This window comes from Ensifer sp. LC11 (assembly GCF_001695835.1).
Classification (GTDB): domain Bacteria; phylum Pseudomonadota; class Alphaproteobacteria; order Rhizobiales; family Rhizobiaceae; genus Ensifer.
The window spans coordinates 1-55,330 of record NZ_MBSO01000027.1 but is presented as its reverse complement, the minus strand read 5'-3'; the positions used below and the strand labels follow the sequence as shown (position 1 = coordinate 55,330).

Genomic DNA, 55,330 nt, shown 5'->3' with positions numbered 1-55,330 from the left:
CATCAACGGTCTGCCCGGCTTCGTCACGCGGGAGGCCGATGGCGAGTTGCAGACAACCGCGCTCGACATCGAGGACGGCAAGGTCGTGGCGATCTACGTGATGCGCAATCCCGACAAGCTTGCGCATCTGCATTAGCTCTTGCCGGGTTCCTCGCGATTCAAGCGGCCTGTTGGCTGGCAGGAATGCGCGCGATCACCTTGATCTCGAAATCGAAGCCGGCGAGCCAGTTGACGCCGATGGCGGTCCAGTTCGGATAGGGCTTCTCGGTGAAGATCCGGTTCTTGACCGCCATGATCGCGCCGAACTGGTTTTCGGGATCGGTGTGGAAGGTGGTGACGTCGACGATATCGTCAAAGGTGCAGCCGGCCGCCTTCAGCGTCGCCGCGAGATTGTCGAAGGCGCGCTCGACCTGGCGGGCGAAATCCGGCTCGGGCGACCCGTCCTCGCGGCTGCCCACCTGCCCTGAGACAAACAGCAGGTCTTGCGACTGAATGGCAGCGGAATAGCCGTGCGCGTCGTAGAGCGCGTGTCGGTTTGCAGGAAAGATTGCGTTGCGTGAAGTCATCGGTCTAGTCCTTTTGCTAAATCCAGGGCGCAGAAGCGGGCGAGCGCTGCCCGATCAGGCAAAGCTTCACAAAACCCATGTCATTTGATATACGCCACGTATATGAACTAGCCAAATACGACGCGTATGTCAAACCCATATACGTACCGTATATGAAATCGAGGACATGATGGCCAGACGCCGCCTGGAAACGATGGAAGAAAACCGCGTCAAGCTGATATCGGCCGGCCGCAAGGCCTTTGCCGAAAAGGGTTACGCGGCCGCCTCGATGGACGAACTGACCGCCGATGTCGGCCTGACGCGCGGCGCGCTCTATCACAATTTCGGCGACAAGCGCGGGCTGCTCGCCGCCGTGGTCAGTGAGATTGACGGCGAGATGGCGGCACGCGCCAAGGAAATCGGCGGACGAGCCGAGGGCCACTGGCAGAAAATGCTCGCGGAAGGTGCTGCCTATATCGAGATGGCGCTCGATCCGGAGGTCCAGCGGATCGTGCTGCTCGATGGCCCGGCCGTACTCGGCGACCCGTCGAAATGGCCGAGCCAGAATAGCTGCCTTCTGGAGACGAAGCGCTCGGTGGAGCAGCTGCTGGAAAAAGGCGTCTTGAGGCCGGTTGACCCGGAAGCCGCCGCCAGGCTCTTGAGCGGTGCGGCGCTCAATGCCGCCCTCTGGGTCGCTGCCAGCGACGATCCGAAGGCCGTCCTGCCGAAGGCGATCGACGCCTTCCAGACCCTGGCCGCAGGGCTGCTTGCCGATCGCTGAGGCGACGGCGCGACCCTGCTACCCACGCCTCTCCCCCGCCAGCTCCCAAAGATCGATCTTCGCCGCGCGACCCTTGACCTGCACCAGCCCGATCGCGCGGAAATCAAAGCCGTCGGCAACCGCCTCGTGCACGGCGCCGCTGACGAGGATCGAGGTGTTGTATTCCTTGTTCAGCCCTTCGAGCCTCGAGGCGACGTTGATGGTGTCGCCCATGGCCGTGTATTGCTGGCGCGAGACCGCGCCGATGCTGCCAACGACCGCCGGACCCGTATGCAGCCCGTTCGGGCCAAACAATTACGTCACTACTGTTTGATTTGATACCTGACGGCGGCCTAACCAGCCGTAGAGACACCGATTCAGAATCTCGAAACCAAGCGCTGATCGTTGCGGACCGCGACTGTCGGAGAATGACGATAAGGTCGGTGTCGGCCGTCACCCGGCCAAGGAAACACGCGGACGCTTAGGGTTGTGCCTGCTTTGCCTTCCTAACCACGATCGCGATATTTACGACCTTGTTCGTGGTTCCAGGAAGAACCGCAACATTCAAGGTATGCAAAGGAAAATTTGTGAACCCGCTGTCATCCGGAAGCTTTAAGCCCTCCAGCTTGTAGTGGGCAAAGGTGTAACTTTGCCCACCCACAGTGTAATTGAAACTATCTCGATGCTTGATCGGATTCTGCCCAACGTCATCGATTTCGATCTTCAGAATAGCACTTAGAGGTGTCGCTCCTGTCACCGGTTGATAAACCACCTGACCAGGCAGAAGTTCGGTCCGTACCTCCCGGACAAATACACCGATCGTGACGTCAATTTTGTAACCCCGCTCCGCACCAAAAAACGAAGTTGCTGAATCGACAAAGGCGTCGCCAGTAGCATCTAGGCACAACCCACTGGGCGAAGTGGCTTCAGCGGCTTCGCATTTCCTCCAAGAAGCCTCCTTCGGCCGCACGAGACCGAGAGTTAAGAAATCAACGTGTTTGATATTTGTATCGACTTCTACATCTTTGATTATCATTTGAGAAAGGGTGGAAGTCTTGGCGAATTGCGCGCTCAAATTGTCCACTATTGCCGAGTCAAAATCCTTCGCTCGGGGCGAAAGCTTGCGCTGAATGACTTCGGCTACTGAAGCCTCGAGATTTGACTCTTCCTTTAACGAAGACTCTATCGCGATCTCCGTTCCAAATCCCTTGTGAATCAGACGCAGGATTGACGGGTCAGATGCAAATAATTTCAGAAGCCAGCCGCCAAGAATCAGGCTAGGAATAGTAGATATCCCGACCCAAAACCGCGTATCTTTGTACCAAGGCTTCTGGATCGTCGAATTGAGCCTCTCAATAGCAACGGAAACCTCCTTCAACGTTTTAGAGTTTTCTTTGTTATCTTCCTCAACCGAGTTTACCCTGGAATTTAACAGGGAGACATCGGCGAGAGCTTGCACCAATTCGGCCGGAACTCCTATTTTCTCGAAATCGTCTCCTTTTCCACGCATCTACTCAGCCCTCACCGCCGTATTCTTTTTGCAAAGAAAAGTATTCTTCCCTGGTAATACTTGAGGAAAATATTACGAACAACGCACTTGGACTAGAGGTCGACTCAGTTTTCTCGTGAAAGATTATTTCGCTCGGGCCGTACTGTACGAGAACCTCTCCAAGTCTTGTTCCAGCAAAAAGGGTAGAGAAGCCTGCCTCGATGCTAGAAAATTCGTAACCTATTTCTTCACGCAGTCTTTTTACAAAAAACGTTGCCGCATCAGCGTCTCCACCAAAAGAATTTTTCGACTGTATAATATCAAATTTCCTGATATCTTTACCTTCGTTGAAAACGATATTAAATATATCAATTCCTGAAGCGGAGATTTCCTTCTTAGTCACGATCTGCTCTTGATTTTGACAACTTGGCGGGCCTTCGACCTTGATTCCAAATGGAATTTTTACCCATGTTTTTTCACAGATAACGTTTGGAACAGCAATAATACTGCAAATTTGCTTCAAGTATCCGGCTTTAACAAGTAATTCCTTAGTGTTATTATTTGAAAGAATAGATGTTTTGATTCCACTGATCTTGAGACCACATTCGTCACCAACAACGAACTGTGAGATGCGTTCCGCGGCTTGAGAAAGAAGCTCTTCTACGCTGAGGTCTAGTTTGACCTCCAAACGGATTGGAATATCCGTATCGCTGCCTGCACCGTGTGCGGGCGCTACTGCGAACGTGTATCCGTTCGCCGAGAATTTAAAAGGTTTTGGCAAGTCGGGTTCTGCAGTGCAGCCGTAACCTGCTATTAGGATAGCCGCTGACGCCATGACTAAGAGAAGTTGTTTTCTCATATTGCGCCTTGAATTTGTCAGGGACGGTATCGTTGCCTTCAGTCTGCTAGCGGCTATACCTATCAAATAAAACCAGAGGATGCGAAGATTGAAAAGGTGTAGCCGGTGTTTTTGATCTTGCCCTGACCTGCCACGGATAATTTCCTTGAATGGCCTTGGCCCTAAACTGCCCAAAGCCTTGAGAAGGCCTCCGCCAAAGAAGAGTTGGATCTCGCCCAGCCTTTGATAAAGGCGCCATGAAACCGGTCGACCCGGTAGCCGCCGCCCGGTTGCTCAGTGGTGCCGCGCTCTGGGTGGCAGCGAGCGACGATCCGAAGGCGGTGCTGCCAAAGGCGATCGACGCGTTCCAGACCCTGGCAGCAGGGCTGCTTACCGATCGCTGAGGCAACGGCGCGACCCTGCTGCCCACGCCTCTCCCCCGCCAAAACCGTAGCACCGGACGCCTTTGGCAGGAATGCACAATCTTTCAAACAAATAGGCCATTTCACGCCTCTGATGAGACAATGAAATGGCCCGGTATGGCAGGTGGATTTTCGGGTCTCAGTTCAGCGGGATGGCGTTGCCGTCCTTGCTGTCCTGGTAGACGGAGGAGAGCTCGTCATATTTCGCGCGGATCGCGTCGGCGCGGGCCTTCAGCTCCTGGCGCTGTCCGTCGGGCAGACCATCGATCAGCGCGTGGATCGACTGGCCCTTCCAAAAGGCGTTCGTCCGGTTGTAGCCGCCGGGCTCCAGCGTGAAGACCTCTTTCAGGATCTTCAGGTCGTGCGGGATGGAGAAGCTGTCGCGCGAATCCTCGTGGCTGAAGAAATAGTAGAAATTATCGAACCCCGCCCAGGTGATCGCCGACAGGCACATCGAGCAGGGTTCGTGTGTCGACAGAAAGATGAGGTCGCGCGAGTCTGGGCGCGCGGCGCCCTCGATCTCGTAGAAACGCTTCAGCGTATGCACCTCGCCGTGCCAGAGCGGGTTTTCCGTCTCGTTGTTGGTCTCGACCAGCACGGTGGCAAGATCGGACTTGGCGATCAGCGCCGCGCCGAAGGTCTTGTTGCCGGCCGCGACGCCTCTTTCCGTTGCCGGAATGATGCCGCGCTCCATGGTGGAAAGCAGTGCGTCGAGGAGTTGGTAGGTGTCCGTCTGTTGTGTCATTCCCAGTGTCCTTTTGTTGGGTTTTTCAATCAACGCCAGGAAAAACAGGAAGCGGCTTCCTGCCCGGAATGGCGAAATTTCAAATCACTTCCGGAAGAAGCCTCAAGCGGCCTCGCCCGGATGCGTCACGTTATAGAATTGGCCTGATCAGTGCGCCTCCGCCGCAATCAACGGCACCTCGGTGCCCTTGGCGTCGTAGAGCTTGCCGTTGAGGAAGTAGTCGCCGTCATGCAGACGTGCGATGTCCTGGTAGCGGATCGTGCGCTCGGTTGCCGCGACGAACACCGACTGCTGGTCGGAATTGCCTGTTGTCAGGTGGTTGAAGAGCAGGTTGAGCGAAATCGCCATCAGCGCGGCCGAGCTGATGCCCGAATGGAAGATCGTTGCGACCCAGGCCGGGAAGTGCTCGTAGAAGCCGGGGGCTGCGATCGGGATCATGCCGAAGCCGATCGAGGTCGCGACGATCACCAGGTTCATGTTGTTGGCGTACTCGACCTTCGACAGCGTGCGGATGCCGCTTGCCGCAACCGTGCCGAACAGCACGATGCCGGCGCCACCGAGAACCGAGGTCGGCACCGAGGCAACGACGCGCCCCATCACCGGAAGCAGGCCCAACGCCACCAGGAACATGCCGCCGGTTGCCACCACAAAGCGGCTTTTCACACCTGTGACCGCCACGAGGCCGACATTCTGGGCAAAGGCGCTCTGTGTGAACGAGCCGACAACAGGTGCCAGAATGCTTGACAGCATGTCGGCGCGCAGGCCGTCGCCGAGGCGACGCGAGTCCACCTTGGTCTCGACGATTTCACCGACGGCGAGAATGTCCGCCGAGGTCTCGACCAAAGTCACCATGATGACGATCAGCATCGAGATAACAGCGGCAAGCTCGAAGGTCGGGTAGCCGAAATGGAAGATCTTCGGAAGCGCAAAGACCGGGCCGTTTGCCACCTGCGAGAAATCGGTCATGCCGGCAACATAGGCGATGCCGGTGCCGATGACGATTGCAAGCAGGATCGAAAGCCTGGAGATCGCCGCACTGCCAAGCTTGCTCAAGAGCAGCACGATGATGAGCGTGACGGCGGCAAGCTGGATATTGGCAGGGCTGCCGAAGTCGGGTGCGGCCTTGTTGCCGCCCATGGCCCACAACGCCGCCACCGGCATCAGCGTCAGCCCGATGGTGGTAATCACGATGCCGGTGACGAGCGGCGGGAAGAAGCGCGTGATGCGCGAAAAGACCGGCGTGATCAAAAGGCCGATCAGCGAGGCCGCAATGACCGCACCAAGGATCGCCGGAATGCCGCCATTGCCGGAAATGGCGATCATCGTCGCGACGCCCGAAAACGAAACGCCCTGCACCAAAGGCAGGCGGCTGCCGAAGAACGGCACGCCGATCGTCTGCAGGATGGTCGCCAGACCACCGGCAAAAAGCGAGGCGGTGACGAGCAGGCCGACATCGCTGGAATTCAAACCGGCCGCCTGGCCGAGGATCAATGGAACGGCAACGATGCCGCCATACATGGTCAGAACGTGCTGCAGACCATAGGCCAGATTGGCCCCAATGCTCAGCCGTTCGTCTTCGGGATTCTGGGTAAGCGCAGTGTCCTCTGAAATGCTTGCCAAGGGTATCTCCTCCATACCTTCGCGATGCGTCCCGTCTCCAGCGGGACAACCAAAAGGTACTGAAGGAGGACAAATCTCGCTTTCCTAAAAAACGCGAAACACCTTTCGGGATTCGACCGGGAATGTCAGGGGACGGAGAGGTCGCAGTGACAGGCCGATTTTGGGACGGTTTCGCCGATGATCACCGTCTCGACAGCCGGGAAGCGGAGTCCCGGCTTCTTCTTTGTATCATTGTCCGACTTCAAGGTGCTTTCCAATGCGCTTGCGAAACTCTTCGACAGAGCGCTCCAATAAAAACGAGGCCGCCAGAGTAACTAAACTCATGAATACCGAGAGACGCCGAAAATCCTCGGGCCTGATATCGAATTCTTCACCGACGAGAAGAACACCGGAAGCCAGAATGAACAGGAAAAATCCAAATCCCATAATGATACCGATAACAAAATCGCTGAGAACGCGCTTAGATGAGTACACATTGGAAACGTCAAAATAAACATTTAATACAGTTCTTGCGATAGTTCCAATCACAGAGGCAATTCCTATTTGGAAGAAAAATAACATATATAGAAATGAGTCTTTATGTTTTGGCCCAATGCTAAAAATGAAAACCCACAACAGCACCATCACCAGCGCCGCCAGAGCCAGAAATATCTGTGGCCATTTAATTCTATCGTCAAAGGGATTATTGCGAGTTAACTGTTCAAGGGCATCAACCACCACCTTGGCGCTAGATCCGTCCCAGTTTCCCTTTATCACGTCCAGCGTATCGGAGGTTAGGGACTGACCATATCTCACGCTGACGCCGTCCCAAATATCTTTCCCGGCTCCTCCGAAGCACGGCAAAGCCAAAACGGGTCTCTTGAGTGCAAATGCAGCAAAACCTGCCGTGGCCGTTCCCCTTTGGCCACCGATGACAAGCATCGTCATGCCTTCTGCAAGTGCATTAATATGGCGGTTTCCCTTGAAATTCTTTTCGGTTACCTCAAATTTGTCTTCTGGCAAGCTCATTTTTATTGCGCTCGCGCCGTCTGGCCTGTGAAAAGTCAGCTTGTGTTTTCCTTTAACCTCCTTCATTCCGTCAGCGACATAACGATCAGCAGTCGTCTCACCAAGAGACCCCAGTACGACCTCATGATGCCTAGATGCCAACTCGCGACCAATGTCGCGACAGGCCGCCTTTAAAGCCTCGAAATCACTATCCGTGGCATTTATGGGTCGAGAGCCAATGACTTGAAATCGCATTGTTTTTCCCCTCTCAATCGCTGAGTATCCACCACAGCGAAGTGCTCGATGAGCCTCAGTAACGCTGGCCCACGTTCCTGCGTCAAATCCCGCCACGCTTGAGCAAGAAGACCCGGTAGACACGTTTTCGTGGTAATTTTAGCAGACGCGAAAATGAATGGCGAGAGCGGATGCTACTTACGGATGCACGCGCCGACATCACCGCTGCCGCGGTCGCCGGCGCGCGAACGGAGCAATCAGCCAGGGATCGGCGGCAACTCCGGCGCTGCCAGCCCACCGAAGGGATCGCGCCAGGCGTCAATCTCGTCCAGCTGCCGCGACCAGCGCTTGAGCGACGGATAATCATCGATCGGCAGCCGGGCGGCATCGTTGAAGGGCAGGAATGTCGCCATGCGAAAATCGGCAAAGGAGACCGTGTCGCCGACGAGCCAGGCGCGCTCCGCAAGCTCGGCCTCAAGCAGCCGGGCTGCCTTGTGAAACGCCCGCATCCCCTCCTCCACCATCTCTTCATCGCACGGGCCGATGTCGTAGCGCAGCTTCGTGCCCCGCTCAAAATGCACCATGTCGCAGGCTCTGACGAAATTCTCCTTGCCCCAGCTCAGCCAGCGGATCATCTCGGGCTCGTCCTCGTCCCTGCGCCAGAAATTGGAGCCCATGTGCCGCGAAAGGCAACAGGCGATCGCATCCGCTTCCCAGAGCGGCCGGCCGGGACGCTCAAGGATCGGCAACAGCAGGTTGGGGTTCAGCGATCGGAAGCGCTCCGCCTCTCCCGATGATTGCGGCGATGCATATTCGAACTTGATCCCGGATCCCAAATATCCCGCGACGGCAACGGCCAGGCGCGGATTGGGATTGCGACTGAAATAAAGCTTCATGTGAGATCTCTCCCTTCGTGCACCTCTTAAAGACGAAGGACGGCCATGGTTCCCGACAGGTACTGACGAGCAATCGCACAAAGCCGGACAGCCACGGCTCCGACAGCGATCTTTCACCGATGAGCGCCCTCAACCACAAGGACATCAACATCGCTATTGCCGTCTGGATTGCACACGGTAAAATTAAGCTGAATTCTGCCTGAGTTACACACGTTGCAACGATGCCAAGCTTCAAAGGGGCCCTGGCCATGTCATCAGTCGTGTCTAATTTCGCCCGTTCCCTCAGCACCCTCGCTCTTGCCGCTCTGGCCAGTCACGTATTTGCGGCGGAACCGCCCGCAAGCTCTGCCGGGCGCCTTCAAGCGATCGACTTTTCGGCGGCCGCCCCGCTCGACGAGCCCTACCGGCTCGAGTTCGTCGCCTGCGACGGCGGCGCGGCCGGCCAGGGAGCCAAGGATCATTTCCTGGACTTCAATCTCAAGCTTCCGAACACGCCCGACAACCGGCAATATTACCTGTGCAGCCGCGACCCCAGCAACGTGAAGGCGCTGCTGCGCCTCAAGGATGGCGCCATCTACTGGCGCAGCAAGATGGCGCTTGATGTCGATGGCTCCTGGGCGGCATGGAACGGCCTGCCGGGTGCTACCGATCTGAAGGAGACGGCCTACAAATGGCCGGGCTCGCCCAATTCTTCGGCGCGCTCGGCTCAGGTCGATCCCGATCGGATCCCCTACATCGTGATGCCGACGGCCGGTCTTTCCAGGATAACCGGCAACAGGAGCGCCGAGATGGGTCGCCTGTTCGCCGAAAAGACCGGATTGCGCCTCGGCGACATGGGCGTCGTCGTCTACAAGGACCGGTGGACGCCGATCCTGATCGGCGATGGTGGTCCGTTCATGCGCCTTGGTGAAGGCTCGAGCCGGGTCTTCGAAGCGATCGGCGAAAGCCGCTGCAAGAAGTGGAGCGACGACGGCAAGACCTGCGTCGGACCGGGCAATGTCTATCCCTACCGAAATTTCGGCCTGTCCGGCGATGTGATCTTCATCGCCTATCCAGGCAGCCGCAGCGCCAGCATTACGCCAGCCAATGCCGTCGCCACCCTATGCACCTTCGCCAAGCAGAAGCTTGGCCTGACCGGCGGCGAAATGTGCCCGTGATTGTTTCCAAGCCAACAGGAAAGGTGTTGCCATGCGCTACCTTCTGCCCCTGAGCCTGCTCGTTTTTGCCGCCGCAAGCGGCCCGACGACGGCAGCAACGTTCGGAAAGTGCAAGTTCGACAAACAGAGCTTTGCCTTCGCGGGAACGCCCGCGGAGCAGGCCTCCTGCCTGTTGCGCAAGGTCAAGATCCTCGGAAATGTCGACGCCGCGCCGGCTCAGCTCCCGGCCAATCTCGCTGGCTTCATCGGCAAGCCGGTCACGGTGTCCAAGGCCAAGCTGCGCCAGGCAATCACGGCCGCGGGTCTAACCGAAGCCGGTGTCGGCGGCAGTCTCGACGACCCGCTTTCGCGCGGCAACACCAACAATCCGAATGCGCCGCAGGCCCGCTATTTCGTCATTCACGACACGAGCACGCCGAACCTCGTCAATGAACCGTTCCCCGCCGATATCGACACCAGCAACCGGGTCAATCGGCTTGATCGCTACCACGATGCAACCGACGCCAAGGCCCACATCTTCCTCAACCGCAAAGGCGAGACCTATGTCGGCCACAAGCTCAACGTTCCCTGGCGCGCCACCAAGCTGGAGGGCACCATCGGCACCCTCTCGCGCGGCATGTTCATCCACATCGAGAACATCCAGCCGCGCCGCAAGCATCCGAGCCAGCCGGACGGCAACGCGCCGACGCCCGGCTTCTCATCCACCCAGTACGATCGCTTGGCGCTGCTCTATCTGGTCGCAAGCACCCGTGCCGGCACCGGCCTCGTTCCCGCGTTTCACGCGGCCATGGACGAAGGCATCAGCAACGGTCATGACGACCCGCAGAATTTTAGCCTCGCTGACTTCGACGCTGCCTTCGGACGCGTGCTTGCGGGCATGAACTAGAGCGCCGTGCGTTCATACGAACGCACCAAGGACGCTCTAGCACTTTGATTCTAGAGCATCTTTCCGCCTCACGTGGATCCACATGAGAGCGGGATGCTCTAGGCAGGGCCCCGATGCAGCTCCTCGTTGCGCCGTCGCCCACCTCACAGCGGGGCGACGCCCCGCCCCTCACCGCGCCGGCACAAACGGCCGAAGAGCCTCGATGAGATCGGTGGTCCCATGGCGGACTTCGCCTCGGCCGGGCTCGATGTCGATCAGCCCGCCCCTGCCATGGGCGTCGTAGAGGGCGACCAGCAGCCTGGCGAGGCTCGCACTTAACACCCGCTCCAGGCTTTGCTGCCACTCTCTCCGCGGCACGGCACGGGCGATGATCGTGCGGCCGAGCAACAGGCTCAAGGCGCCAGCCACGTCGGCGGCGCTGTAGCGGCGCGGTCCTTCGATATGGACGATGCGCTCAGCCATGTCAGCGCCTGGATGGCGCAGGAGGTCGGCCGCCATCCGGCCGACATCTACAGTCGAAACGGTGGCAAACGTCCTATCCACCTCATCATGCAGGGTCGGCAGGATGCCGGTCGCCATCGCTACCGGGATAGAGCGGGCCCAGCCTTCCATATGCTCGGCCGAGCGCAGCAAGACCTTCGGCGTGTCCAGCGAACGAAGGCGCTCCTCGAAAACTCGGTACATTGTGGGCATGCCGATATCATCAGGCACATGGGCGCCATAGTCCGAGATGGCAAGCACACGGGTCGGCCGTGCCTGCCGCAGCGCCGCGACCATGCTGTCGATCGCCTGGCGCATCTCCCCTGGCGCGTCCTCGGCGTAAAGCGGTGGAGGCAGGATGATCTGCACCGCCTCGGCGCCGGCAATGGCCGCAGCAAGGGCTGCCGGATCCCTGAGATCGGCGATCGCGACCTTGCATCCGAGCGCGCTCAGCCGGCTCGCCTTCGCCGCATCGCGCAGCACCGCCCGGACCGGGAGGCCCGCCTCGCTGAGCGCCGATGCTGTTGAATAACCGACCTTTCCGGCCGCTCCGAGGATAACAAACATGATCTCTTTCCTTGCTGAAGACCGGCAAGGACTAAGGATGCGGCAGGAGATCGTCGCGCAAATTCAGGCGGGATTTTGCAGGTTCGGCCGGAAATCATTCACCTGCCGGGCGATTTCGCCGGGCGTCAGGCCAAGAAGCCGGCGCATGGTCGAGGCCATATGGCTCTGATGGGCAAAACCGGATGCCGCCGCAATCTCGCTTGCCGGCATCGTCGTTGCGGTAAACAGGGCGCGGGCATGCTCGACGCGACGGCGAATGACATACTGATGCACCGGCACGCCGGTGCTGTTGCGAAACAAAATCTTCAGGCGCGTCGCGCTCAGGCCCGCGACCGTCGCCAGTTCGGCGAGATGCAGCTTCCGGTCCAGATTGGTCTCGATGTACTCCGTCAGCATCCGCAACTGCCGCGCCGAAAGCTTCGCCGCGTTTCGGCCTTCCGCTTGCATGCCGCCGTTCGCGGTCTCGATCAGCCGCACGGCAAGCGCGTTGGCAAGCAGGTCGATGTAAAGCGGATCGGACGGGATATCGGCCTCCAGATCCGCCTTGATCGCCCAGCCGATCGCTTCAAGCCTGACATCACGCACCTGCATTTGCGGCCGCAATTGCGCCGTGCCGGCACCCCGCCCCATCTCTTCGGCAACGCGCGCGATCAAAGACGGCGTAAGGCTTATCCGCAGGATGCGGCAGTCGGCGTCATCCTCCCAGGAGCCGTCGACGCCGGCCGGCACGATGTCGATGTCGCCCGGCTTCTGCACCCGCCGCATACGCCGGCCGCCGCATTGGCAATCGGCCTTGACCGGCGGGCCGAAATGCATGCCAAGCCGGTGCAAATCGCCGCCGGGCACATGCACCCGGCCGCGCGGAATATGGATGAAATCGGCCGAAAGCCCGCTCCACGCCCGCCCGGCACTCGTCAGAAGGACTTGCGGTGTCTGGATTGCGGAAGGCATCGTCATCTCTTGATCTCTCGCGGCTCGGGTCCCGGCGTGCGGGCGCCATGCTATTTCCCGATCGGCCGCTTAACAACCGCGAGCCTGCCGCCGTGATGATGCGGGGTCAGAACGGATTGACGTAATTGGTGATCGCGATCTGGCGCAGCAGCACCCGGCGGATCACGTGCGCCGCTTTCACGCGGTCGGTGAAGATGGCCGCATCGCCGGTAGCGCCGGCCGGCAACCGGGCGGCAAAGCCCTGGTCGTCGAGCTTCACCCGCACGATGAAGGGTGCGGCCGATACCGCCTCCGGCGCAACCGCCGTGCCCGATACCCGCGCCTGTCCGGAGGCGATCGCCTGCAGCACGCCTTCGACCGTACCGCTATAAGTCTCGCCGGGCGCGAACTTGAACGTCGCCTCCACCCTCTGGCCGGGCTCGATGTAGCGCGCGTCGATCTGGTTGATCTCGACGCCGATGATCGTTTCCGACGTATCGATGAAGGCCATGGCCGGCGACAGCGGCAGGCTTGCAACCCGCGCGCCTTTCCGCAGCGCAAGGTTGGTCACGTAGCCATCAGCCGGGGCCTTCACCGTCGTCTTGTCCAGTTCCCACCTGGCATTGGTAATCTGCGCCTTCAGATTGTCGACTTCGGCCTGGCGTTGCTGGACATCGAATTCGCTCGCCGCATCGCGCGACTGCAGCTTCGTCATCTGCGAAAGCCGCAGTTCTTCCAGCGAAAGCTGCGCCTGCAGCGCGTCCACCTTCGCCTGATAGGGCACGGGGTCGATGCGAAAGAGCACGTCGCCCGCCTTGAGCGCGCTGTTGGAGGCGACCGGCACCTCCAGCACCTCGCCGGCGACATCGGGCACGATCGCCACGGAATTGCGCACCACCAGCGCCTTGCCCTGCGGCGCGCCCCAGTTCATCGGAATGAACAGGCCAATGAGAAGCAGCAGGAACACGATCGCCGGAGAGATCTTCCAGAACAGGTTGAAAGGCACGATCCTGAATTTCACCAGGCAGAAGAGGATCGCCAGATAGACATTGAGGAGAACAACGATCATGGCCGGCCCGCCTCGCTTGCCTGTGCCGCGCCTGGCTGCACATTGCTCGGCCGCGGCACATCGACATAGGCCCAGACGAGCACGATCGGCCAAAGCGCAAAGCCGAGGAACAGCGTCACCCAGCCGGCGACGGTGACAGCCTCCGCCCAGGGATGGTTGCGGCGCCTGGCGATCGAGCCCGGCAGCATGGCGAGGAAGACGAGGACCGCAACCGTACTCACCACGAGCACGATCAGCACGATCCAGGCGAAAAGATCGATGAAGCTCATAGGACCAATCCCTGCACGTTCGGCATTCAAACCGAAACGGCCAAGGCAAAGCGCCAGGCCCGTTTCGTGAAGGAGACACTAGGCCCGGAGCCCCCACGTGCGGAAGTACGTAACAGTTACCGTGCTGGCGCAGGCGTGAAGGATAACGCGTTTTCGGGCACTCAATGTTTTCTTTTGCAAGTTTCGCGGGTAGGCTCCGGTCGATACATTTCCCGATCGGACGACCTTCGTCCTACGTCTTGCCTGCCCCATTCGCCTTGAGAATTCCTTCACAGCAGTTGTTGGGAGCGCAGCGATGTTCGTTTTTGACAAGGTAACTTCTCGGCGGTTTCTGTCCGCGGTCTTTTCAGCGACGGTTGCTTTGGCCGGTGTCGCCCCGCCGGCCTCAGCCCAGACGGTTGCGTCCGACGGCTCGGTCCTGCCCTTTCCACCCCAGCCAATGAAGGGTGTGGCGAAGCCCCGGCTGCAGGACTCGACGATGGAATGGCCGGCAACGCCTGAGCGCCTGCCGGCGGGCGCGCCAAACATCCTGATCGTGCTCTTGGATGATGTCGGCTTCGGCGTCTCCGAGGCTTTCGGCGGTGAGGTGCGCACTCCGACGCTGTCAAGGCTCGCCAGCGAAGGCATCAGTTTCACCGGTTTCAACACCACATCCATCTGTTCGCCGTCGCGTGCGGCGCTTCTGACGGGTCGCAACCACACACGCGTCGGGTCAGGCACGATCGCCGAGCGTGCCGTCGCCTTCGACGGCTACACCGGCGTCATCCCGAAGACGGCGGCAACGGTCGCCGAGGTCCTGAAAAACTATGGCTATCACACCTCGGCCTTCGGCAAATGGCACAATACACCGGCGACCGAGACGACCGCGATCGGCCCGAAGGACCATTGGCCGAACGCCTACGGCTTTGAGTATTTCTACGGCTTTCTCGGTGGCGAAACCTCGCAGTGGGAACCGCGGCTGACGGAAAACTACGACGCAGTCGAGCCGCCGCACGACGACCCCAAATACCATCTGACCGAGGACATGGTCGACAAGGCGCTGAAGTGGCTGGACGACTATCGCGCCTACGACCCCGACAAGCCGTTCCTGATGTACTGGGCACCGGGCGGCGCCCATGGGCCGCATCATGTGTTCCCGGAATGGGCCGACAAGTACAAGGGCAAGTTCAACTCCGGCTGGGATGCCTATCGCGAACGGACCTACAAGCGCCAGCTTGATATGCGCGTCATCCCCGCGAACACGAAGCTAACCGAGCGTGATCCGACCATGGCCTCCTGGGACAGCATCCCGGAAAGCCAGCGGCCGTTTCAGGAACGGCTGATGGAAATCTTCGCCGGCTTCGTCGAGCACACCGACGTGCAGGTCGGCCGCCTGATCGACGGCATGGAGAGCCGCGGGCTCAAGGACAACACGCTGGTCTTCTACATCTTCGGCGACAACGGCTCCAGCGCCGAGGGCCAGCAGGGCTCGATCAGCGAGCTGCTCGCGCAGAACAACATCGAAAACACCGTCGAAGAGCAGATGGCAGCACTTGATAAAATCGGCGGCCTCGACGCTCTCGGGACGGGCAAGACCGACAACATGTATCATGCCGGCTGGGCCTGGGCCGGCGGCACGCCGTTCAAGGGTACGAAGCTGATGGCGGGTTATTTCGGCGGCACCCGCAATCCGATGGTCGTCTCCTGGCCGGGGCATATCAAGCACGACGGCAAATTCCGCCAACAGTTCCATCACGTCGTCGATATCGCACCGACGATCTACGAAATCCTCGGCATCAAGGCGCCGAAGAGCGTCAACGGCTATGAGCAACTGCCGATCGACGGGACCAGCCTTGCCTATACCTTCGCCAATGCGGACGCTGCGCCGCAGAAACTGGAGCAGTTCTTCGACAACAACGGCAGCCGCGGCCTCTATCTCGACGGCTGGTTTGCTGACGTGCCCGGCCCCTTCACTCCCTGGGACACGCCGGGCTCCGCCAAGCGGCTCGCGAGCTGGGACTCGGCCAAGGACGAGTGGGAGCTTTATGACCTGAAGACCGACTTCTCCCAGGCGGAGAACCTTGCTGCGGCTAATCCGGGGAAGCTTGCGGAGATGAAGAAGCGCTTCCTCGATGTCGCCGAAGAGAACAAGGATTTCCCGATCGGCGCCGGCAACTGGCTGCGGCTGCACCCGGAAGACCGCATCAAGTCGAGCTATGACAAGTGGACCTTCAGCCACACGACACGGCGCATGCCGGAATTCGCAGCACCCGGCGTGGGGCGGGAAAGTACGGATGTCCGGATCGATGCCGAGTTCGGCGAGAACGCCAACGGCGTGCTCTACGCCGTCGGCGGCGCTGGCGGCGGCCTCTCGGTCTACATGCAGGACGGAGAACTCGTCTATGAATACAACATGATGATCATCGAGAACTACCAGGCGCGGACGGATAAGATACCGGCCGGCAAGCACCGGATCGAGATATCGACCGCGATCCCGAAGCCGGCGGGACCGGCCGAGGTGGTCATCACGGTGGATGGAAAGGAAGCGGCGAAGACGACCGTCAGGCGCACCGTTCCGGCAGCGTTTACCGCGACCGAAAGCTTCGACGTCGGGGCAGATCTCGGCTCTCCCGTCTCCCAGGCTTATGCCGACAAACGCCCCTTCGCCTTCGATGGGAAGATCGGTCGGGTCGACATCGAATTGGCGAAGTAGATTAGGCTCAGGACCTAATAGTTTTTCTTGTGATGTCTTGCCTGCCGCAGGCGTCAGCTCGCCAAAGCAAGAGAGCAGAGCATAAAGCGGAGCCTGCCGGACGTCCGGAACAGGGACGGGAGTTGGATGGAAGGCGGAGGCCAGTTCGCGGCGGGCAAGTCTGATTGACGAGGTGACGATAGAAGCATGGCGCCGCGACCGCGGGACGCGGGACTGAACGCCACCGACGAGCGGTCAATTAATCCCACCATCACCAAAATGGCAGGCGTAAAGGGGCAATTGTGCGCGGTGTCAATGCCTCTGAGCATCGGCTCACTTGATAGAGACCGTGAGGTCGTAGGTGACGTTCCCCCGATCGCTGACCAGTTCGATGTAATAGGAACCGGACGCAGGAAGCTTTCCCTGCCAATGGCGCGTGGCGCCTGGGTCAAGGCCGGGAACAGGCTTGCCGCCCTGCAGAATCTCGCCGTCGACGTCGAGACCATCGGCATCGTGTTCGATCTTGCTCGGCGGCTGGTATATTGTCAGGTCGGCGTTCTCTTCAAGCGATTTCACCTGGATGTTCGCCTCTTGCCCAGCCTCTGCCGCAAAGACAAAGATATGGCTATCGCGTTCGACAAGATCGTCATGGATGGCCACGCTCGTGTGACCTGCGAGAAACTTGATCGTCCGCAGGGTGTCTTCCGCCATCGCCGTGCCGGACAGCAATGCGGCTATGGCAAACGTCGAGAGCGCCACAGACAGCCTCGTCTTCAATGTGTGCATCGAGAGCCTCCATTCCACCGATAGATTTTTGCTCGCTGGGTCACGCAACGACTTGTTGTGCGGCCGATATCATGCAGATTATACGAGAGCCAAAAAGGAAATTCACGCTGCGCGTGCTCAGTTGGCGGTGACGACCTCGTCGGCGTCGGGCCTCGTCGGTGTATTCCGACCGGAGCCTGGTTACCCGAAGCTGCAGTCGCGCTCGATCAGGAGCCGGAGGGACCGCCGAGGGAACTGGATTTCGACGAGGCTCGCGGAAGCGCAACGAAGGGCTTCGCCGGACCAGCGGTGGACCCAAGTCCTCGACTGGCTGATCGCCGAGACGAAGGCGCGCAACAGGCAGGTGGCTGCCCCTTCGACAGGGCGGGATGAGGAACCTGCGTTTGGTTTCCGCCTGCACTCCGCTCGACCATATGAAGCTCGCTATCCCGTTCCCCGGTGCTGACGCTCCCGCGCCTTTGGCAAATCGATCCCGCGTGCTACTCTACCGGAGGGGGAGTTCGCGATTATGAACAACGCAGACGGTCGCAATCTGCCGGAGGGCCGCAGCGCGCGGCAAGCACGCCCGCGTCGCCGTTTGCGAGGCAAAGGCATCCTGATCATTTCGGCGACGTTGAGTATCCTGGTCGTGTTGCTGCTTGGCGGCCAGCCGGAGGGCGCCCCGTTTGCCCCGCACCTGGACCCGTCAATCGATCCGGATGGCTTTCCCAACCTTGGCTACCATGTCCGATCCCACTGGATCGACGGCCAGACGCTCTATTACAGCAAGGACGAAACGCTCGTCGTTCGCAATATCGACACGGGCAGCGAACGCTACATTCCGTTCGGCGGCTACGAAGTGAAGAGCCTGATTGCCAAGGGCAGTGAAATCGCGCTGGCAGCCAAAACCAAGGAGACCTTCTGGGATCGCTTCAGCGGACGTATCCGCTTCGCCTATGAACAGGAGAATGACATCTATAACGGCATTGCTTGCAGGCTGGACACTGCAACTTGCGAGGTGAAAGTCACCGGCAACTACATGATCCGGGATTTCCAGCCCTATCTTGAGGGCTACGTGTTCTCCAAAACCGAATGGGAAGACTATTCGCTCGGCGCGGACCTCCCCATGGATGTGCGTTCGTCGGTGGTGGTGGTCACGCCTGACGGGAGATTTGAGCCGGGCGCGAAGTTTGGCGGGATACAGAGCCTCTTCGTCAGCGAAAACGGCAGCTTCGTCGATATCAGGAATGCATCCGAGCTGACCTTTCCTGCCGGCGACAATGTCTACCGTTGGAGCGGCGGCGATGTGCATCCAATCTATTTGGTTGGGTTGCAATCGGACCGCTATCGCGACGCCTACAGCGGCCAGCTACGCACGGACGGTTTCCACTGGGCGCTGAGCTCCTACAACATCATAAACGGCAAAAGATCCGGGCTTTCGAGCGACTATTTCTGCGCGAACCGCACGGGCCAGGTCGACAGCAAAACGGCACTGTTTCTCCACGACCGGTCGATCATGTACATCGACAGCCAGGGAAAGCTCGTCGTGCTGGATTGCCGGTCTCGATAGCCCGTGAACACTCACGGGCTATGATCAAGAAACCGCTCTCATCCCGCCTGCTGCGCCCCGTGCGCGTGGATCACCGCGTCGGCCTCCTTGCCGTAGAGTTCCTCGAAATGGTCGAAGCTCTTGGAGAAGTAGCCGATGCCTTGCGTTGCCGCGCGCAGAGCCCGAGAGAGATCGTCGAGCGCCGATCCGGGCACGAGCGCGCGAAAGATGTCCCAGCCCTTGGCCGCCTCGTCGCGGTCGAAGCCGAGCACCTGGCCCTTGTAGGTGGAGACGATCGGCACCAGGCTGCCGGAATAGATCGAGGGGATGTGGATCTCGATGCGGATGACCGGCTGCATCAGGACGGCTGAGGCCTGCGACAGCGCCTGCCGCACGCCCATCTTCGCCGCCGCCCGGAAGGCGAAGTCGTTGCTGTCGACCGAATGGTGTTGGCCATCGGTCAGCGTCACGCCGACATCGATCACCTGAAAACCGAGCGGCCCTTTCTCCATCGCTTCGCGCGCGCCGGCCTCGATCGCCGGGATGAAGTTGCGCGGCACGGCCCCGCCCTTCACCGTTTCGGCGAAGGAGAAGCCGGAGCCGCGCTCGTTCGGGTGCACGCTGAGCTTGACGTCGGCAAACTGCCCGGCGCCGCCCGTCTGCTTGCGGTGGCGGTAGTGCACATCGGAGGGTTTCAGCACCGTCTCGCGATAGGTCGGGCTCGGGTGTTTGTCGGTGACGCCGACATGGAAGACGTCAGCGAGCGTCTTGCAGAGATCGCGCAGGTGCATCGGCCCCTGCACGCAGACGAGCTGGGCGCCGGTTCCCTCCTCCTGCATGACCGCGAGCCCGCGGTCGGTTTCTGCGAGCTTGGCAAGCGTGCCCGAAAGCTTCGTCTCGTCGCGCTCGCTGTCGGGCACCAGAATGCGCTCCAGCATCGGCGTCGGCGGCACCGTCCAGTCCGGCGCCATGGCGGTGGTGTTGGCGGCCAAGAGCGCCGGCACCGGCAGGTGGTCGGCCTTGACCGCGGCGATGATCGCGCCCGCCTCGGGCGTCGCGTTCTGCAGCGGCTTGCCGCTGGCCGGATCCTGCAGCGAACCGAGGCTGCCGCCGCCAAGTGTGGCGCCCTGCTTGATGCCCGATGTCAGCGCCCGGACCAGCACCGTCTTGCCGACATTGGCGCGATGATAGGCATGAAAGCTGACGGCGGAAAGGGCGGTCTCGGTGATCGGGCCGGCCGCCGCCAGCCTCTTCTTGAGTGCGTCGACACCGGGCGCCTCATGGCGCAGCGCCTTCATCAGCCGCATGATGCCGTTGGCGTGGCTCGCCGCCCCGACGAGCACGGGAATGATCCGGTTTTCCTTCAAAAGCCGCGTGGAGATCGCATAGATCGTGTCGCTTGCAGGTGCCCGGTCCTCGATCAGCTCCTCAAGCAGCCAGTCGTCGAACTCGGAGAAATGCTCGAGCAATTCGGCGCGCGCCTCCTTTTCGCGCTCCATCATCGTGTCGGGGATCTCGATCAACGCCGAGGTCTGGCCTTCGCGGTAACGCCAGGCGCGCTCGGAGATCAGGTCGCAGCTGCCGACGATCTTGTCGCCTTCACGGATCGGCACCTGGCGTAAGAGCAGCATGTGGCTGGAATAGTCCTGAAGCGCCGCAATCACGTCGCGAAGCCGCCCTCGCGGCTCGTCCATGCGGTTGATGAAGAGGATGCAGGGCGTGCCGGACGCCTCGATCACCTTGAGATAGGGGGCGGCGAGCACCGCCTCCTCGGGCGCCGGCGATACGCAGAGCACGCAGGCGTCGCTGGCGATCAGCGCGTGCTGCGCGTGGCCGAGCGCCTCGGTGCCCCCGGGCGCATCCAGCGCGCACCAGGGTTCACCGCCAAACTCGAATTCCGTGAGGTTCAATCCATAGGGTGAAGCAGCTTTTCTGGAGGCCCCCTCCAGACCGGCCAGCTTGTCCACAAGCGTGGTTTTTCCGGTCTGCGAGGGCCCAAGTACCGTGAAGCAGCGCATCGGCGATCCTCCCCTGTCGCGATAACGACGGGCGCCGAGCGTTGCGACGCCCTTACTCTATTAATTCTAGGGCAGCTTTTGCGCTTTCAATGGCTGTGCGCAAATTCGGTACGCTTCGCGTGTGACCGCGTTGACAAGCGTCGGCGCGTCGATCACAATCTGATTGCATATTTAAACCAGTACTAAAATGATATCATTGACGATGGACAGAAGTGAACTCGGCGCTCATTCTGTCGCAACGCCAGTCCCGTGGAACCGTCCGACCGGAGATCACCCGCATGTCGCTTACGCTCTACCAGCATCCGCTCGCCTCCTTCTGCCACAAGGTGCTGATCGCGCTTTACGAGAACGATACACCGTTCAAGAGCAGCCTGGTCGATCTCCTTGATCCGGCAGAAGCGGCCCGCTTCGCCGCGCTCTGGCCGGTCGGCAAGATGCCTGTGCTGACCGACAGCGCCCGCGATGTGGTGATGCCGGAAACCTCTGTTATCATCGAATATCTCGACCGCTATTATCCCGGCCGCCAAAGGCTGATCCCCGACGATGCGGACGCGGCGCTGAAGGTCCGGCTCTGGGACCGCTTCTTCGACAATTACATTCACGTGCCGATGCAGAAGATCGTCACCGACACGCTGCGCGGCCCTGGCGAGAACGACCATCGCGGCGTCGCTGACGCCCGCGCCACGCTCGGCCTCGCCTATGGCATGGCCGACAAGCACTTCGCCGAAAACATCTTCGCCGCCGGCGATGCCTTCAGCCTTGCCGACTGCGCCGCCACGCCTGCACTCTTTTACGGCGGCATCGTCGAGCCCTTCGATGAGAAACACCCGCATCTTGCCGCCTATTTCGAGCGCCTGCTCGAACGTCCGTCGGTGCGCCGCGTGCTCGCCGAAGCGCGGCCCTATTTCCATATGTTCCCCTACCGGAACCTGATGCCTGAACGGTTTTTCGAGATGTAGTCGCGGAGTGCGGGGGCCGGCGCCATCGCGAAGATCTGAAGTACGCTCCGGTTGAAGCGCGTCAACGTCAGCTGTCCTGGTGGTTCCGGGTTGAATCGGAATGCTGCTCCAGCCACATGGAATTCTCGAATAGCGCGCTCTCGTCACAGATTCCCCTGAGAAACTGACCTGTGATGTGACGCGCCAGGCGGTCGGCGCGTTTCCCGTAGCGCGGGATGCTGCACCAGATGCAGACACGGTCGAAGGTGCGCTGCAGCATGTCAAGATCAACGGGGTCGATCTTGCCGTCCGGTCCGCCTGCAATCTCCTCGCCGCCATGGACGAGCGCATCGGTATTTGCTTCCGGCGCCGATCGCAGATCGAAACCGACCGCGTATTTCAGCGCGCCGCTCTCGCGGATGCCCTTCTGGTAGCAACTGAAGATGTGCCTTGCGATCGCCTCTGCCATCTCACAGTCGCGCGGCAACCCGCGCTCGCGCAGAATCTCGCTGAAGACCTGCTCGATCTGGTTCATTTCGTGAGGGAGAAGCGCCTTTGGTTTGGCCGTGGAATACACCGCGCGACCTCCTGAACTGGGGCGAAAGCGCGAACGATCTTCCAGCCGCCGGGGCCCGTATCAACAGCCCAGCGATGGCGACAGTATGCGCCGATCGGAGGACAAAGCAACGTCGCGGAAGGCGCGTCGGTTCGGGCGTTCATCTACCCTCCCTTGTCCCCGCTTGCGCAAGGAAGCGGCTGCAGACCGGACGGGGCCAACCGGTCAGCCTATTTCACCGGCGCCGGCGGGGTGCCGATCGGGAAGGCGATGGTGACGAAGCCGGCCGTGCCTACCGGGCGGTTCTTGGCCGCGAATTCCTGGAACACTTTCAGCGTCAGCGAAACAGGCGTTTCGCCCGCCTTGAAATTGTAGCCCATGGTGCCGCCAAGGGCGGCGATGCGGCCCTTGAAAGCACCGAGCCTGGCGCCGGGACCGCTGTCGCCCGTCACCTGCTGGTAGAAATAGCCGGCAACACCGGCGGAGAATTGCGGGCTGAAGTGCTGGGTCACCGCCCATTCCGCGTGGAATTCCGTACCCGTGCGATAGTCGGTTGCCGGGTTCTCGCCGTTGAAGGTGAAGCCCGCAGCACCCGAAAGGTCGAGGCCGGTTTCCGGATTGAGCCAGGTGCCGGCAAAGGTCAGGTCGCCCGCCCAGCGGTTGAACGAGAGATTGGCAAGTTCGCCCTTCTGATAGTCGCCGATCGGCACGTTGACGCTGGCGTTCGCCGTCCAGTGGAAGTCGCCCTCGTGCCAGCCGAGCGTCGCGCCGAGCACCGGATCGCCGATGGTGAAGACCGAGTCGCTGACGGAGGCCGAACGGCCGGCGCGCGGCGCTGAAAGCGTGGCATCGATATTGGGGCCGCCGAAGGGCACGATCGCGGTAAAGCCGAGATTGCCGCCCAGCACCTCCTCCGGCATGACCCAGAGGCCGGTGCCGAAGATACCAACGAGGGTCGCGTCGACTTCGCCGACGATCTCGCCGCCGAGCGGAAGCTGACGGTTACCCTTGAGCTCGCCAACATAGAAGTAGGTGTCGTTCTGAAAGTAGGTTCCGGGCGGCGCGAGAAGGCCGGCCATCGGGCCACGGGCACCGAGCAGATAGAAACCTGCACCGTTTTCGGCAGCTTCCGCAGGTGACGCGATCGCACAGGTCAGGCCGGCAGCAACGGCCGACGCGGAAAGCAGGCTTCTCGCGTGCATCATGACAGTGATTCCCCTCATCTCACGGCCGGGACGATACCATCTTGCATTGCACTAGCCAGCCCTAAGAAAGCAGGAGCGGCAACCCAGATGCATGCAGGCGCGCGACCGCCGCTGGCTGCCCTTGCACGCGCCCGGCGCGCCGCTACTTTACCGGCGGGAGGCCTTCGTTTCCTCGGGCATGAGGCGGCCTTACCACTTCTGGTGTCACCCGCCCGCAAAGGACCCCGACCATGGAATACCGGCTGCTCGGCCGTTCCGGCCTGAAAATCTCTGTTATCACCATGGGCACGATGACGATCGGCGGCGGCGGCAAGTTCGCCGAGGTCGGCAATGTCGGCCTCAAGGATGCGCGTCGTTATGTCGATCTCTGCCTCGACGCCGGCGTCAACCTGATCGACACCGCCGACATCTATTCAACCGGCGCCTGCGAGGAGATCATCGGCGACGTGCTCGGCGGCAAGCGCAAGAACGGTGTCCTGGTCGCAACCAAGGCGCGCTTCAACATGGGGCCGGGACCGAACGACGGCGGCCTGTCACGCTACCACCTGATCGCGGCCTGCGAAGCCAGTCTGAAACGGCTGAAGACCGACGTCATCGACCTCTACCAGGTGCATGAATGGGACGGCCAGACCCCGCTTGAAGAGACGATGGAGGCGCTCGACAGCCTGGTAAGAAGCGGCAAGGTCCGCTACATCGGCTGCTCCAATTATTCCGGCTGGCACATCATGAAGGCGCTCGGCATCAGCGCGCTTCAAGGTCGCCAGCGCTTCGTCAGTGAGCAGATCCACTACACACTCGAAGCCCGCGAGGCCGAATACGAGCTGATGCCGATCGCGATCGACCAGGGGCTCGGCGTGCTCGTCTGGAGCCCGCTTGCAGGCGGCTTGCTCTCGGGCAAGCACCGGCGTGGCGAGACACCCGAAGGCACCCGCCAGTTCGCTGGCTGGAACGAACCGCCGATCCGCGACGAGGAGCGGCTGTGGAAGATCGTCGACATGCTGGTGGCCATAGCAGGCGAGCGCGGCGTGTCGCCGGCTCAAGTTGCGCTTGCCTGGCTGATCGGCCGCAAGGGCGTCACCTCCGTCATCATCGGCGGCCGCACGGAAGCGCAGTTCTCAGACAATCTCGCTGCCGCCAATCTCAAACTCTCCGACGAGGAAAAGGAGTTGCTCGACGCCGTCAGCCTGCCGCCGGTGATTTACCCCTACTGGCACCAGCTCTGGACCGCCAAGGACCGGCTCGGCGAGGCCGACCTGGCACTGCTGGCCCCGCATCTCTGACAGGGGACGGATCGCTCTGCACGGCGCCGCTTAAACATCCTACCTCGTTGTTTTCAGCAGTTCCTGGAAGCGCGGGAGGGTGCGGAGCGAATCGAGATCGGAATCGTTCAGGATCCAGGCATGAAGCTCCGGAGAAACGAGCGGAAGGGATTGTTCCAGCAGTTCCATTGCCAGCTCCTGCTCTCCAAGCAGAGCATAGGCGCAGGCGTTGTTGTAGCAGGCCCGCGCATCTTCCGGGTCGATGGCGTTGACCCGTGCAATCAGTTCCAGCGCCCGGTCGCGTTCTCCGAGCGCCGCACAGACGCAAGCACCAAGCTGGGCTGAATCGGAGCTTTCCGGGTGCAGCACCATGCTGCGCTCCACGCGCTCAAGGCCGATCCGGATCAGTTTTTCCCTCTTTTCCAGCTGGCCAAGGCGGTCCAGGGCGAGTCCGGCAAGAACGGGCGAGCGGTAGTCGTCGGGCCTGATCTCGGCGGCGCGCTCGTAATGCTTTACGGCCTTCTCATAGTCACTGCGGACAAAACAGTGGCGGGCATAGAAATAGTGGGCTTCGTGCGAATTCGGATCGAGCGCGAGCGCGCGCTTGAAAGCGGCGGCGGCCTCCTCGTAACGCCCGACCGTCGAGAGCGCGTAGCCGTGCGATGCATGCACCTCCGGCAGGGTGGAATCCCGCTCCAGCGCCTTGGCGCAGGTTTCGAGCAGAGTGTCCGGCGGAATGTTGACCCCGTGGAATCCGCACAGGAACGAGTCGCAGTCGGCAATGCCGGCATAGGCGCGCGCAAAATCTGCATCCAATTCCGCCGCGTAGGTGAACATCCGCCGCGCGTGCTGCAGCGACGACTTCGTCATCCTGTGGAAGAGTTCGCGCCCCTTGAGCCAGTAGTTGTACGCCTCGACGCTCGCGGTTGCCGCCTGCTCGATCGCCTTCCGCTCGCTCGGCAGCAGCCTGATCTTCAATTGGGCGACGATCGCGCCGGTGATCTCGTCCTGAATGTCGAAAATATCCGTCAGGTTGCGGTCGTAGCGTTCGGCCCAGATATGCCGTCCGTCGATGCCGTCGATCAGCTGACCGGTGATGCGGACACGCTGGCCCGCCTTGCGCACGCTTCCCTCCAGCAAAAAGCTGACGCCGAGTTCGGCGGCCACCCGCTGCGCCGTCACCCGCGTTCCCTTGTAGACGAAGACCGTGTGCCGGGCGACGACGGACAGACCGGAGATCTTTGAAAGATCCGTGATGATGTCCTCCGTTATGCCGTCGGAAAAATACTCCTGCGTCGGATCATCGCTCATGTTGTTGAACGGGAGGACGGCGATGGACGGCTTGCGTGCCGAAGCCGGCCCGCGAGCGGCCGGGTCATTTGCCGCCTGCGGGACATCGATGACGACGTTGTAGACCCTCACCGGCCGCTCGATGTTCTTCAGCAGCTGCTCGCCGGCATCCTCGAAGACGAGATCGAGCCGGTTGCCGACATGTTCGCGCACCGCAGCCGATACCGCGACGCCACCCGGCTTGGCGAAGTTCTCGATCCGCGCGGCGATATTGACCCCGTCGCCGAAGATGTCGTCATTCTCGACGATGACATCGCCAATGTTGACGCCGATACGGAACTCGATCCGCCGGTCGTCGGGCACGGCAGAATTGCGCTGGCGCATCCCCTTCTGGATCTTGGCGGCGCAATCGACCGCGTTGACCACGCTCTCGAACTCGACCAGCATGCCGTCGCCGACAAGCTTGACGATGCGCCCCTCATGGTCGGTGACCATGGCATCCACCAGCTCGGCACGATGCGCCGTCAGCGCCGCAAGCGTTTCCGCCTCATTTGCCCCCATGAGGCGACTGTAGCCGGCCACGTCAGCAGAAAGGATCGTAGTGAGGCGACGCTTCATTGCAAAACCTCTCGTTCCGATGATGAAATTTATCAGGTTTTGGCCGGCGACGGCACCAGAATCAGGATTGCCAGCGCGTGCAGGCGAACGCGGCGGCGAAACGCCTCTCCCCTTGAAATCCAAAATTTGTATCATATGATATAGACGATGCACTCAAAGGAGACGATTGTGCCAGCTTTGCAGTCCCCGACCCTTCCCGACCGCGATGCCGCAAGGCATGAGGAGGCTGTCATCGTCAAGGCGGTGGTTAGGGCATGCGACCTCTGGAACCTCACCAACAAGGAGGCGGCCCAGCTCTTCGACGTGCCGATCGCCACCTGGAACCGGATGAAGGCGGGGGATTTCAAGGGCCGGCTCGACCAGGACAAGCGCATGCGCGCGAGCCTGATCGTCGGCATCTTCAAGGGCTTGCGTCTGTTCTTCAACGGGCCGCTCACCTATCAGTGGCCGAAGGCGGTCAATTCCGGGCCGCTGTTTTATGGCCGCTCGCCGGTCGAGCTGATGATCGAGGGCGGCATTCCGGTGATGCTGAAGGTGCGGCGCCATCTCGACGGCCTGCGCGGCGGCCTATGATCGCCCGCCCCAAGATAGCGGAGATCGATTTCAACGAGCCGGCCACCATCCGGCTGATCTCGACCGCCTATATCGACGAGCCGGCGGTCAAGCCGCTCGCCGACGATGACGGCGAGATCGAGATCCTCAACCGGCTGGAGGCGTTGACCTCGGCGCGGCTGAGCCCTCTGGCGCGGCCCGCCGGCGTCGATCCGGCCGAACTGTTGAACGAATCCTACGGCTACGGCTGGTCGCTGATCAACGCCGCCTTCTGCCACGCCCGTCCGCCGGGCAACCGCTTCAACGGCGAGGAGCGCGGCGCCTGGTACTGCGCCTTCGGCCCGCGCGCACTTGAAACCTGCCAGGCGGAAATCGTCTATCACCGCACCCGGGCGCTCCGCGAAGCCGGCAGTTTCCACGACATCGGCCGCTACCGCGAGCTGATCGCCGGTTTCACCTGCCGCTTCCATGATGTGCGCGACGAAAAGGGCGCCGCCTATCTCGATGCCGACACGGCCATCGCCTACCCCGCCGGCCAGGCGCTGGCCGCCACGATCCTTGCCGAAGGCGGCAACGGGCTGATCTATCCCTCCGCCCGCGACCCTGAGGGCGAGTGCCTCGCCGTTTTCCGCCCCGCCGTCATCCAGAACATCCGCCAGGGCCGCACCATCACCTTCCAATGGGCAGGCCTGGCTGAGCCGCGCATTCTGGACGAGGCCTGATCGGAGGTACCGGCGAAATGCGCAGGCCTAAGCGCCCCCGGTGTTTCCGCCCCGCAATGTTCCGGCAATGCACCCCGCCGACAACGGCTCGCCTTTCCGGATTCCCACGCCAATGTTGTCGGGGCCGGATTCGGCTGGAACATAAACCACTTATAAATCAAATTGTTAATGACGCTCTTGCTCGGCTGGACGCTATATTCGTCGCGCAAGCCCTGCCCCTCACCCTCCCCCTCTCCCCGCCTGCGGGAAGAGGGAAAATGGCAACCGCTTGTCCCATCTGACCACCATCTGGCTTCAGCGACCCGACCGTGGCCCGCTACGGGAGAGTCAGGCGCCGCAGGATGTGGACAAGGACAGCGCCACAGCCTCCCTTCTCCCCGCTCGCGGGGAGAAGGTGCCGGCAGGCGGATGAGGGGCACGCCTCACCGCGCGGATGAGGGGCATGCCTCACTGCGCGGATGAGGGGCGCATCCCTCACCACCGCGGATGACGGGCACGCCCGCGGGCAATCGACAGGCGGCACGGGGCGTCAACCATGAGGAACAGAATGACGATTACACTTCTACCTGTCGATGCCGTCGATGCCGACATCATCCGTCAACTGGACGTTCACGAAGACCAGATGGATTTCATCGCCAGCAACGAGGAGTCGCTGGAAGAACTCGCCGAGCGCCCTGAATGCGTGGGCTTTGCCGTCATGGTCGAGGGCGCACCCGTCGGCTTTGCCATGTACGCGCTCGATCCGGATGACGGCAATCACTGGATCTACCGGCTGATGATCGATGCCCGCCATCAGGGCAAGGGCTATGGCGCAAAAGCGCTCGCCGCCCTCCTCGAGCATATGGCCACGATCCCCGAATGCGGCGACATCTATCTCGGCGTCTACCCGCAAAACGCCCGCGCCCACGCGCTTTACCACCGCTTCGGCTTCCGCGAAACCGGCATGATGCTGGGCGGGGAAAAGGTCATGCGGCTCGGTCGCAGCTAGGCGCCTATTGTTGGCGCCTTTGCTGACGGTGACCAGGAGATAGGTTCCTGGTCACCGAATTGAACGGATTGCACGCGCAGCCCCAGAAAACGCAATCCGCCTCCTAGAGACTTGCGAAGTCAGCCAAGTGCAACGATATTGCATACTATAGGGGGGGGCGAGGGAGATGAACGATTCAATCTACGATGATCTTCCCGAGGATCATGAGAAAGCATTTATACACCTAGAACGGCACTTTCGCGCTCAGCTTTACCAGAACATAAGCGAGAACGAGCAAAGTGTCCTTGAGGCGTATTGCAAACGAAAATACATGACCGCCGTTATATCCGCAGCTAGATCCCTGGATATTCCGGTAATCCAAGGCTATTTAGTTCCCGCAAGCGACGCTGATACTCGGAATATTTTTCAAAAGTTTGAAGCAGATGTATTGAGTCTGTCTGTACAGATAGAGATTAAACATGCCCGTCACGGCAAGAAGTACAGTGTAGGCCTTTCTGTAGCAGCAAAAGAGAAGATCAGACACTACATCGAGCAAATCCGCTTAGCGATCGACGATTCGGATCTTTCTCAAGGCAAACGCGACGCCGTCTTCAAAAAGCTCAGTGAGCTCGTATTGGAAATCGACCGCGCCCGAACCCGGTTTGAGATCGTTACGGATGGCATACGTGCTCTCGCTCGATTGAGCGGCGATGTGGCGCGTGAGGGTGCAGAGCCATGGTGGAAATGGGTAAAGCTAATACTTGGCGAAATTGATGAATCAAAGGAGAACGAGCCTCAGCCTTCGCTCCCGGCACCTGAAGAGCGCAAGCGCTTGGAGCCTCCCCGCAAACAGTTGCCCGCACCTGATAAGCCCGACGAAGATATTCCCTTCTAGTCGATTGGGCAGGTCCACAAGTGGCGCCCCTTACAGTCCGTGCGGCTGCCTGACGCAATGGCTGTGTCGCGCTGCACTATCCATACACATCTAAGGATGACGTCCATGCTGAAAGGCTCCTGCCACTGCGGCAACGGGAAATGGACACTTGAGGGCGATCCCGGCTCGATCACCGCCTGCAACTGCACGCTCTGCCGCCGCTACGGCGCCCTCTGGGCCTATGATTACGAAGGCGAACGCATCGCTGTGAGCGGCGAACTCACCGCCTATAGCCGTGCCGACGAGAAGGACCCGACGCTCGAGATCCTCTTCTGCCCGACCTGCGGCTGCGTCGTCGCCTGGCGCGGCCTTCAGCTTGACGGAGATGGCCGCCGCCGCATCGCCGTCAATGTCAGGCTCACGTCGCCCGAGCTGGTGGCCGATCTGCCGGTCGACTATTTCGACGGCTTCGACACCTTCGAAGACCTGCCATCGAGGGGGACATGTGTGCGCGATCTGTGGTTCTAGCCGTCCTCCACCGCCAATCGCCACGACTGGATCATTTCGTCAATTCATGAAAGATTGAAACAACCAGGCATTGATGGGCCACCACCAGACGGAGAGAGAACGTCCATGCGACATCTGACCTGCGCGATCGCGTCACTTCTCGCCCTCCTCAGCCTGTCGGCCTGCTCCCAATCATCCTCGTCGTCGCCGCCACGTCCCTCGACGTCAGAGGCGACCGCGGCGGCCCTGCGCGGCGGAAACCCGACCGACGAGCGCGCCTGCGAACAGGCCGTCGCCAAGCAGACCAACAGCGCCGACATTGCAACGTTGAGCTCGGACATGTCGCAAGCCAATACGCAAGTCATCATCGGCGTCGGCCCTGAGCGCAGCAGATGGCGCTGCCTCGTTTCCGGCGGCAAGGTCGCGGAGGTGTCGTCACTCGCCGACGAGGGTGCCATGTGAGCGGGTGATGGGTGGACTGAAGCCTCACCGCTTCCAGCGGGCAGACGATGCTCGTCTTGCCCCACTCCGTCGCGCTCTGCCGGACCAACAATAACCGAACGTTGCCCCGATATTGAGGCGCAACCGAAAATACGTTAAACCTTGGGACACCGGATAGTGAGGGACGTCTTGGTAAGTGTCCGCAATCGCACGGTTACCGCCTGCCGACCTGAACCACCTGCCCGGAACATCCTATGGACGCACCTGAGCGCGCGAAGCATCCACTCTTGTCCAGGATTATGAACTACGTTCTCGGAGCGTGGCTGTTGCTCTTTGCACTCCCTATGTTTGGAGCGTTTATTGGATATCTTTATATACCCTCGTCCGAATGGATGGCCTTGAGCCGGACAGCTGCTGTAGTTGGCGGCGCTTTCGGTGCCGCGCTGATGCTTTGGGTGATCGCCACCAGCCCGCATTCCATCAATTATGCGTATGGCGATCCAAAGACAGCCTTGTTCACCATCATTACGCCATTCCTGGGTTTTGCGATGGGGTACATCGTCGTAATGATGGGCGCTCCGATGGTCGGGGCACTGGTCGCGGGCGGTCACGTCGAGCGCATATACACTGTCGCCTCGACGGACCGGTCGAAAAAATGCTGGAACTCCATCGAACTCATCGAAGCGCCCTATCCGGCAGATCAGCTCTGCGGTTACTCTTCCAAACTTCGCGACAGTCTTTGGCCCCGAGATCGCGTGGCGATCAGCGGGCGCGGCTGGCAATGGGGCGTCATCGCCAGCGATGTCAGGCGGATCGATTGAGCCTCAGTCGCGTTTGACCAGCACCCTTGCCTCAACCGGCTGGTCGATGCCCTTCAGCGACAAGAGCCGCGTGGCAGCACCCGCCGCCAATGCCCCGGCCTGAGCAGCCGTCTCCGGCGAGACCAGGATCTCGCCGGCTTCCGCCTGGGACTCAAGCCGCGACGCCAGGTTCACCGTGCCGCCGATCGCGGTGAAATCGCTGCGGAAGCTGGAGAATTCGCCGATCTCGACATCGCCCGAATGAATCCCGACGCCGACGCCGAGCGGCTGGTCCCCGAGATCGTCGAGATCCAGGCTGCCGAGTGCGGCAGCACAAAGCCTTTGGATGTCGAGTGCCGCCATGATCGCGGCCTGCGCGTGGTCCTTCCTGATGATCGGAAAATTGAAGATCGCCATCAGCCCGTCGCCCATCGTCTTGTTGACGATGCCGTCATGCGCCCAGATCGCCTGAGCGCAGCGATCCTGGAACAGGCTGACGATCTCGCTCAGCCTGACCCGCTCGATCCGCTCCGATAGATGGGTGAAGCCGCGGATATCGGCAAACAGGATGGTCGCGCTTGCCGCTACGTGACTCTGCTTCTTGACGTAACGGAAGGAGCGCTCGCAGATCGTGCAGATGTTCGGGTTCATCTTGCTGCGGGTAATGCCGAAGGCGCGAAACGGTAGCGCCAGGGGCCCGCGGATCGGGATCGGCATATGCATCTGGTCCCAGCATCCCCGGCAGATGCGGGCATTGCCGCTTTGGGTCGACTGGGGGGAAGAGGCTTCGGTCACGGTCGGCATCTGCTCCGGCTCCAATGGTCCGACGGCGTAACCGAAGCTTCGGACATTTGGCGTGCTTTAGCAACGGCTGGAATAACGCAGGACGCCCCGGCGCAGCCCGGCCATCACTCGGCAAACAGGTTTTCGGCCATGAAATCGACGAAGGCCCGGACCTTTGGGGAGAGATATCGATTGGTCGGCCAGAGCACACGGAATGTGCCCGTTTCACCCAGGTAATCCTCCAGCAGCGGCACGAGCTTGCCTGCAGCCAGTTCTGACGACACGGCGAATGGCGGCAGGCAGGTGATGCCGAAGGAGCGCTCCGCGAGGAAGATCAGCGGCTCCAGCGTGCTCGCAACCGTCGTCACCGGCAGGTCGAGCTTGACGTCACGCCCATCACGAACGAGCGGCCAGGGTTCGAGGCGACCGGAATTCGCGTAGCGGTGATGGAGGCAGCGATGACCGAGCAGATCCTCCGGCGCCTCTGGCCGACCATGTGCGGCGAGATAGTCGGGTGCGGCGACGATCCGGTGCCGGAAGGTCCCGAGCTTGCGGCTCATGAGGCGCGTATCCTTGACCTCGCCTGTTCGGATGACGGCATCGAAGCCCTCCTCGATCACGTCGACCAGCCGATCCGTGAAATCGAGATCGAGGTTGATCAGCGGGTAGGCGCGCATGAAATCCGATATGGTCGGCATCAGGAGCATGCCGGCCAAGGGCAGGCTGACACGAAGCTGCCCGCGCGGTGTCGCGTGCGAGCGCGACAGTTGCGCCTGTGCTGCCTCGAATTCGGATTGGATGCGGCGGCAGGTGTCGAGAAAGAAGCTGCCGTCCTCGGTCAGCGCCATGCTTCTTGTCGACCGATTGAAAAGCCGCACGCCCATCTCGTCTTCGAGCCGCGCGATGGCCTTGCCAACAGCAGAACCCGAAAGCCCCAGGCGGTGACCGGCGGCCACGAAGCTGCCTGCCTCTGCGACCTGAATGAAGATGCTGAGCGTTCCGAGCTTGTCCATCGTGCACCCATTACGGAATTATTTTCCGAAGTGATGAGAATACCCGCCCGTTTATCCGTTATTTCGCCCCGGATATCCAGAGGCCGTCGCGGTCGATGCGCTGCGAGTTCAAATGGAGAAACCCATGACTACGAACCTAACCCCCACTTTCTCAGCTTCCCCCGCTCCGACGACCTTTGTCGTCAACGTCATCCACGCCCACCCCGGCAAGCAGGAGGAAGCCTTCGCGGTCATCCAGGACGTCGTGCACTACGTCGCGGAACGCAAGGAAGGGTTCCTGTGGAGCACCTTGGCAAAGAGCACGGACGGACAGACAGTCGTCAACGTCGAGGCGATCCAGGGAACCGGAAATGTCGACGAGTTCTTCTCCGATCCGGTGTTCGTGGAGAAGTTTCGCAGGCTGGATGAGGTCTCCCGCAGCGAGTTTCACACCTATACGGTCGGCGACCTCGTCCTGCCGAAGCGCGGATCCACGGCCTGATCGCCAGGCCCTGCGCCTTCGCGCGAAGACGCAGGGTCGCGCGCCTGTCATCCCGCCTTCTTGACCGGCGGGATGACCCAGGATCCGTCGAGAATGGACGGCGGGCTGTCGTCGGGCCAATAGAGCCGCATCATCAGAATGAACTTGTCCTTCGGCGCCGGCAGCCAGTTGGCTTCCTTGTCCCGGCGAAGATGGACGGTCGGCCCGGCTATCACCAGATGCGAGAGGCATGAAACACCCGCTCATCTGCGTTGTTACAGCTTGCCCATCGGCCAAAGCGGGCCCATTCTCAACGTGACCCTGACTATGCACTGAGACGAGAGCTCAGGTCGTACGACGCATAGCCTCTTGCTTATCGGTCCTTCGGGCGAGGAGGTTGACCATGTCTGCGCATCATCTCGATCATCCGTTGCAACCGGGCGACCATGCCCCGAACTTCGTGTTGAATGCGATCTCCCGCGAGGGGACTGTTGCGCTTGACGATTTTCGCGGCCGTCTCCCGTTGCTGGTCGGCCTGTTCCGCGGCCTGATGTGTCCGTTCTGCCGCCGCCATGTCGCGGCGATGGCTCAGTTCAACCCGGTCCTGCGCGAAAAAGGCGTGGAGTCTCTGGCGGTGGTCAACACCCCGGTCGAGCGCGCGCGGCTCTATTTCCAATACCATCCGATCCCCGGTCTTCTCGCTGCATCGGATCCCGAGCGCGCGTCACACCGCGCCTTCGGCCTGCCTTTGATCGAGGTCACCGAGGATGAGACCGATTGGCCAAAGAAACTCGGAATAGACCTGGTCAAGACGATGCGGGTCGATCGTCCAGGTGAATTGCCTCGACCGATGGATCCGGTGTCAGCGGGCGACCTTCTCAGCGAGAAGGATGGCTACGAAATGTCCGAGGCCGACCAGCAGGTGCGGGTACCCGGTCATTTGCAGCTTGTCGGCCACTTCCTGCTCGATCGCGACGGCGTCGTGCGCTGGAGCTTCACGGAGGTTGAGGATGAGGGCGAAAACCTGTGCCAGGCGCTGAACTCCGAGGAACTGATGTCAGCGGCGTCACAGATCGCCCATTGACGAATGTCGTTTCATCCCGGCCGGCGGCTGCCCCGGATGGTGGAGCAGCACAAGATGCTTGCGACTGCGGAACGGCGATCAGAACGACAGGCGGTTGTTGGACCAGACCGGGCCGAGGCGCTCTTCATCCTTAAGCGTCGCGGAACCGTAGGAAAAGCGTAAGCCGCCGAAGATGGTGCTCGTGTCGCCGGTAACCGATGCATTCAGGCCAGACAACTCTTCGTTGGTGTATTTGTAGCCGGCAAAGAGCGTGACCGGGACGGTCTCCAGCCGGTAGTTGGCCGTCAGCTTCAGGCTGCGCAGATCGTAGTCGATCTCGTCCTCGGTGATGCGATGGAGGGAGCCATCGACGTCGAAGCGCAGGTTGTCGGTGGCGTAAATGCGAGCGCCGAGCGCACCCATGTAGTGGTTGGCGTCGATGTCTTCGAAGTCTTCCACGCTTGCCTGGCCATAGCCGACCGCACCATGCAGCGTCCAGGTATCGAGGAAATAGGCCGCTTCGACGCCGCCCATGTAATCGTTGAGGTCGACGCCGATGCCCGGGTCGAGACGTGCGCCCTGCGCAAAGACGCCCGCCGCGTAGAGATCGTTGCGGTAGTAGCCGTGCAGCGCGCCGTCAAAGCTGTTGATATCGTCATCCTCGTAGGAGGCGCGCGTGTAGCCAAGATCGACCTGCAGGTTCATGCCGGCGCCGGCGTCGAAGTTCACCGCTCCACGCAGGTCCCATGCATCCGTATCGATATCGCCGGGCGAGTCCACGGCCGCCCCGTAGGAGCCCTCGATATAGCCGGTGATGCCGCCGGATGCCTGCTCCACCGGCACTTCATAGGCGTCCTGCGGCCCAACCAGCGGACCATCGACATCCGCTGCGGCTGCCATCCCGACGCTTGAAAAAAGAAAAATGACGAACCCGCTCGCCCTGACCATTGCCCCACTCCGGTTAAAGCCCCTGAAGACAGGTAACCAAACATGGTTAATACAATCTGTACGGGAATCGGTTCGGGCGGATGACGGCGCCGTCGTCTGAGGCTGCCCTCTCCCCGCCTTTGGGGGAGAGGGCCAGGGCGAGAGCAAGCCCACCCTGAAGGTTAGGGCAAGGAGCCCTCACCCCTTGGCGATCTTCTCGCGCAGGCGCTCTTCCTGTTCGGCGAGTTCCGGCGTCAGGGCGTCGCCGAAATCGGCGGCCTCGAAGACCGGGCGGATTTCGATTTCGCTCGGGCCCGGCATCGGGTTCGGGCAGCGCTTCACCCAGGCGATCGCCTCGGCCATGTCCTTGACCGTCCAGATCCAGAAGCCGGCGACCAGTTCCTTGGTCTCGGCAAAGGGACCGTCGATGACCAGGCGATTGGGCCCGTCGAAGGCGACGCGCGCACCCTTCGAGGAAGGGTGCAGCCCCTCGCCCGCCTGCATGATGCCGGCACTGACCAGCTCCTCGTTGAACTTGCCCATGGCTTCCAGAAGCTCGGTCGACGGCATCTTGCCCGCTTCGCTGTCCTCGGTCGCCTTTACAAAAACCACTACGCGCATTGTCCAATCTCCTCTGTCACGCCGTCCCGGTCGTTGCGACACCTGGGGGTGTCTGCGTGGTGAAACCCAGATAGTAAGAGCGAATTGCGGGCAAAAGACCCGCGCGGATTTTTTTCCTATCCCGCTCCAGTGGAGGAAGCCAACCTGCTTCCCTGCCTAAATGACGCACGGGAAACGAAAGAGCCGACATTGCGCTTGAAATTTTCTTCAGAAAAAACCGGAGCGTCGGAACTGTGCCTATACGCCGACAATGAGGGCGCGCCTCAGAACGCCGCCAGCCGCTCGACAAACCAGAACGCCGCCATCGTGCCGATCATGTATGTCGCAGCCAGAAGCGCCCGGCGGCCGACAGAAGGCGGATAGCGCAGCAGTCTCACCAGCCCGACGGCTGCGATCACCGCCGTAATGAACAGCAACTGTCCGATCTCGACGCCGATGTTGAAGAACAGGAGCGCAAGCGGGATCTCGCCTTCCGGCAGAGCGAGATCGGCGAGCGCGCCGGCAAAGCCGAGGCCATGCAGAAGACCGAAGGCAAAGGCAACCAGCCATGGCCGTTGCGCCGTGAGGCTGGGCTGACCACGCTGGATTCGCACAATCTCGCAGGCAAGCAAGAGGATGCTGAAAGCGATCGCCGCTTCGACCGGGGGGCCCGGGACATGGACGAACCCGAGCGTCGCAAGCGTGAGCGTAATGGAATGGGCGAGCGTAAACGCCGTGACGGTCAGAAGCAGTGAACGCCAGTCGCGGGCGAGCAGCACCAGTGCCAGAACGAAAAGCAGATGATCGTATCCAAACAGGATGTGCTCTATGCCGTGGGTGACGAAGGTTTTGGCGACCTCGAGACGCCCGGGCTGCGTCGCGACCTCGACCCAGGGCTGAGCGGGACGAACCATCGTCGTTAAGACCGAGCCGTCAGAAAGGCGCACCCGCACCAGAACGTCGGTGATCGTTGCCTGCAGCCCGACGAACTCGACGCGCCCGCCTGCAAGCGTTCCATTGGTCGTTTCGATGATGCGCGTCTCGACAAGCGAGTCCGGCAGGCTGCGCTCGGCGGGGCCTGTCACGGTGCGCACGTTGTCGGCAAAGCGCAAGACCACCGGCAGCCGCATGCCTGACAACATGGGGGTGCGCCAGATGACCGTGTAGCGGTTCGGGCCCGTCTGGTCGATCTGCAGATAGGCGGGCCTTATCTCGTGGGCGCTGGCCGTCGCCGCCAGCACCAGCAAGACGACCAGCCCCGACACCATCTGCCGCACCCATGCCGACCAAAGCAACCGGCAGCTCATTGCGCCGAGACCTCAAGTGCTGCATTGGCCCGGGCGGGAAGCTGCAGGTCCTGCCAGTCCCTGGGGTCGATGACAGGAAGGGTGACGACATAGCGGGACCGCATTTCGTCGAGCGAGGCGCGCTTGATCTCGCGATATTGGTCGTCGATCCAGCCGGCCTTTACGTTGGGCTTCACCTCCGCAAACGTCGGTACGCGGCCGGGCTCCAGGCTGTCGATCCAGACGAGATGCCAGCCGTAGCCGGATTGAACGGGCCCCTGCCACCTGCCCGGCGCGAGCTGAAAGAGCGCATCGGAAAACTGCGGTCCAAACTGCTTGCCGGCCTGCTCGGGTGTCACGTCCCGGTATTGGTTCTGGAACATGAAGGGATCGCCCGCCGCTGCAAGTTCGGGAGGATCGGCGGTTTTCCCGGCAAGCCGCGCAAGGGCGGCTGAAGCCGCATCGCGGGTGCCTGCGCCATGTCGGTCAGGCGAAAAGTACAAATGCCGGAAGCTTGCATGCGCCGGCAGCGTAAAGCGCGCCGAATTGCGGCTGAACCAGGATTCCAGCTGCTCCTCGGTCGGCTCCTGCAAGGTCGCCACGTCGGCGGCGAGGAAGTCCATCTTCTGTGCAAGCCTGCGCTTGACCACTTCGTCATCACGGTCGAGCCCAAGCGCGATCGCCTCGCGAAAGAGGATTTCCTGGGTGACCTTCTGATCCACCAGGGCCCGCACCTGCTCCGGCGTCGGTGGCGAGCGCCCCTGCGCCAGCCAGCTGATCGCCAGCTGCCTGACATCGTCCCGGGTCAGAACGATCTGCTGCGGCTCGGCCCCTCCCTCAGGCGCCGGGTTGAGGACGTGGTAGGCGCCAAACAACACGGCACCGACAACCAGAAAGTGGAGGAGCGGCTCGCCGAGAACCTTGCGCCAGCGGCTTCCGGCAACGCCGCCCTGCCGCAACGGGGCGGCAGGTGCGATTGGAAACAGTTTCATCCGGTGTTCCTCCGCTCGCCGGCCCTGTCCTCTCACTGCGCGACGGACAGGACCTCGTAGTTCGCGTACCCGAATTCATTGCTGCGGGCGGCGACGTATTTGTCGCCGGACTTGTATACGGTCAGTTCAAACTCCGTCCCATCGATGGTGGTGACGATATGACCGTCCTTGATTTCGTAGGCGGCGGCCGACCCGGCTGTGCTTGGATGCATGACCTGCAGCAAATCGTCCGCCTTCGGTGGCCCGCCGTTCACCTGCGTCACGACGCGCTGTCCATCTTCACCGAACAGGACATCGAAATCCCGGTTGGTCACCCGGTTGTGAACCTTGAGTATCTTGCCGACGACGAGCTCTTTCAGTTGATCGTCGGCAAGAGCCGTCGATCCGGATTTGGTGAGATCGTCGACGGTCAGCCCTCGCTCGGCCTTGGCGACGGTCGCCGGGCTTGGCGTATACCAGATGGGCGTCGTCCAGGCGCGCTCCTGAACGGTGGCTGGCGCATTGCTCGGCGGAAGGACGCCGAGCTTGACGGCATCATAGGTGCTCCAGCGTGGGGTCGGTATCTGGAGGACGCGCGCGTAATAGAAGGCGTGCAGGGTGGGATCGAACTCCGGATCCGTCCAGACCGCCTTCAACTCCACCGAGCCGATGTCGTTGGTGTAGGTTGCCTTGGTGATGTCGACGGTGCTGCCGACAGGCGGCAACTTGCCGGTCACCGGATCGGGCTGGCGACTGCCGGACCAGGCCACGTCAAAAACCTTCTCGAAAATCTGACCTTGTTTCGTCCATCCCTTGACGATCTGGATCCGGTCGAGGTTTCCGTCCTCGGGGTCCTTGACGCTCCAGACGACAAATGAGGGAACCTTGCCCTCGGCCGGCGGCAGATCTCCGCCCATGGGCACACCACTGGCATAGGCGGTTTTCGCCCAGTCGGCATCCGCCAGAAGTCCCTTGTCGTAATCCCATCCGCCAAACATGCGTGCCTGGATACGCACGCCGCTCGTGCCATAGACTTCCTTGCGTTGCATCGCCGCGAAGATCGACTCGCGCGTATTCTCCTCTGCCCAAACGACGGTGAGCCCGGAGGTTCCCGTCTGGAGGATGTTCATGCCCGACTCGACCTTGCCGGCGAGACGGGCTTGAGGCGTAGCGTCGGTCAGCCCGTGAGCGCCGAAGAAATTCGACTGCGAGTAGCCGGTAACCGTATTGTGCGAGTCGCCAGCGCCGACGACACCGAACTTATACGGGTTGTACCCACGCGTCGCCTGCATCGCCAGGCCGTTTTCATAGGCTTCCCGCGTATAGCCTCCGTGTATTTTCGACGTGCTGTTTTCAATGCCGATGAGGTAATTCATGATCTCGTAATTGGCGAACTCATCATTTGGCGAAAGATCGGGGTGGGTCTCCGAGACACCCTTTACCTGCTTGATTTCTGTCAGAGGCTCGTTGGTCATGCGCTGTTGCGCCCACGCCGCATCCAGCGGATTGCCTTTGCTGTCGACATCGACAGGAAACATGATGCCGTTGGAAAGATTGGGGTTGTGCGAGATCGCCAACACCTCGTTGCCCGCCTTGCGCTGCCCGTCCATCCAGGTCCAGAGGTCCTCCGGATGGTCGGACTCGAGCGCCGAGAACGGCGCCTCCGGCAATTTCGCGCAATCTTTGAAGAACACGTTGCGGTGCATGTTCTGATTGTTGGGCATCGACGTCCATTCATACGAACAGAAGGTCGTGAACTGCCCGGGCTTGTTGTACTTGTCGGCAATGGCAGCATTCTGGCTCCACACCGAGCCGGTGAGCTGTGGGTTCAGCAGCTCCGGGATGGGCTTGCCGCTGGCAATGCTTCCGGCCATCCATTGGAAGATCTTCATCGGGCCGTTGTCTTTGGTGACGATCAGTTTCGCGGCAATGGGAAGCTTGCTGATGGACGACGTCGGGTCGTTCGCCAGCCTGACCACCCCGACATATTCGGAATGGTCCGTGACGCCCTGGAAGTCGAGCGGCGTCCTGATCTGGACGTCGTAGCCGGCCGGATGCTTGATCGTCTGCCCCATCGAGTACTGGTAGGCCTCTTCGGGCCCGGTGACCATGTTGCCGATGATATAGGCGTCCAGCGACCAGCTCGTGTGCTGGTGGGTCTGCCCGAAATAGGCATGGCGCTCCTGCGCGGCGATGGACGCGGGTGCGAAGACCAGAATTGTTGAAGAAAGCAAGAAGGTTTTTCTATTTATCCGGCGCATAACAACATCCTCGTTTCAAGTGTGAACAGGAGTGGACCGAATGCAATTATTTAAGATGCAGGATAATATCGTCGTATAGTTCTTACAGATTTGCTATCCGACTACAACAACGGATTGTCCTGCGCCACAGATCTTCATGCCGCTTGCGATCTGAAGAAGTAAGCAGGAATGATTACACGAAGTATGTAAGTACGTTACAGCGGCAAGGCGGATAAAAGCGATCTTGGGCTGAACGCTCTGGCCCGACCGGCAGACGGTCTTCCTGTGGGCGCCCTACCCTCCCTCATCCTCGCCCCTGTGGCGGGAATCCAGCGCCCCGACGGCCGTCGGGTCAAAGGACTATTCAGCCCAAGGACTTGGGCAGGCTGGATCCCTGTGACGAGCACAGGGGATAAGGTGGTCTTGGTTGGCACCACGCTTCACTACAGCGCCGCGCGTCTTATCAGACGCGCAAAGGTCGCTGTAGCACTTTGATTTGCTGCATGTCTTCGTCCTCAAATCGAGGTCGATTTGAGGAGACATGCAGTAGTCACGGTCGGACGGCAAGGCCGCGCACCACGACGCTGCCTTCTTCGATTTTTCCATCCTGGCGGCCGCACGAAAATCAAGGCGACCGCCGCAACTCCCTCAGCGATGCACCTCAGCCAGCGCTTGCCTCAGATCGTCGATCGGCGTCTGGTTGGCCATCTTCTTGCCCTCGAGCTCCGGCGGCATCTTCCAGCCGGGATCGATGCCTTCCATGTTGGGCAGCTCATGCGCGATGCCCTTGTGGCAGTCGATGCAGGTGGCCTTGCCGGAAAGCAGGTAGCGGGTGTGGATTTCGGCCGCCCGCTGCGTCTGTTTCTGCAGGTCCATGGCGACGGAGGAATGGCAGTTGCGGCACTCCAGGCTGTCGTTTGCCTTCATGCGCGCCCATTCGTGCTGGGCCAGCTCCAGCCGCTTTTCAAGAAACTTCGGCCGCGTGCTGATCGTGCCGAAGATCTTGGCCCAGACTTCTTTCGACGCCTGCATCTTGCGGGCGATCTTGTCGGTCCATTCGTGCGGAACGTGGCAGTCCGGGCAGCTGGCGCGCACGCCCGAGCGGTTGGAGAAGTGGATGGTACGCGTCAGCTCCTGGTAGACGTTGTCGCGCATCTCGTGACAGGAGGTGCAGAATTTTTCGGTGTTGGTGATCTCCAGCGCGGTGTTGAAGGCGCCCCAGAACATCACGCCGCCGATGAAACCGCCGAGCGTGAGGAAGCCGAGGCCGAGCGTGCCTGCCGGCGTCGCCATGATGCCCCAGGCCCAGAGGATGACTTTCCTGGTCCATGCGATCATGTCGTCACTCGCTTCCGGCCGGCTTGAAGCCGAGTTCGCTCATATCCTTGAAATTGCTCGGCACCAGCGGGCTGGTGTCGGCCTGCGGCACATGGCAGGCGGTGCAGAAATAGCGCCGCGGCGAAACGTCGGCGATCATCTGCCCGTCGCGCGTCATGTAATGGGTGACGCTGATCATCGGCGCACCGGAATCCTGGGTGAATTCGCGCTTGTGGCACGACAGGCACCGGTTGGCATTGACCGAAAGCTCGTAGCCCTCGATCGAATGCGGGATGACCGGTGGCTGGTCGGGATAGGCGCGCATCTTGCGCTTGTCGTCGACCACCCATTTTGGCAGCGGTGCCGCCGCCTCGGTCGCCATTTGCGGCGTCGGGCCCTCGAGCTGCGGCACCAGCTTTTCTGCAACCTGAGCCACGGCTGCCGTGGTGATGAACACCAGGAGACCGGCGGCAATGGCCATCCATCCGGACCGTTTCGAAAGGGTCCGAGTCAGCCGAACCCACCCTAGAGGGTGACGGGAAGAATCTTGACCGCGCATTTTTTGAAATCCGTCTGTTTGGAGATGGGATCGGTGGCGTCGAGCGTAACCTTGTTGATGAGCTGGCTGGCGTCGAACCAGGGAACGAAGACAACGCCGGGCGGCATGCGGTTGCGGCCGCGAATATCGACGCGCGAGCGGATTTCGCCGCGGCGCGAGACGATGCGCACCTCCATGCCCTGGTTGATGCCGCGCTTGCGGGCATCGTCGGCATTCATGAAGACGCGGGCGCCCGGAAAGGCCTTGTAGAGCTCCGGTACCCGCATGGTCATCGAGCCCGAGTGCCAGTGTTCGAGCACGCGGCCGGTCACGAGCCAGGTGTCGTATTCCTCGTCGGGGGATTCGGCCGGCGGCTCATAGGGCACGGCGAGAATGACCGCCTTGCCATCCTTGTTGCCATAGAACTTCACGCCCTCGCCCGCTTTGACGTAAGGGTCGAAGCCCTCGCGGTAGCGCCACTTCGTCTCCTGGCCGTTGACGACAGGCCAGCGCAGGCCCCGCACCTCGTGATAGGTGTCGTAGGGCGCCAGATCATGGCCATGGCCGCGGCCGAAGGTAGCGTATTCCTCGAACAGCCCCTTCTGGATGTAGAAGCCGAACTCCTTGGCCTCGTTGTTGTCGTATTCGGCGCTGACATCGGTGATCGGAAAGCGATCCACCTCGCCGTTCTTGAACAGGACTTCGAACAGCGTCTTGCCGCGATATTCGGGGCTGGCGTCAAGGATTTCCTTCGGCCACACCTCGTCGGTGATGAAGCGCTTGGAGAACTCCACCATCTGCCAGAGGTCCGAACGTGCCTCGCCGCGCGCCTGCACGAGCTGGTGCCAGACATGGGTGCGCCGCTCGGCATTGCCATAGGCCCCTTCCTTCTCCACCCACATGGCGGCGGGCAGGATCAGGTCGGCACTCATCGCCGTGATCGTCGGATAGGCATCGGAAACGACGATGAAATTGTCCGGGTTGCGATAGCCCTGCCAGGTCTCATTGGCGGTGTTCGGCCCGGCCTGGACGTTGTTGTTGACCTGCACCCAATAGAAATTGAGCTTGCCGTCCTTCAGCATCCGGTCCTGCTGCACGGCGTGATAGCCGGGCTTTTCCGGGATGATGCCGTGCGGAATGCGCCAGATCTCCTCGGCATGCTTGCGATGCTCGGGGTTGGTGACGACCATGTCGGCCGGCAGCCGGTGCGCAAACGTGCCGACCTCGCGCGCCGTGCCGCAGGCCGATGGCTGGCCGGTCAGCGAGAACGGGCTGTTGCCGGGCTCGGAGATCTTGCCCGTCAGCAGATGCAGGTTATAGACCATCTGGTTGGCCCAGACGCCGCGCACATGCTGGTTGAAGCCCATGGTCCAGAGCGACATCACCTTGCGGCTCGGGTCGGCGTAAAGCTCCGCCAGCTGCTTGAGGAACTCCGGATCGACGCCGGTCATCTCGGCGGTCTTTTCCAGCGTGTATTCCGAAACGAATGCCTTGAACGCCTTGAAATCCATCGGCTCGGTCTTGCCCGGATCCTTGGAATTGGCGGCGTTGACCTCGACCGGGTTGTCGGGCCTGAGGCCATAGCCGATATCGGTGACGCCGCGGGCAAACTTGGTGTGCTTGTTGACGAAGTCCTCGTTGACCCGGCCGGTCTCGATGATGTGATTGGCAATGTAGTTGAGGATGACCAGATCCGTCCCCGGCTTGAAGACGATGGGGATATCGGCGAGATCCATGCTGCGATGGGTGAAGGTCGAAAGCACTGCGACCCGCACATGCGGCTGGCCGAGGCGCCGGTCGGCAACCCGCGTCCACAGGATCGGGTGCATCTCGGCCATGTTCGAGCCCCAAAGAACGAAGGCATCGGCATTCTCGAAATCGTCGTAGCAGCCCATCGGCTCATCCATGCCGAAGGTGCGCATGAAGGCGACGGCGGCCGACGCCATGCAGTGGCGGGCATTGGGGTCGAGATTGTTGGAGCGGAATCCCGCCCGCATCAGCTTGGTCGCGGCATAGCCCTCGAAGATCGTCCACTGGCCGGAGCCGAACATGCCGACGGCCGTCGGCCCCTTCTCCTTCAGGACCTTCTTTGCCTGCTCGGCCATCACGGCGAAGGCCTCGTCCCAGCTCACCGGCTCGAACTCGCCGTCCTTGGCGTAGGTCCCGCCGCGCTTGCGCAGAAGCGGCGTCGTCAGCCGATCCTGGCCGTACATGATCTTGGAGAGGAAATAGCCCTTGATGCAGTTGAGGCCGCGATTGACCTCCGCCTGCATGTCGCCGTGGGTGGCGACCACCTGGCCCTCCTTCACGCCCACCATCACGCCGCAGCCCGTGCCGCAGAAGCGGCACGGCGCCTTCGACCATTTGATCTCCAGCGCGTTGACCCCGCCCGGCACCGGCCGGGCGGCCGCAGGCAAGGCGATACCGGCCGTGGCGGCGGCGATGCCGGCTGCGTGGGCCTTCAGAATGTCACGCCGCGTCAGTTCTGCGCTCATGGCTCCTGCCCTTCCTCTTCCATTTCCACATGCTCGAAAACCATGTTGGCCGAGATCACCCCATCCAATAGCGAGATTTGCGTCAGACATTCGCCGAGCGCGCCCGTGCTTTTGCCCTCGATGACGACGACGATCTTGCCGCCGCCGTGGCCATGGATTTCAACGTTTTCCATTTCTCGTAGCGTCGCCATCACCGCTTCGGTGCTGTCAGGCATCGTGGCAACCACAGCGCTCGAACTGTGATAGGGCGTGCCCGCCCTTGCCGTTGCGGCCTCAGACATGGGCCACCTCCGCTTCCAATGCCCTGACCGCGATGGCGCTCACCGGACAGCCGCCAAGGCAGGCGCCGCAGCCGGTGCATCTGGCCTCGTTGATCTCGGGCAGGAACGGCCCGCCAATGCGCGGGCGAAAGCGGATCGCCTGCTCCGGACAGCTTTCGCCACAGGACTGGCAGGCGACGTTGCGGCGCGCCAGGCACGTATCGGTGATCGCGGCGACATGGGGGAAGCGGCGCGCGTTCTGCTTAACGAACACGGGTTCGGGACAGGCGTCCTCACAGGCGCGACAGAAGGTGCATTCTCCGCGCGAAAAGTCGACGAAGGGAAGGCCGTCCTCAAGACGGACTATGCCGGTGGGACATCGCTCAGTGCAGGCGCCGCAGCCCGTGCAGGCGGAAAGGCTCAGCTCCGAAACACCCGGCGGCCGGATGCGGACGGGCTTTGCGGCAGCGCGGCCGGTAAAAAGTTCACGGCGGGAAAGAGGTGCGGTGCCCATGGCTTAACCTCAATGCCCCGGGGGGCCTGGCGGGCCGAAGATGATCTGCAGCATCCAGATGAGGAAGCCATACCCGCCGACGACGCCGATCGCGACGATCGGCCAGATGCCGAAGGCGAGCACGAAGAAGGTGATGAGCTCGGCACGCCGTGAGCGCGGCGGTTTTTCGATCGGCTGTTGCTGAACGAGTTCCGGCATTCCTGCGTCCCCCAACACAATCTACGGTAAGATGCGCCACCCGAAACAAAAATCAATCCCATGACCTGCCGATGACAGGTCTGCATCGTGGTGCAGAGTAAATGCCAAACAGTGCGGGTCATTGATCTGTGTCAAATCGACAAGAAACCAAAACAAGAATTGTCAGAATTTTTCGGTGCACGCGGAGAAGTAACTTGCGACGAACAATCAATTTTATGATCTTCAATGTATTTCATTGAATACATCGAAGATCGCCGCACACGATCGCCCCGATCGCTTTTGCCGAGGGGCGACAGCCGCCTCCAATGCGCTTGCAACCCAGAGCTTTACCACCTATTTCTCGAGGCATGACACAGCTGATCAAAATCGCAGGCGCACTCGTGCTGAAGTGCGCAAAACATGGCCCGCTGCTTGCAGCGCCGGGCGACGCCAATGATTTCCTCGGCGACGCCTGGGCGCATGAGGCCGATGTGCTGGCGATCCCGGTGGAACGGCTCGGACCTGATTTCCTCGACCTTTCGACCCGTGTTGCCGGCGAAGTGTTTCAGAAGTTCGTCAACTATCGCATGCGCTGCGCCATCGTCGGCGACATTCAGATGAAGCTCGAAAACAGCAAGGCGCTGACCGACTTCGTGCGGGAGACCAACAAGGGCGACGCCCTCTGGTTCGTGCCGGATTTCGAAACGCTACGCGTGAAGCTGGAGCGCATGCCGGTCGCCTGAGCCCCGCTCGGGCGGGCCTCACGCGCGGGACGACGGACATTCGACAAACCATCGCATGACACACGGGCTCGACGGATTGGCCCGTAGCCAAACCGCCGTGACCTTGCCCGAGGCTCGGTCAAAGCGCATTGCGGCTGTGTGCGGAACCTCTCGCAAACATGCGGCTTGCAGCCGCGATCGCCAGAGCGATCACAGTCAGCAGCCCTGCGACCGCGAAGGTTGCCTGCAGACCGGCCGCCACCGCTCTTGGCGAAGCCGTTGCCATATCGCTGGCCGCAACCGCCCAGGCGAAGACCGCGCCCATGACCGAGGCGCCGGTGACAAGCCCGAGATTGCGCGAAAGGTTGATGAGGCCGGAGACGACACCACGCCGGTCCGTCGCCACATCCGCCATGACGGCGGTGTTGTTGGCCGCCTGGAACAATTGATAGCCCGGCGTCAGGATTGCAATCGCCGCGACATAGCCGGCAACACCGGCGATACCGGGCAGCAGCGATAGCGCCAGGCAGCCCGCGACCATCGCCACGAGACCGACCATCACCACGGACGCAGCGCCCAGGCGATCGACGATGCGGCCGGCGACCACCCCGCTAAAGGCCGAGATGACCGGGCCGATCGACAGGACAAGGCCGACCGCCGCCGCATCGAGCCCGAGCCCACGCGACAGATAGAACGGCCCCACCACCAGCGTCGCCATCATCACCGTCGAGACCAGCGCATTCGTCGAAAGGCCGGCGCTCAAGCCCGGATCGCGAAACATCGAAAGCCGGACCAGCGGCGAGGCAACCTTGGCCTCGACCAGCAGGAACAGCCCGAGGCCGAGAGCGGCGGTCGCCAAAAGCGCGACATTGAGCACACCGAAGCTGCCGCGCCCGGCCGTCATCGCCAGCGCATAGGCCCCGAGCGAAAACGCCAGAAACAGGGTGCCGGGCCCATCGAAACGCGGACGCTCCCTGCCCTGAAGCCGCCGATCGGCCGGCAGGTGTCGGCGCGCAAGCAAGACCGCCGCAAGCCCGAGCGGCACGTTGACGACAAAGATTGCCCGCCAGCCGCAACAGGCAATCAGCGCACCGCCGAGCGAAGGTCCGAGCGCTGTGCCGATGGCCGACATGGTGCCAAGCAGGCCCATGGCGGTGCCGGTCCTCTCCTTGGCCACCGTCTCGCCGACAAAGGCCATGGTCAGCGCCATCATCACCGCCGCACCGATCCCCTGAGCCGCGCGCGCGGCAATCATGAGCGCGAAGCTCGGCGTAAGGCCGGAAACGGCCGAGGCGGCGGTGAAGAGGCCGATACCGGCAACCAGCAGCCGCCGGCGGCCGGTGATATCGCCAAGCCGCCCGACGCTGACGATCAGCGTTGTGATCGAAAGCAGATAGGCAAGCACCACCCATTGCACCGCCTGAAAGGAAACGCCGAAGGCGTCCGCGAGCGCCGGCAGGGCGACATTGGCGCTGCTGGTGCCGAGCGAGGAGAGCAGCATGGAAAGCGACAGGCTCGTGAGCACCCAGAAAGCGGGTGCCGCCGGCTTTGCGGCGCTTGCCTGCGCGTCATATCCCGTCGAGGTCATCGGCCCCCTCCCGCGCCCATCGTTTCCCGGCGAAAAACCTCAGCAGATCCACGTCGCGGTCGCGCGCCGGGAACAGCCGGAAAACGGAATCGGACATCTGGGTTGCTGCGCGTCGGCGGCAATCGCTTCCGGGCGGACGGAGACGCCAGGCATATCGTGAAACGGCCGAAGGCGGCCGGCGGGACGTGTGTTGTGATCATCGGTAAACTCTCAAGAAATGGTTCCCTGAGAGACTAAGCCTGAGCCTCATATGGCGGAACGCGCAGCATATGCATTTCATTCGTGCGTTTGACGCCACATATCAATGAACGCGTGTTATGAAGGGCGATGACCAGACCGGATCTCAACCTGCTCGTGACCCTCGATGTGCTGCTTGCCGAAGGCAGCGTTGCCCGCGCCGCCAGACGCCTTAAGCTCAGCCCCTCGGCCATGAGCCGGTCGCTTGCCAGGCTGCGCGAGGCAACCGGCGATCCCCTGCTCGTGCGCGCCGGCCGTGGCCTGGTGCCCACCCCTCGGGCGCTGGAACTGCGGGATCGCATCGGCCCGCTCGTCAACGATGCCGAGGCCGTCCTGCGGCCGGCCGAAACGCTGGAGCTGAGCAAGCTGACGCGCACCTTCACGCTGCGCAACCGCGAGGGCTTCGTCGAAAATTTCGGCGCGGCGCTGATCGCCCAGGTGGCTGCCGAAGCGCCCGGCGTCCGGCTGCGCTTCGTCCAGAAACTCGACAGGGAAAGCAGCCCGTTGCGCGACGGCAGCGTCGACCTTGAAACCGGCGTGATCGGTGAGACCACCGGCCCCGAGCTTCGCGCGCAGGCCCTCTTCCGCGATCGCTTCGTCGGCGTCGCCCGCCCCGGTCATCCGCTCGGCGGCGGAAAGATTACCCCTGCCCGCTACGCCGAAGGCCGCCACATCCACGTCTCCCGCCGCGGCAGCGACACAGGCCCGATCGACGCGGCGCTCGCAAACCATGGCCTCAGCCGCGAGATTGCCGTCACCGTCGGCAGCTTCTCGGAGGCGCTCGCGCTCGCCCGCGCCTCAGACCTCATTGCCAGCGTGCCCGAGCGCTACACCGGCACGCTGCGCGAAAACCTCTTCACCTTTCCGCTGCCGGCACCGCCACCGGAAATCACCATTTCGCTCGTTTGGCACCCCCGGCTCGACGCCGACCCGGCGCACCGCTGGCTGCGCGGGCGCGTGCGCGAGGTCTGCACCCGGTAGTGGGGTCAGCGGGAATTCAAAGCCGGCATCCGTTTGCGGCATGGCATTGCCTCAGCCAAGCGACCCCAAGGCATCCGCCAGCGCATCCCCGGAGACCGGCTTGTTGAGGAAGGCGCTGGCACCCGCCTGAAGACAGCGCTCGCGCGTGCCCTCCTACTCCGATCCGGTGATCACGATGGCTTTGAGCACGATGCCGCGGCGGCCGAGCTCCTCCAAGAGTTCCAGACCGGTCATACCGGGCAGGTGCAGATCGATCAGCACGCCTGACGGTAGAGCATCCTCCACGACTTCCAGAAAAGCTTCGGCGGACGCAAAGGCGATCGGCTGGCAGGTGAGCGAGGCGACGAGGCGCGAAAGCGCGCGGCGAACCAGCTCGTCGTCGTCCACGATCGCAATCACAGTCCTTCGCTCGCTCATACCATAAACGTTAGTGGAAGGCGGCCCGCGGTCCAGTTGGACCTAGGACCAATGCGAAAGATGACGGGTCCTTGAGCACCCTTGTCTGTACAGATGAACGCGGAGGCTGGCGGCAATCATTGCCTGTTGGGCATGCGGTCACAGGCCTTGTCGGCCCGCGCGGCGGGCCCGGCGAAGAGAGCCGGACTGACACCTGGGCATCCCGCCGCTATTCCCTTCCATTGTTGCCTCAGACAGACCATCGCGATATGAGCCGAGACGCGGCCGCGAGGACGCTGCCAATGTATTGCCTCCGTCAGGTGGGCCCATCAAGGAGAACTTCATGTTTGACCACGTCAAATTCGGTGTCCGCGACTATGCGGCAAGCGAAACGTTCTACCTGAAGGCGCTTGCGCCGCTCGGCGTCGTTGTTGTCTCCAAGGGTGCGAACGGCATCGAGATGAGCACGGACGGCAAGTCGTCGCTGTGCCTGTACCAGACGGAAGAAAAGCCGGCGCATCTGCACCTGGCTTTCGTGGCCGAGACCCGCGAGCAGGTCGACGCCTTCTACCATGCGGCTCTGGAAGAAGGTGGCAAAGACAATGGCGCGCCTGGCCTGCGCCCGCACTACCACGCGAACTATTATGCCGCTTTCGTTCTTGATCCGGACGGGCACAACATCGAAGCGGTTTGCCACCAGCCTGACGCCTAGGGCATCCCGCTCTCAAGTGGGTCCACGCGAGGCGGAAAGACGCTCTAGAATCAAAGTGCTAGAGCGTCCTTGGTGCGTTCGTATGAACGCACGGCGCTCCAGGGCCTCATGCGTTCAGATGAACGCGCAAAGGTCGCTGCGTCACTTGAGCCTTTGCCGGCGGGGAAAAATGCCGGACGGCGCGGCTAGCGCGCGTGCTCGACCAGCCGCACGAGATCGGCAACCGTTCGAACCCCCAACTTCGCCATCATCCGGGCGCGGTGAACCTTGATCGTCTTTTCCACGGTGCCGAGATCGCCGGCGATCTGCTTGTTGAGCCGGCCGGCAACGACATGCTGCATGACCTCGGCCTCACGCGCCGTCAGACTGTCCAGCGGGGCGTGGACCCGCGCCCTCTCGTCTTCGGCCGCCCGTGCGCCGCGGCTGCGCCGCACGCCGGCATCGACCGCCGCCAGCAATGCCGCCTCTTCGACCGGTTTCATCAGGAAATCGACGGCGCCTGCCTTCATCGCCCTGACGCTGATCGGGACATCGGCGCGGCCCGTGAGAAAAACGATGGAGGCGTGCCCGTCCATGGCGGAAAGCGCCTCCTGCACGCAAAGCCCGTCCGTATCGGGAAGGCCAAGGTCGAGCACGATGCAATCGGCAGCCGCCAGCTCCTCGCAGGCGAGCAGCGAGCCCGCATCGGCAAAGGTTGTGACGGCGTAACCGGAAAACTTCAGCAGGCGCTGAAGCGCGCGCAACGCGCTCGTCGTCATCCACGACGAACACGGTTCCGGCTCTTTCCTCCATGGCAGCCATCCCCCTAATCGGGCGGCAACGTGACGATGGCGCGCGCGCCGCGCGTCACTTCGCCGTCAAAGACAAGCTTGCCGCCCCGCGCTTCCAGAAGCGAGCGGCAAATGGCAAGGCCCAGCCCAAGACCGTTCTCCTTGGTGTTGACAAAGGGCTTGAACACTTCCGTCATCGGTTCAGGCGCAATGCCCGGCCCCACATCGCTGACCGTCAATTGTCGCGCGCCATTGTCGCCAAGCCGCGTTGCAATTTCAATCCTGCGCTGGTTCGGCGGCAATTCCGCCATCGCGTCGCTGGCGTTCAGCAAAAGATTGAGGATCACCTGCTGCAGTTGCACCATATTGGCCTTGACGGGCAGCGGCTCGGCGCTCGGGCTCACCGAAACCTCTGTACGGCGTGCCACCATCTCCGCATTGACCAGCGCCACGGTCGAGCGCACCGCGTCGTTGAGATCGATCCTGTCGATCGAAACTTCGCCTTGCGCATCATGCTGCGAAGCTGGGCGATCACCTCGGCGGCGCGTTTGTTGTCGGCGACGATATCGTCGAATATCTCGCCGAGTTCGCGAAGATCGGCATCCTCGGCCCGCGCGACTTCCGCCCAGCTTCTGCGTTGGCGAGAATGGACGTCAGCGGCTGGGTCAGTTCATGCGCCAGCGTGCCGGAGAGCTGGCTCACCTGCGAACGCCGCGACATGTGCGCCAGTTCCAGCCGCTGCGTCGACACGGTCTCCTCAAGCCGCCGGTTGCGCCGGTTCTCAAAGACGATCGCGGCGATCGAAAGCGCCTGCGCGGCAATCACCGAGAGCCCGAGAATGATCGGCAGCCGGAACTACTCCCAGGCGGTCGGCTGGTAGTGGAGGATCTCGGCATCCGCAGGGATTTTGTCGCGCGCGATGCCGCGGCTGACGACCTGTCGCCAGTCGATCAGCGCCACCTCCTTCAGCGTCACCGGCGGCGTTACCGCGCCGCCGTCGAAGAGGCCAAGTGCCAGCGACGCCATCTCCTCGCCGATCGCCGTGAAGGTGCCAACATGTCCGGCGAGAACCGTGCCATCGAAATAGCTGCTGTAGACGGGCGCGCCTGATGTTGTGGCAATCCGGCTTGCCGCATCGCGCGGAATAAAGGAGACACAGTCGGCATCGGCAAAGACCGAAAGGATCAGGAGCGCGCTATCGGCCGGCAAGGCAGCGGCCTTCTCCTTGAAACCCTGAAGCGACAGGCCGCTGACATAGTCGATGTCGAAGCCGGCATAATGCGTTCCGACCAGGGTGCGCGCGGTCTCCTCCCAACTGCGGTCGAGGGGGGCGGATCCGGTCAGGATCGTCGCCCGCCTGGCGCCCGGCTGCAGCTTGCGGGCAAGGTCAAGGGTCCCCTTGACGTCGAACCGGCTGAGCACGCCGGCGGCATCGGCCGGCATCGGAATATCCGTCGGGAAGGCGCCTACCGTGTGCCGGCCTTCATCCGCTGGCCCGGACATTTCCCGGCTGGCAAGAACCTGAACGGCATCGTCGCGCATGAGGACTGGCTGCCGACCTTTGCCGCTGCCGCCGGTGCACCCGACATCAAGGACAAGCTGCTGCAGGGCGTCGAGCTCAACGGCCGCAGCTACAAGAACTACATCGACGGCCACAACCAGCTCGACTATCTCGAAGGCAAGATGAAGGAGTCGCCGCGCCACGAGTTCTGGTACGTCAACGACAACGGCCAGGTGGTCGCAGCGCGCTACGACGACTGGAAGGTGGTGTTCCTGGAAAACCGCGGAGAGGCCTTCGGCGTCTGGCGCGAGCCCTTTACCGAACTGCGCGTGCCGCTGCTTTTCCACCTGCGCCGCGACCCCATCGAGAAGGCCCAGCACAATGCCAACGTCTACAACGACTGGTTCCTCGACCGCGCCTTCGTCATCGTGCCGATCCAGGGCCTGGCCGCCAGGTTCCTGCAGACGATGAAGGACTATCCGCCAAGCCAGTCGCCTGGCTCCTTCAACCTCACCAAGATCGAAGCCCAGCTGCGTGGCGCGGGCGGCGAGTGAGTGAACGCAGAGACGCCCGGCTCAAATGGGCCGGGCGTTCGGCAAATTCTCGTTGGCGCAGAGACAGACTCCGGCAGCAGCCGCGTCTGTCGGTTAGAATTACTACTTTTTCGCGAGGCCAGCGCGAAACAAATGCAACGTGGAAGGAACACCAAGGACCATCATCTTGGTTTCCTGGTCAGCCTTCCTCAACATACGAGCAATGTATCGGCCATAATTTTCAATTTCATCATAAACGAACTTATCAATAGATTTAAATGGCTGCTCTTCCGAGCAAAAATCGAAAGATTTCTGCCAGCCAAAGACTTTTTTTCCTACAGTTTCCAGCGTTGCTGAATAAGTTACCTTTGGACCAATACGCCCGCCCTTTTTCATAGCTATATGTACCTCTTTTCTTGAGCTCGCCAACGTCTGTGAAACTGCTTGATGCAGCTTTTTAATAGACTCTGCGTTAGGCACACAACGCTTTGGCTGAAGCGAGCAACCGAGAAAATTGATTGAATTGCGGCACTCCCCTTTTGCCGCTTTGCCATTACTATCTGATGGAGAGTACAAGCCGAATTTGAAGGCACTCAGCCGAGCCTTGGCTGTTTCAACAGCCTGTTCAAGATGAACTTCTTGGTCCGCGACTATCAAAATGTCGTCGATATACCGTACGGCTGTTACGGGTCCCGTGTTTAATTCGTGGTCCATCGCGAACAACAAGACATTTCCTGCAAAAGCTGAAAGAGATGAGCCTTGGGCAACGCCTATCCCGCCATTCGGAAAGAGCTGAGCGTATCCTTCCAATTCGTCCGCATTTGCAAGATGAACCTTGAGAGCCTCAGAAAACAAGTCCGTTAAATCCTCATCTCCGGTCTCGTTTCTAATGAAATTAACGACGTCAACTGTGGGAATTTTCGTAAAGAAGGCCTCTATGTCAGATTGATAGAAGTACTTTGCTCCATCGTTCATAGCCTGCATAATTCGCTGTATGGCCGGGCGCACTCCACCATAGGGATAAATCAACCCACCCACGCCAAACTGCGATCTATTCACCTCATTTATGCGTCCAAGGCGAGCATCTACTTTCGCGGCATACTTGGGGTCGGAGTTTCGAGCGTCTCTAATTTCTCTGGGCTGAAGTACTTGAAGGATAGCGCGTTGCACGATCCTATTCTTCAGCGTCGCGATAGCTATCGGGCGCGGCTGCTTATTCTGCGCGAGGCGCTTGCGCTTGTCCTTAAGCACGCCCTCAACCGGATCAAATGTGAAGCGCCCTGCTCGTAGTTGAGCAATGACCCGCTTAAGATGCCTTTGGTGCGAATGTTCAAACTCTGAAGCCATTCCACGAATATCTGGATTTGCGGAGGCGAGCGCGCTACTCTTTACATGTCGCCAAGCCGAAAAAATATTCTGTTCGCTGCGGACCTCTTCGAAAAGACTTTTCATGATACTCGGTTCGGGACCCCGTACATACACCCCCGACCGTTTGCGACTACCCATCCACTGCGCACGGCATGGCCGCGACAACAGACACTTCGGCAGCTACCGCCACCTGGGTGAGATAGCCTTGGCGCGCGATCCGCATGGAAAGGTCCAGCTTCAAGTCGCAACCCA

General features: G+C 61.4%; 57 protein-coding genes and 3 pseudogenes (1 of these 60 cut by a window edge). 22 read left to right on the top strand and 38 right to left on the bottom strand.

What is annotated here, in order from left to right; genetic code table 11:
- Window positions 1-136 carry the end of a sigma-70 family RNA polymerase sigma factor gene (locus BBX50_RS19395; RefSeq protein ID WP_065776961.1) on the top strand. It extends 722 nt beyond the left edge of the window, so only the last 136 of its 858 coding nucleotides appear in the window; the start codon falls outside the window, past its left edge; it ends in the stop codon at window positions 134-136.
- Between the two features lie 22 nt (window positions 137-158).
- Here BBX50_RS19395 and BBX50_RS19390 read toward each other — a convergent pair whose 3' ends face one another.
- A complete protein-coding gene (locus BBX50_RS19390) occupies window positions 159-566 on the bottom strand; it encodes a RidA family protein (RefSeq protein ID WP_065776960.1) in 408 nt (135 codons plus the stop codon).
- Between the two features lie 169 nt (window positions 567-735).
- Between BBX50_RS19390 and BBX50_RS19385 the strand changes: the two genes are divergently transcribed.
- Window positions 736-1,326, top strand: coding sequence for a TetR/AcrR family transcriptional regulator (locus BBX50_RS19385; RefSeq protein ID WP_065776984.1), 591 nt, complete (start codon window positions 736-738; stop codon window positions 1,324-1,326).
- Between the two features lie 18 nt (window positions 1,327-1,344).
- Here the strand turns inward: BBX50_RS19385 and BBX50_RS19380 are convergent.
- The 3 genes and pseudogenes from BBX50_RS19380 to BBX50_RS19370 all read right to left on the bottom strand — a co-directional run.
- A pseudogene (locus tag BBX50_RS19380) lies at window positions 1,345-1,605 on the bottom strand (adenylate/guanylate cyclase domain-containing protein); the annotation flags it as partial.
- Window positions 1,606-1,786: 181 nt separating this feature from the next.
- On the bottom strand, window positions 1,787-2,815 hold the full coding sequence (locus BBX50_RS19375) for a hypothetical protein (protein ID WP_065776958.1): 1,029 nt from the start codon (window positions 2,813-2,815) through the stop codon (window positions 1,787-1,789).
- Window positions 2,816-2,819: 4 nt separating this feature from the next.
- Window positions 2,820-3,653: a hypothetical protein gene (locus BBX50_RS19370; protein WP_065776957.1), complete on the bottom strand. Its 834-nt coding sequence runs from the start codon at window positions 3,651-3,653 to the stop codon at window positions 2,820-2,822.
- A gap of 227 nt (window positions 3,654-3,880) precedes the next feature.
- Between BBX50_RS19370 and BBX50_RS29425 the strand changes: the two are divergent.
- Window positions 3,881-4,036, top strand: a pseudogene (locus BBX50_RS29425) (TetR/AcrR family transcriptional regulator); the annotation flags it as partial.
- A 157-nt stretch (window positions 4,037-4,193) separates the two neighbouring features.
- On the opposite strand, the gene BBX50_RS19365 reads toward BBX50_RS29425, so the two are convergent.
- The 4 genes from BBX50_RS19365 to BBX50_RS19350 all read right to left on the bottom strand — a co-directional run bounded on the left by BBX50_RS19365 (window position 4,194) and on the right by BBX50_RS19350 (window position 8,536).
- Window positions 4,194-4,799 (bottom strand): nucleoside deaminase, encoded by a 606-nt coding sequence (locus tag BBX50_RS19365; RefSeq protein WP_065776956.1) that lies wholly within the window; start codon window positions 4,797-4,799, stop codon window positions 4,194-4,196.
- A gap of 147 nt (window positions 4,800-4,946) precedes the next feature.
- Window positions 4,947-6,434, bottom strand: a complete 1,488-nt coding sequence (locus tag BBX50_RS19360; protein WP_139108482.1) for a nucleobase:cation symporter-2 family protein — start codon at window positions 6,432-6,434, stop codon at window positions 4,947-4,949.
- Window positions 6,435-6,647: 213 nt separating this feature from the next.
- The gene (locus tag BBX50_RS19355) at window positions 6,648-7,661 is read right to left on the bottom strand and encodes a hypothetical protein (protein WP_065776954.1); all 1,014 of its coding nucleotides are present in this window, start codon (window positions 7,659-7,661) and stop codon (window positions 6,648-6,650) included.
- 236 nt (window positions 7,662-7,897) lie between these two features.
- Window positions 7,898-8,536, bottom strand: coding sequence for a glutathione S-transferase family protein (locus BBX50_RS19350; protein WP_065776953.1), 639 nt, complete (start codon window positions 8,534-8,536; stop codon window positions 7,898-7,900).
- A 248-nt stretch (window positions 8,537-8,784) separates the two neighbouring features.
- On the opposite strand from BBX50_RS19350, the gene BBX50_RS19345 reads away from it, so the two are divergent.
- Both BBX50_RS19345 and BBX50_RS19340 read left to right on the top strand, forming a co-directional pair.
- Window positions 8,785-9,693, top strand: coding sequence for a glycoside hydrolase family 75 protein (locus BBX50_RS19345; RefSeq protein WP_065788404.1), 909 nt, complete (start codon window positions 8,785-8,787; stop codon window positions 9,691-9,693).
- A 31-nt stretch (window positions 9,694-9,724) separates the two neighbouring features.
- Window positions 9,725-10,579, top strand: coding sequence for a hypothetical protein (locus BBX50_RS19340; protein ID WP_065776951.1), 855 nt, complete (start codon window positions 9,725-9,727; stop codon window positions 10,577-10,579).
- 168 nt (window positions 10,580-10,747) lie between these two features.
- On the opposite strand, the gene BBX50_RS19335 is transcribed toward BBX50_RS19340, so the two are convergent.
- From BBX50_RS19335 to BBX50_RS19320, 4 genes are all read right to left on the bottom strand, one after another.
- Window positions 10,748-11,626 carry an NAD(P)H-binding protein gene (locus tag BBX50_RS19335; RefSeq protein WP_065776950.1) on the bottom strand — a complete coding sequence of 293 codons (879 nt, stop codon included), beginning with the start codon at window positions 11,624-11,626 and terminating at the stop codon, window positions 10,748-10,750.
- 63 nt (window positions 11,627-11,689) lie between these two features.
- A complete protein-coding gene (locus tag BBX50_RS19330) occupies window positions 11,690-12,583 on the bottom strand; it encodes an AraC family transcriptional regulator (RefSeq protein ID WP_083213632.1) in 894 nt (297 codons plus the stop codon).
- A 100-nt stretch (window positions 12,584-12,683) separates the two neighbouring features.
- Complete coding sequence (locus BBX50_RS19325; protein ID WP_065776949.1) at window positions 12,684-13,625, bottom strand: efflux RND transporter periplasmic adaptor subunit; 942 nt, start codon at window positions 13,623-13,625, stop codon at window positions 12,684-12,686.
- A complete protein-coding gene (locus BBX50_RS19320; protein ID WP_065776948.1) occupies window positions 13,622-13,894 on the bottom strand; it encodes a DUF3302 domain-containing protein in 273 nt (90 codons plus the stop codon). The genes BBX50_RS19325 and BBX50_RS19320 overlap by 4 nt, the downstream gene beginning before the upstream one ends.
- Window positions 13,895-14,189: 295 nt before the next feature.
- Here BBX50_RS19320 and BBX50_RS19315 point away from each other — a divergent pair, with 295 nt between their 5' ends.
- Window positions 14,190-16,586 (top strand): arylsulfatase, encoded by a 2,397-nt coding sequence (locus tag BBX50_RS19315; protein WP_065776947.1) that lies wholly within the window; start codon window positions 14,190-14,192, stop codon window positions 16,584-16,586.
- 312 nt (window positions 16,587-16,898) lie between these two features.
- On the opposite strand, the gene BBX50_RS19310 is transcribed toward BBX50_RS19315, so the two are convergent.
- Window positions 16,899-17,351: a hypothetical protein gene (locus BBX50_RS19310; protein WP_065776946.1), complete on the bottom strand. Its 453-nt coding sequence runs from the start codon at window positions 17,349-17,351 to the stop codon at window positions 16,899-16,901.
- Window positions 17,352-17,859: 508 nt separating this feature from the next.
- Here BBX50_RS19310 and BBX50_RS19305 point away from each other — a divergent pair.
- The gene (locus tag BBX50_RS19305) at window positions 17,860-18,900 is read left to right on the top strand and encodes a hypothetical protein (protein WP_065776945.1); all 1,041 of its coding nucleotides are present in this window, start codon (window positions 17,860-17,862) and stop codon (window positions 18,898-18,900) included.
- Window positions 18,901-18,938: 38 nt separating this feature from the next.
- On the opposite strand, the gene BBX50_RS19300 is transcribed toward BBX50_RS19305, so the two are convergent.
- A complete protein-coding gene (locus BBX50_RS19300; RefSeq protein ID WP_065776944.1) occupies window positions 18,939-20,897 on the bottom strand; it encodes an elongation factor G in 1,959 nt (652 codons plus the stop codon).
- A gap of 278 nt (window positions 20,898-21,175) precedes the next feature.
- Between BBX50_RS19300 and BBX50_RS19295 the strand changes: the two genes are divergently transcribed.
- Window positions 21,176-21,856, top strand: coding sequence for a glutathione S-transferase family protein (locus BBX50_RS19295; protein WP_065776943.1), 681 nt, complete (start codon window positions 21,176-21,178; stop codon window positions 21,854-21,856).
- A gap of 67 nt (window positions 21,857-21,923) precedes the next feature.
- Here the strand turns inward: BBX50_RS19295 and BBX50_RS30535 are convergent, their stop codons facing one another.
- Together BBX50_RS30535 and BBX50_RS19285 are read right to left on the bottom strand one after the other, a co-directional pair.
- A complete protein-coding gene (locus tag BBX50_RS30535; RefSeq protein WP_065776942.1) occupies window positions 21,924-22,412 on the bottom strand; it encodes a hypothetical protein in 489 nt (162 codons plus the stop codon).
- Window positions 22,413-22,621: 209 nt separating this feature from the next.
- Window positions 22,622-23,596: a transporter gene (locus BBX50_RS19285; RefSeq protein ID WP_244513201.1), complete on the bottom strand. Its 975-nt coding sequence runs from the start codon at window positions 23,594-23,596 to the stop codon at window positions 22,622-22,624.
- A 230-nt stretch (window positions 23,597-23,826) separates the two neighbouring features.
- Here BBX50_RS19285 and BBX50_RS19280 point away from each other — a divergent pair, with 230 nt between their 5' ends.
- Window positions 23,827-24,876: an aldo/keto reductase gene (locus BBX50_RS19280; protein ID WP_065776941.1), complete on the top strand. Its 1,050-nt coding sequence runs from the start codon at window positions 23,827-23,829 to the stop codon at window positions 24,874-24,876.
- A gap of 39 nt (window positions 24,877-24,915) precedes the next feature.
- Here BBX50_RS19280 and BBX50_RS19275 read toward each other — a convergent pair whose 3' ends face one another.
- A complete protein-coding gene (locus tag BBX50_RS19275) occupies window positions 24,916-26,763 on the bottom strand; it encodes an adenylate/guanylate cyclase domain-containing protein (protein ID WP_065776940.1) in 1,848 nt (615 codons plus the stop codon).
- A gap of 168 nt (window positions 26,764-26,931) precedes the next feature.
- Here BBX50_RS19275 and BBX50_RS30835 point away from each other — a divergent pair, with 168 nt between their 5' ends.
- The 7 genes from BBX50_RS30835 (at window position 26,932) to BBX50_RS19240 (ending at window position 31,647) form a co-directional block, all read left to right on the top strand.
- Window positions 26,932-27,336 carry an antitoxin Xre-like helix-turn-helix domain-containing protein gene (locus BBX50_RS30835; protein WP_139108480.1) on the top strand — a complete coding sequence of 135 codons (405 nt, stop codon included), beginning with the start codon at window positions 26,932-26,934 and terminating at the stop codon, window positions 27,334-27,336.
- Complete coding sequence (locus tag BBX50_RS19265) at window positions 27,333-28,037, top strand: RES family NAD+ phosphorylase (protein WP_083213631.1); 705 nt, start codon at window positions 27,333-27,335, stop codon at window positions 28,035-28,037. Before BBX50_RS30835 ends, BBX50_RS19265 begins: the two co-directional genes overlap by 4 nt.
- A 547-nt stretch (window positions 28,038-28,584) precedes the next feature.
- Complete coding sequence (locus tag BBX50_RS19260) at window positions 28,585-29,025, top strand: GNAT family N-acetyltransferase (protein ID WP_065776938.1); 441 nt, start codon at window positions 28,585-28,587, stop codon at window positions 29,023-29,025.
- Between the two features lie 166 nt (window positions 29,026-29,191).
- The gene (locus tag BBX50_RS19255) at window positions 29,192-29,899 is read left to right on the top strand and encodes a hypothetical protein (protein ID WP_065776937.1); all 708 of its coding nucleotides are present in this window, start codon (window positions 29,192-29,194) and stop codon (window positions 29,897-29,899) included.
- A 105-nt stretch (window positions 29,900-30,004) separates the two neighbouring features.
- Window positions 30,005-30,406 (top strand): GFA family protein, encoded by a 402-nt coding sequence (locus tag BBX50_RS19250; RefSeq protein WP_065776936.1) that lies wholly within the window; start codon window positions 30,005-30,007, stop codon window positions 30,404-30,406.
- A gap of 105 nt (window positions 30,407-30,511) precedes the next feature.
- Window positions 30,512-30,847, top strand: coding sequence for a hypothetical protein (locus BBX50_RS19245; protein ID WP_065776935.1), 336 nt, complete (start codon window positions 30,512-30,514; stop codon window positions 30,845-30,847).
- Between the two features lie 233 nt (window positions 30,848-31,080).
- Window positions 31,081-31,647 carry a hypothetical protein gene (locus tag BBX50_RS19240; protein WP_065776934.1) on the top strand — a complete coding sequence of 189 codons (567 nt, stop codon included), beginning with the start codon at window positions 31,081-31,083 and terminating at the stop codon, window positions 31,645-31,647.
- Between the two features lie 3 nt (window positions 31,648-31,650).
- Here the strand turns inward: BBX50_RS19240 and BBX50_RS19235 are convergent, their stop codons facing one another.
- Both BBX50_RS19235 and BBX50_RS19230 read right to left on the bottom strand, forming a co-directional pair.
- On the bottom strand, window positions 31,651-32,421 hold the full coding sequence (locus BBX50_RS19235) for an adenylate/guanylate cyclase domain-containing protein (protein ID WP_065776980.1): 771 nt from the start codon (window positions 32,419-32,421) through the stop codon (window positions 31,651-31,653).
- A gap of 113 nt (window positions 32,422-32,534) precedes the next feature.
- Complete coding sequence (locus BBX50_RS19230; RefSeq protein ID WP_065776933.1) at window positions 32,535-33,422, bottom strand: LysR family transcriptional regulator; 888 nt, start codon at window positions 33,420-33,422, stop codon at window positions 32,535-32,537.
- A 124-nt stretch (window positions 33,423-33,546) separates the two neighbouring features.
- On the opposite strand from BBX50_RS19230, the gene BBX50_RS19225 reads away from it, so the two are divergent.
- Entirely contained in the window at window positions 33,547-33,903 is a 357-nt protein-coding gene (locus BBX50_RS19225) for an antibiotic biosynthesis monooxygenase (RefSeq protein WP_065776932.1), read from the top strand.
- A gap of 47 nt (window positions 33,904-33,950) precedes the next feature.
- Here the strand turns inward: BBX50_RS19225 and BBX50_RS29970 are convergent, their stop codons facing one another.
- Window positions 33,951-34,121 carry a DUF1214 domain-containing protein gene (locus BBX50_RS29970; RefSeq protein ID WP_274534030.1) on the bottom strand — a complete coding sequence of 57 codons (171 nt, stop codon included), beginning with the start codon at window positions 34,119-34,121 and terminating at the stop codon, window positions 33,951-33,953.
- A gap of 164 nt (window positions 34,122-34,285) precedes the next feature.
- Between BBX50_RS29970 and BBX50_RS19220 the strand changes: the two genes are divergently transcribed.
- Entirely contained in the window at window positions 34,286-34,966 is a 681-nt protein-coding gene (locus tag BBX50_RS19220; RefSeq protein WP_065776931.1) for a redoxin family protein, read from the top strand.
- A 78-nt stretch (window positions 34,967-35,044) separates the two neighbouring features.
- On the opposite strand, the gene BBX50_RS19215 is transcribed toward BBX50_RS19220, so the two are convergent.
- The 11 genes and pseudogenes from BBX50_RS19215 to napE all read right to left on the bottom strand — a co-directional run bounded on the left by BBX50_RS19215 (window position 35,045) and on the right by napE (window position 46,291).
- Window positions 35,045-35,845: a hypothetical protein gene (locus BBX50_RS19215; RefSeq protein WP_083213629.1), complete on the bottom strand. Its 801-nt coding sequence runs from the start codon at window positions 35,843-35,845 to the stop codon at window positions 35,045-35,047.
- Between the two features lie 225 nt (window positions 35,846-36,070).
- Window positions 36,071-36,493 (bottom strand): YciI family protein, encoded by a 423-nt coding sequence (locus BBX50_RS19210; protein ID WP_065776929.1) that lies wholly within the window; start codon window positions 36,491-36,493, stop codon window positions 36,071-36,073.
- Window positions 36,494-36,756: 263 nt separating this feature from the next.
- The gene (locus BBX50_RS19205; RefSeq protein WP_065776928.1) at window positions 36,757-37,779 is read right to left on the bottom strand and encodes a HupE/UreJ family protein; all 1,023 of its coding nucleotides are present in this window, start codon (window positions 37,777-37,779) and stop codon (window positions 36,757-36,759) included.
- On the bottom strand, window positions 37,776-38,750 hold the full coding sequence (locus BBX50_RS19200) for a peptidylprolyl isomerase (RefSeq protein WP_065776927.1): 975 nt from the start codon (window positions 38,748-38,750) through the stop codon (window positions 37,776-37,778). The genes BBX50_RS19205 and BBX50_RS19200 overlap by 4 nt, the downstream gene beginning before the upstream one ends.
- Before the next feature lie 32 nt (window positions 38,751-38,782).
- Window positions 38,783-40,990: a DUF3604 domain-containing protein gene (locus BBX50_RS19195; RefSeq protein WP_065776926.1), complete on the bottom strand. Its 2,208-nt coding sequence runs from the start codon at window positions 40,988-40,990 to the stop codon at window positions 38,783-38,785.
- A gap of 627 nt (window positions 40,991-41,617) precedes the next feature.
- Complete coding sequence (locus BBX50_RS19190) at window positions 41,618-42,307, bottom strand: NapC/NirT family cytochrome c (RefSeq protein ID WP_065776925.1); 690 nt, start codon at window positions 42,305-42,307, stop codon at window positions 41,618-41,620.
- A gap of 4 nt (window positions 42,308-42,311) precedes the next feature.
- Window positions 42,312-42,767 carry a nitrate reductase cytochrome c-type subunit gene (locus BBX50_RS19185; RefSeq protein WP_161952200.1) on the bottom strand — a complete coding sequence of 152 codons (456 nt, stop codon included), beginning with the start codon at window positions 42,765-42,767 and terminating at the stop codon, window positions 42,312-42,314.
- A 44-nt stretch (window positions 42,768-42,811) separates the two neighbouring features.
- Window positions 42,812-45,319, bottom strand: coding sequence for a periplasmic nitrate reductase subunit alpha (napA, locus tag BBX50_RS19180; protein ID WP_065776923.1), 2,508 nt, complete (start codon window positions 45,317-45,319; stop codon window positions 42,812-42,814).
- Window positions 45,294-45,600, bottom strand: a pseudogene (locus BBX50_RS19175) (chaperone NapD). Before BBX50_RS19175 ends, napA begins: the two are co-directional and overlap by 26 nt.
- Complete coding sequence (napF, locus tag BBX50_RS19170; RefSeq protein WP_065776921.1) at window positions 45,593-46,093, bottom strand: ferredoxin-type protein NapF; 501 nt, start codon at window positions 46,091-46,093, stop codon at window positions 45,593-45,595. Before napF ends, BBX50_RS19175 begins: the two are co-directional and overlap by 8 nt.
- Before the next feature lie 9 nt (window positions 46,094-46,102).
- A complete protein-coding gene (napE, locus tag BBX50_RS19165) occupies window positions 46,103-46,291 on the bottom strand; it encodes a periplasmic nitrate reductase, NapE protein (RefSeq protein ID WP_065776920.1) in 189 nt (62 codons plus the stop codon).
- Between the two features lie 347 nt (window positions 46,292-46,638).
- On the opposite strand from napE, the gene BBX50_RS19160 reads away from it, so the two are divergent.
- Entirely contained in the window at window positions 46,639-47,013 is a 375-nt protein-coding gene (locus BBX50_RS19160; protein ID WP_065776919.1) for a DUF4180 domain-containing protein, read from the top strand.
- 118 nt (window positions 47,014-47,131) lie between these two features.
- Here BBX50_RS19160 and BBX50_RS19155 read toward each other — a convergent pair whose 3' ends face one another.
- Complete coding sequence (locus BBX50_RS19155) at window positions 47,132-48,580, bottom strand: MFS transporter (RefSeq protein ID WP_065776918.1); 1,449 nt, start codon at window positions 48,578-48,580, stop codon at window positions 47,132-47,134.
- 327 nt (window positions 48,581-48,907) lie between these two features.
- On the opposite strand from BBX50_RS19155, the gene BBX50_RS19150 reads away from it, so the two are divergent.
- Window positions 48,908-49,798, top strand: coding sequence for a LysR family transcriptional regulator (locus BBX50_RS19150; RefSeq protein ID WP_065776917.1), 891 nt, complete (start codon window positions 48,908-48,910; stop codon window positions 49,796-49,798).
- 153 nt (window positions 49,799-49,951) lie between these two features.
- Here the strand turns inward: BBX50_RS19150 and BBX50_RS19145 are convergent, their stop codons facing one another.
- Complete coding sequence (locus BBX50_RS19145) at window positions 49,952-50,215, bottom strand: response regulator (RefSeq protein ID WP_244513200.1); 264 nt, start codon at window positions 50,213-50,215, stop codon at window positions 49,952-49,954.
- A gap of 322 nt (window positions 50,216-50,537) precedes the next feature.
- On the opposite strand from BBX50_RS19145, the gene BBX50_RS19140 reads away from it, so the two are divergent.
- Entirely contained in the window at window positions 50,538-50,906 is a 369-nt protein-coding gene (locus BBX50_RS19140) for a VOC family protein (protein ID WP_065776916.1), read from the top strand.
- 185 nt (window positions 50,907-51,091) lie between these two features.
- Here BBX50_RS19140 and BBX50_RS19135 read toward each other — a convergent pair whose 3' ends face one another.
- The 4 genes from BBX50_RS19135 to BBX50_RS30525 form a co-directional block, all read right to left on the bottom strand.
- Entirely contained in the window at window positions 51,092-51,664 is a 573-nt protein-coding gene (locus BBX50_RS19135) for a response regulator (RefSeq protein ID WP_244513199.1), read from the bottom strand.
- A gap of 47 nt (window positions 51,665-51,711) precedes the next feature.
- Window positions 51,712-52,128, bottom strand: coding sequence for an ATP-binding protein (locus BBX50_RS19130; RefSeq protein WP_139108452.1), 417 nt, complete (start codon window positions 52,126-52,128; stop codon window positions 51,712-51,714).
- A gap of 79 nt (window positions 52,129-52,207) precedes the next feature.
- Complete coding sequence (locus BBX50_RS19125; protein WP_065776914.1) at window positions 52,208-52,501, bottom strand: hypothetical protein; 294 nt, start codon at window positions 52,499-52,501, stop codon at window positions 52,208-52,210.
- Between the two features lie 30 nt (window positions 52,502-52,531).
- Entirely contained in the window at window positions 52,532-53,119 is a 588-nt protein-coding gene (locus BBX50_RS30525; RefSeq protein ID WP_162493759.1) for a hypothetical protein, read from the bottom strand.
- On the opposite strand from BBX50_RS30525, the gene BBX50_RS19115 reads away from it, so the two are divergent.
- On the top strand, window positions 53,045-53,731 hold the full coding sequence (locus BBX50_RS19115; protein ID WP_274534029.1) for a sulfatase-like hydrolase/transferase: 687 nt from the start codon (window positions 53,045-53,047) through the stop codon (window positions 53,729-53,731). The genes BBX50_RS30525 and BBX50_RS19115 overlap by 75 nt on opposite strands.
- Window positions 53,732-53,833: 102 nt before the next feature.
- On the opposite strand, the gene BBX50_RS19110 is transcribed toward BBX50_RS19115, so the two are convergent.
- Window positions 53,834-55,162, bottom strand: coding sequence for a reverse transcriptase domain-containing protein (locus BBX50_RS19110; RefSeq protein WP_065776912.1), 1,329 nt, complete (start codon window positions 55,160-55,162; stop codon window positions 53,834-53,836).
- Window positions 55,163-55,330 lie beyond the last annotated feature (168 nt).

Bases quoted from the DNA above. Each gene is read 5' to 3' on its own strand.
- BBX50_RS19160 (WP_065776919.1), top strand. From the start codon at position 46,639: ATGACACAGCTGATCAAAATCGCAGGCGCACTCGTGCTGAAGTGCGCA.
- BBX50_RS19135 (WP_244513199.1), bottom strand. From the start codon at position 51,664: ATGACGACGAGCGCGTTGCGCGCGCTTCAGCGCCTGCTGAAGTTTTCC.
- BBX50_RS19365 (WP_065776956.1), bottom strand. From the start codon at position 4,799: ATGACACAACAGACGGACACCTACCAACTCCTCGACGCACTGCTTTCC.
- BBX50_RS19220 (WP_065776931.1), top strand. From the start codon at position 34,286: ATGTCTGCGCATCATCTCGATCATCCGTTGCAACCGGGCGACCATGCC.
- BBX50_RS19335 (WP_065776950.1), bottom strand. From the start codon at position 11,626: ATGTTTGTTATCCTCGGAGCGGCCGGAAAGGTCGGTTATTCAACAGCA.
- BBX50_RS30525 (WP_162493759.1), bottom strand. From the start codon at position 53,119: ATGCCGGCCGATGCCGCCGGCGTGCTCAGCCGGTTCGACGTCAAGGGG.
- napA (WP_065776923.1), bottom strand. From the start codon at position 45,319: ATGAGCGCAGAACTGACGCGGCGTGACATTCTGAAGGCCCACGCAGCC.
- BBX50_RS19215 (WP_083213629.1), bottom strand. From the start codon at position 35,845: ATGGCAGCCGCAGCGGATGTCGATGGTCCGCTGGTTGGGCCGCAGGAC.
- BBX50_RS19275 (WP_065776940.1), bottom strand. From the start codon at position 26,763: ATGAAGCGTCGCCTCACTACGATCCTTTCTGCTGACGTGGCCGGCTAC.
- BBX50_RS19280 (WP_065776941.1), top strand. From the start codon at position 23,827: ATGGAATACCGGCTGCTCGGCCGTTCCGGCCTGAAAATCTCTGTTATC.
- BBX50_RS19310 (WP_065776946.1), bottom strand. From the start codon at position 17,351: ATGCACACATTGAAGACGAGGCTGTCTGTGGCGCTCTCGACGTTTGCC.
- BBX50_RS19240 (WP_065776934.1), top strand. From the start codon at position 31,081: ATGGACGCACCTGAGCGCGCGAAGCATCCACTCTTGTCCAGGATTATG.
- BBX50_RS19330 (WP_083213632.1), bottom strand. From the start codon at position 12,583: ATGACGATGCCTTCCGCAATCCAGACACCGCAAGTCCTTCTGACGAGT.
- BBX50_RS19255 (WP_065776937.1), top strand. From the start codon at position 29,192: ATGAACGATTCAATCTACGATGATCTTCCCGAGGATCATGAGAAAGCA.
- BBX50_RS19305 (WP_065776945.1), top strand. From the start codon at position 17,860: ATGAACAACGCAGACGGTCGCAATCTGCCGGAGGGCCGCAGCGCGCGG.
- BBX50_RS19315 (WP_065776947.1), top strand. From the start codon at position 14,190: ATGTTCGTTTTTGACAAGGTAACTTCTCGGCGGTTTCTGTCCGCGGTC.
- BBX50_RS19325 (WP_065776949.1), bottom strand. From the start codon at position 13,625: ATGATCGTTGTTCTCCTCAATGTCTATCTGGCGATCCTCTTCTGCCTG.
- BBX50_RS19230 (WP_065776933.1), bottom strand. From the start codon at position 33,422: ATGGACAAGCTCGGAACGCTCAGCATCTTCATTCAGGTCGCAGAGGCA.
- BBX50_RS19355 (WP_065776954.1), bottom strand. From the start codon at position 7,661: ATGCGATTTCAAGTCATTGGCTCTCGACCCATAAATGCCACGGATAGT.
- napF (WP_065776921.1), bottom strand. From the start codon at position 46,093: ATGGGCACCGCACCTCTTTCCCGCCGTGAACTTTTTACCGGCCGCGCT.
- BBX50_RS19110 (WP_065776912.1), bottom strand. From the start codon at position 55,162: ATGAAAAGTCTTTTCGAAGAGGTCCGCAGCGAACAGAATATTTTTTCG.
- BBX50_RS19195 (WP_065776926.1), bottom strand. From the start codon at position 40,990: ATGCGCCGGATAAATAGAAAAACCTTCTTGCTTTCTTCAACAATTCTG.
- BBX50_RS19190 (WP_065776925.1), bottom strand. From the start codon at position 42,307: ATGATCGCATGGACCAGGAAAGTCATCCTCTGGGCCTGGGGCATCATG.
- BBX50_RS19145 (WP_244513200.1), bottom strand. From the start codon at position 50,215: ATGAGCGAGCGAAGGACTGTGATTGCGATCGTGGACGACGACGAGCTG.
- BBX50_RS19370 (WP_065776957.1), bottom strand. From the start codon at position 3,653: ATGAGAAAACAACTTCTCTTAGTCATGGCGTCAGCGGCTATCCTAATA.
- BBX50_RS19340 (WP_065776951.1), top strand. From the start codon at position 9,725: ATGCGCTACCTTCTGCCCCTGAGCCTGCTCGTTTTTGCCGCCGCAAGC.
- BBX50_RS19200 (WP_065776927.1), bottom strand. From the start codon at position 38,750: ATGAAACTGTTTCCAATCGCACCTGCCGCCCCGTTGCGGCAGGGCGGC.
- BBX50_RS19245 (WP_065776935.1), top strand. From the start codon at position 30,512: ATGCGACATCTGACCTGCGCGATCGCGTCACTTCTCGCCCTCCTCAGC.
- BBX50_RS19375 (WP_065776958.1), bottom strand. From the start codon at position 2,815: ATGCGTGGAAAAGGAGACGATTTCGAGAAAATAGGAGTTCCGGCCGAA.
- BBX50_RS19250 (WP_065776936.1), top strand. From the start codon at position 30,005: ATGCTGAAAGGCTCCTGCCACTGCGGCAACGGGAAATGGACACTTGAG.
- BBX50_RS19210 (WP_065776929.1), bottom strand. From the start codon at position 36,493: ATGCGCGTAGTGGTTTTTGTAAAGGCGACCGAGGACAGCGAAGCGGGC.
- BBX50_RS19265 (WP_083213631.1), top strand. From the start codon at position 27,333: ATGATCGCCCGCCCCAAGATAGCGGAGATCGATTTCAACGAGCCGGCC.
- BBX50_RS19150 (WP_065776917.1), top strand. From the start codon at position 48,908: ATGACCAGACCGGATCTCAACCTGCTCGTGACCCTCGATGTGCTGCTT.
- BBX50_RS19345 (WP_065788404.1), top strand. From the start codon at position 8,785: ATGTCATCAGTCGTGTCTAATTTCGCCCGTTCCCTCAGCACCCTCGCT.
- napE (WP_065776920.1), bottom strand. From the start codon at position 46,291: ATGCCGGAACTCGTTCAGCAACAGCCGATCGAAAAACCGCCGCGCTCA.
- BBX50_RS19300 (WP_065776944.1), bottom strand. From the start codon at position 20,897: ATGCGCTGCTTCACGGTACTTGGGCCCTCGCAGACCGGAAAAACCACG.
- BBX50_RS19185 (WP_161952200.1), bottom strand. From the start codon at position 42,767: ATGGCCATTGCCGCCGGTCTCCTGGTGTTCATCACCACGGCAGCCGTG.
- BBX50_RS19390 (WP_065776960.1), bottom strand. From the start codon at position 566: ATGACTTCACGCAACGCAATCTTTCCTGCAAACCGACACGCGCTCTAC.
- BBX50_RS19155 (WP_065776918.1), bottom strand. From the start codon at position 48,580: ATGACCTCGACGGGATATGACGCGCAGGCAAGCGCCGCAAAGCCGGCG.
- BBX50_RS19285 (WP_244513201.1), bottom strand. From the start codon at position 23,596: ATGATGCACGCGAGAAGCCTGCTTTCCGCGTCGGCCGTTGCTGCCGGC.
- BBX50_RS19205 (WP_065776928.1), bottom strand. From the start codon at position 37,779: ATGAGCTGCCGGTTGCTTTGGTCGGCATGGGTGCGGCAGATGGTGTCG.
- BBX50_RS19385 (WP_065776984.1), top strand. From the start codon at position 736: ATGGCCAGACGCCGCCTGGAAACGATGGAAGAAAACCGCGTCAAGCTG.
- BBX50_RS19295 (WP_065776943.1), top strand. From the start codon at position 21,176: ATGTCGCTTACGCTCTACCAGCATCCGCTCGCCTCCTTCTGCCACAAG.
- BBX50_RS19225 (WP_065776932.1), top strand. From the start codon at position 33,547: ATGACTACGAACCTAACCCCCACTTTCTCAGCTTCCCCCGCTCCGACG.
- BBX50_RS19140 (WP_065776916.1), top strand. From the start codon at position 50,538: ATGTTTGACCACGTCAAATTCGGTGTCCGCGACTATGCGGCAAGCGAA.
- BBX50_RS19350 (WP_065776953.1), bottom strand. From the start codon at position 8,536: ATGAAGCTTTATTTCAGTCGCAATCCCAATCCGCGCCTGGCCGTTGCC.
- BBX50_RS19360 (WP_139108482.1), bottom strand. From the start codon at position 6,434: ATGGAGGAGATACCCTTGGCAAGCATTTCAGAGGACACTGCGCTTACC.
- BBX50_RS19260 (WP_065776938.1), top strand. From the start codon at position 28,585: ATGACGATTACACTTCTACCTGTCGATGCCGTCGATGCCGACATCATC.
- BBX50_RS19320 (WP_065776948.1), bottom strand. From the start codon at position 13,894: ATGAGCTTCATCGATCTTTTCGCCTGGATCGTGCTGATCGTGCTCGTG.